The 57671-nt window shown below is 56.7% G+C and carries 51 protein-coding genes and 1 tRNA gene (2 of these 52 only partly in view); 16 read left to right on the top strand and 36 right to left on the bottom strand.

What is annotated here, in order from left to right; genetic code table 11:
* A protein-coding gene (gene mazG / locus AC2A6O_RS25190) for a nucleoside triphosphate pyrophosphohydrolase (RefSeq protein ID WP_498931191.1) crosses the window boundary here: on the top strand, positions 1-541 show its 3' portion. Its footprint begins 281 nt before the window's first position; the window shows 541 of its 822 coding nt (coding positions 282-822); its start codon lies beyond the left edge, outside the window; the stop codon is at positions 539-541.
* A 44-nt stretch (positions 542-585) separates the two neighbouring features.
* On the opposite strand, the gene hflX is transcribed toward mazG, so the two are convergent.
* The 9 genes from hflX to dusB form a co-directional block, all read right to left on the bottom strand.
* Complete coding sequence (hflX, locus tag AC2A6O_RS25185) at positions 586-1911, bottom strand: GTPase HflX (RefSeq protein WP_498931189.1); 1326 nt, start codon at positions 1909-1911, stop codon at positions 586-588.
* A 75-nt stretch (positions 1912-1986) separates the two neighbouring features.
* Complete coding sequence (gene hfq, locus AC2A6O_RS25180) at positions 1987-2244, bottom strand: RNA chaperone Hfq (RefSeq protein WP_173006241.1); 258 nt, start codon at positions 2242-2244, stop codon at positions 1987-1989.
* A gap of 187 nt (positions 2245-2431) precedes the next feature.
* Entirely contained in the window at positions 2432-3295 is an 864-nt protein-coding gene (locus AC2A6O_RS25175; protein WP_498931187.1) for a D-amino-acid transaminase, read from the bottom strand.
* 103 nt (positions 3296-3398) lie between these two features.
* Positions 3399-4775 (bottom strand): Trk system potassium transporter TrkA, encoded by a 1377-nt coding sequence (gene trkA / locus AC2A6O_RS25170; RefSeq protein WP_148586857.1) that lies wholly within the window; start codon positions 4773-4775, stop codon positions 3399-3401.
* 50 nt (positions 4776-4825) lie between these two features.
* Positions 4826-6193 (bottom strand): nitrogen assimilation response regulator NtrX, encoded by a 1368-nt coding sequence (ntrX, locus tag AC2A6O_RS25165; RefSeq protein ID WP_148586856.1) that lies wholly within the window; start codon positions 6191-6193, stop codon positions 4826-4828.
* Complete coding sequence (locus tag AC2A6O_RS25160; RefSeq protein ID WP_498931184.1) at positions 6183-8447, bottom strand: sensor histidine kinase NtrY-like; 2265 nt, start codon at positions 8445-8447, stop codon at positions 6183-6185. Before AC2A6O_RS25160 ends, ntrX begins: the two co-directional genes overlap by 11 nt.
* Before the next feature lie 369 nt (positions 8448-8816).
* The gene (gene ntrC, locus AC2A6O_RS25155) at positions 8817-10256 is read right to left on the bottom strand and encodes a nitrogen regulation protein NR(I) (RefSeq protein WP_148586854.1); all 1440 of its coding nucleotides are present in this window, start codon (positions 10254-10256) and stop codon (positions 8817-8819) included.
* 2 nt (positions 10257-10258) lie between these two features.
* Entirely contained in the window at positions 10259-11398 is a 1140-nt protein-coding gene (locus AC2A6O_RS25150; protein ID WP_498931182.1) for a two-component system sensor histidine kinase NtrB, read from the bottom strand.
* Between the two features lie 8 nt (positions 11399-11406).
* Positions 11407-12411: a tRNA dihydrouridine synthase DusB gene (dusB, locus tag AC2A6O_RS25145; protein ID WP_498931180.1), complete on the bottom strand. Its 1005-nt coding sequence runs from the start codon at positions 12409-12411 to the stop codon at positions 11407-11409.
* Positions 12412-12581: 170 nt separating this feature from the next.
* On the opposite strand from dusB, the gene AC2A6O_RS25140 reads away from it, so the two are divergent.
* The 5 genes from AC2A6O_RS25140 (at position 12582) to AC2A6O_RS25120 (ending at position 16107) form a co-directional block, all read left to right on the top strand.
* On the top strand, positions 12582-13835 hold the full coding sequence (locus AC2A6O_RS25140) for a bifunctional 2-C-methyl-D-erythritol 4-phosphate cytidylyltransferase/2-C-methyl-D-erythritol 2,4-cyclodiphosphate synthase (protein WP_498931178.1): 1254 nt from the start codon (positions 12582-12584) through the stop codon (positions 13833-13835).
* Between the two features lie 7 nt (positions 13836-13842).
* A complete protein-coding gene (locus AC2A6O_RS25135; RefSeq protein WP_498931176.1) occupies positions 13843-14352 on the top strand; it encodes a CinA family protein in 510 nt (169 codons plus the stop codon).
* A 158-nt stretch (positions 14353-14510) separates the two neighbouring features.
* Positions 14511-14924, top strand: a complete 414-nt coding sequence (locus tag AC2A6O_RS25130; protein ID WP_498931174.1) for a hypothetical protein — start codon at positions 14511-14513, stop codon at positions 14922-14924.
* A 172-nt stretch (positions 14925-15096) separates the two neighbouring features.
* Positions 15097-15573, top strand: a complete 477-nt coding sequence (locus AC2A6O_RS25125) for a hypothetical protein (protein WP_148586848.1) — start codon at positions 15097-15099, stop codon at positions 15571-15573.
* A 99-nt stretch (positions 15574-15672) separates the two neighbouring features.
* Positions 15673-16107: a hypothetical protein gene (locus AC2A6O_RS25120; protein WP_498931172.1), complete on the top strand. Its 435-nt coding sequence runs from the start codon at positions 15673-15675 to the stop codon at positions 16105-16107.
* Positions 16108-16125: 18 nt separating this feature from the next.
* Here AC2A6O_RS25120 and AC2A6O_RS25115 read toward each other — a convergent pair whose 3' ends face one another.
* The 10 genes from AC2A6O_RS25115 to AC2A6O_RS25070 form a co-directional block, all read right to left on the bottom strand.
* Complete coding sequence (locus AC2A6O_RS25115; protein WP_498931170.1) at positions 16126-16578, bottom strand: type II toxin-antitoxin system RatA family toxin; 453 nt, start codon at positions 16576-16578, stop codon at positions 16126-16128.
* A 29-nt stretch (positions 16579-16607) separates the two neighbouring features.
* Entirely contained in the window at positions 16608-17582 is a 975-nt protein-coding gene (lipA, locus tag AC2A6O_RS25110; protein WP_148586845.1) for a lipoyl synthase, read from the bottom strand.
* 56 nt (positions 17583-17638) lie between these two features.
* Positions 17639-18058: an acyl-CoA thioesterase gene (locus tag AC2A6O_RS25105; RefSeq protein ID WP_148586844.1), complete on the bottom strand. Its 420-nt coding sequence runs from the start codon at positions 18056-18058 to the stop codon at positions 17639-17641.
* A gap of 306 nt (positions 18059-18364) precedes the next feature.
* Positions 18365-18604 carry a GlsB/YeaQ/YmgE family stress response membrane protein gene (locus AC2A6O_RS25100; protein ID WP_148586842.1) on the bottom strand — a complete coding sequence of 80 codons (240 nt, stop codon included), beginning with the start codon at positions 18602-18604 and terminating at the stop codon, positions 18365-18367.
* 32 nt (positions 18605-18636) lie between these two features.
* Entirely contained in the window at positions 18637-18885 is a 249-nt protein-coding gene (locus AC2A6O_RS25095; RefSeq protein WP_148586841.1) for a GlsB/YeaQ/YmgE family stress response membrane protein, read from the bottom strand.
* A 191-nt stretch (positions 18886-19076) separates the two neighbouring features.
* The gene (gene lpdA / locus AC2A6O_RS25090) at positions 19077-20525 is read right to left on the bottom strand and encodes a dihydrolipoyl dehydrogenase (protein WP_498931167.1); all 1449 of its coding nucleotides are present in this window, start codon (positions 20523-20525) and stop codon (positions 19077-19079) included.
* 72 nt (positions 20526-20597) lie between these two features.
* Entirely contained in the window at positions 20598-21899 is a 1302-nt protein-coding gene (locus tag AC2A6O_RS25085; RefSeq protein ID WP_498931245.1) for a pyruvate dehydrogenase complex dihydrolipoamide acetyltransferase, read from the bottom strand.
* Between the two features lie 55 nt (positions 21900-21954).
* Positions 21955-23346 carry a pyruvate dehydrogenase complex E1 component subunit beta gene (locus tag AC2A6O_RS25080; protein ID WP_148586838.1) on the bottom strand — a complete coding sequence of 464 codons (1392 nt, stop codon included), beginning with the start codon at positions 23344-23346 and terminating at the stop codon, positions 21955-21957.
* A gap of 14 nt (positions 23347-23360) precedes the next feature.
* Positions 23361-24410 (bottom strand): pyruvate dehydrogenase (acetyl-transferring) E1 component subunit alpha, encoded by a 1050-nt coding sequence (gene pdhA / locus AC2A6O_RS25075; protein WP_148586837.1) that lies wholly within the window; start codon positions 24408-24410, stop codon positions 23361-23363.
* A 175-nt stretch (positions 24411-24585) separates the two neighbouring features.
* Entirely contained in the window at positions 24586-24927 is a 342-nt protein-coding gene (locus tag AC2A6O_RS25070) for an FtsB family cell division protein (protein WP_286192758.1), read from the bottom strand.
* A gap of 126 nt (positions 24928-25053) precedes the next feature.
* Here AC2A6O_RS25070 and AC2A6O_RS25065 point away from each other — a divergent pair, with 126 nt between their 5' ends.
* On the top strand, positions 25054-25710 hold the full coding sequence (locus AC2A6O_RS25065) for a protein-L-isoaspartate(D-aspartate) O-methyltransferase (RefSeq protein ID WP_498931164.1): 657 nt from the start codon (positions 25054-25056) through the stop codon (positions 25708-25710).
* A gap of 195 nt (positions 25711-25905) precedes the next feature.
* On the opposite strand, the gene mfd is transcribed toward AC2A6O_RS25065, so the two are convergent.
* Both mfd and AC2A6O_RS25055 read right to left on the bottom strand, forming a co-directional pair.
* Positions 25906-29391, bottom strand: coding sequence for a transcription-repair coupling factor (mfd, locus tag AC2A6O_RS25060; RefSeq protein ID WP_498931162.1), 3486 nt, complete (start codon positions 29389-29391; stop codon positions 25906-25908).
* 17 nt (positions 29392-29408) lie between these two features.
* The gene (locus AC2A6O_RS25055; protein WP_498931243.1) at positions 29409-29717 is read right to left on the bottom strand and encodes an FAD assembly factor SdhE; all 309 of its coding nucleotides are present in this window, start codon (positions 29715-29717) and stop codon (positions 29409-29411) included.
* 238 nt (positions 29718-29955) lie between these two features.
* Here AC2A6O_RS25055 and recG point away from each other — a divergent pair, with 238 nt between their 5' ends.
* Entirely contained in the window at positions 29956-32058 is a 2103-nt protein-coding gene (gene recG, locus AC2A6O_RS25050; protein ID WP_498931160.1) for an ATP-dependent DNA helicase RecG, read from the top strand.
* A gap of 168 nt (positions 32059-32226) precedes the next feature.
* On the opposite strand, the gene AC2A6O_RS25045 is transcribed toward recG, so the two are convergent.
* Positions 32227-32964, bottom strand: coding sequence for a DUF502 domain-containing protein (locus tag AC2A6O_RS25045; protein ID WP_498931158.1), 738 nt, complete (start codon positions 32962-32964; stop codon positions 32227-32229).
* 143 nt (positions 32965-33107) lie between these two features.
* On the opposite strand from AC2A6O_RS25045, the gene AC2A6O_RS25040 reads away from it, so the two are divergent.
* Complete coding sequence (locus AC2A6O_RS25040; RefSeq protein WP_498931156.1) at positions 33108-33506, top strand: YbaN family protein; 399 nt, start codon at positions 33108-33110, stop codon at positions 33504-33506.
* 3 nt (positions 33507-33509) lie between these two features.
* On the opposite strand, the gene AC2A6O_RS25035 is transcribed toward AC2A6O_RS25040, so the two are convergent.
* The 3 genes from AC2A6O_RS25035 to glmU all read right to left on the bottom strand — a co-directional run bounded on the left by AC2A6O_RS25035 (position 33510) and on the right by glmU (position 37259).
* On the bottom strand, positions 33510-33956 hold the full coding sequence (locus tag AC2A6O_RS25035; RefSeq protein WP_498931154.1) for a GNAT family acetyltransferase: 447 nt from the start codon (positions 33954-33956) through the stop codon (positions 33510-33512).
* 3 nt (positions 33957-33959) lie between these two features.
* Positions 33960-35786 (bottom strand): glutamine--fructose-6-phosphate transaminase (isomerizing), encoded by a 1827-nt coding sequence (glmS, locus tag AC2A6O_RS25030; RefSeq protein WP_498931152.1) that lies wholly within the window; start codon positions 35784-35786, stop codon positions 33960-33962.
* Positions 35787-35903: 117 nt separating this feature from the next.
* Positions 35904-37259, bottom strand: coding sequence for a bifunctional UDP-N-acetylglucosamine diphosphorylase/glucosamine-1-phosphate N-acetyltransferase GlmU (gene glmU, locus AC2A6O_RS25025; protein WP_498931150.1), 1356 nt, complete (start codon positions 37257-37259; stop codon positions 35904-35906).
* 533 nt (positions 37260-37792) lie between these two features.
* On the opposite strand from glmU, the gene AC2A6O_RS25020 reads away from it, so the two are divergent.
* A complete protein-coding gene (locus AC2A6O_RS25020) occupies positions 37793-38710 on the top strand; it encodes a hypothetical protein (protein ID WP_498931148.1) in 918 nt (305 codons plus the stop codon).
* A gap of 77 nt (positions 38711-38787) precedes the next feature.
* Here AC2A6O_RS25020 and AC2A6O_RS25015 read toward each other — a convergent pair whose 3' ends face one another.
* From AC2A6O_RS25015 to AC2A6O_RS25005, 3 genes are all read right to left on the bottom strand, one after another.
* Positions 38788-39528 (bottom strand): cytochrome c biogenesis CcdA family protein, encoded by a 741-nt coding sequence (locus tag AC2A6O_RS25015; protein ID WP_498931146.1) that lies wholly within the window; start codon positions 39526-39528, stop codon positions 38788-38790.
* 127 nt (positions 39529-39655) lie between these two features.
* Positions 39656-40672 (bottom strand): TAXI family TRAP transporter solute-binding subunit, encoded by a 1017-nt coding sequence (locus tag AC2A6O_RS25010; RefSeq protein WP_498931144.1) that lies wholly within the window; start codon positions 40670-40672, stop codon positions 39656-39658.
* Between the two features lie 392 nt (positions 40673-41064).
* Entirely contained in the window at positions 41065-41358 is a 294-nt protein-coding gene (locus tag AC2A6O_RS25005; RefSeq protein ID WP_148586826.1) for a hypothetical protein, read from the bottom strand.
* Positions 41359-41729: 371 nt separating this feature from the next.
* On the opposite strand from AC2A6O_RS25005, the gene AC2A6O_RS25000 reads away from it, so the two are divergent.
* A tRNA-Lys gene (locus AC2A6O_RS25000) sits at positions 41730-41805 on the top strand.
* A gap of 239 nt (positions 41806-42044) precedes the next feature.
* On the opposite strand, the gene AC2A6O_RS24995 is transcribed toward AC2A6O_RS25000, so the two are convergent.
* The 6 genes from AC2A6O_RS24995 to tpiA form a co-directional block, all read right to left on the bottom strand.
* Positions 42045-45200: an efflux RND transporter permease subunit gene (locus AC2A6O_RS24995; protein ID WP_498931141.1), complete on the bottom strand. Its 3156-nt coding sequence runs from the start codon at positions 45198-45200 to the stop codon at positions 42045-42047.
* Positions 45201-46361, bottom strand: a complete 1161-nt coding sequence (locus AC2A6O_RS24990; protein ID WP_498931139.1) for an efflux RND transporter periplasmic adaptor subunit — start codon at positions 46359-46361, stop codon at positions 45201-45203.
* Between the two features lie 286 nt (positions 46362-46647).
* Positions 46648-47469: a VOC family protein gene (locus AC2A6O_RS24985; RefSeq protein WP_498931137.1), complete on the bottom strand. Its 822-nt coding sequence runs from the start codon at positions 47467-47469 to the stop codon at positions 46648-46650.
* A gap of 27 nt (positions 47470-47496) precedes the next feature.
* Positions 47497-49125 carry a CTP synthase gene (pyrG, locus tag AC2A6O_RS24980; RefSeq protein ID WP_148586783.1) on the bottom strand — a complete coding sequence of 543 codons (1629 nt, stop codon included), beginning with the start codon at positions 49123-49125 and terminating at the stop codon, positions 47497-47499.
* A 133-nt stretch (positions 49126-49258) separates the two neighbouring features.
* A complete protein-coding gene (gene secG, locus AC2A6O_RS24975) occupies positions 49259-49642 on the bottom strand; it encodes a preprotein translocase subunit SecG (protein ID WP_148586782.1) in 384 nt (127 codons plus the stop codon).
* 124 nt (positions 49643-49766) lie between these two features.
* Positions 49767-50525, bottom strand: a complete 759-nt coding sequence (tpiA, locus tag AC2A6O_RS24970; RefSeq protein WP_498931134.1) for a triose-phosphate isomerase — start codon at positions 50523-50525, stop codon at positions 49767-49769.
* A gap of 231 nt (positions 50526-50756) precedes the next feature.
* On the opposite strand from tpiA, the gene AC2A6O_RS24965 reads away from it, so the two are divergent.
* The 5 genes from AC2A6O_RS24965 to AC2A6O_RS24945 are packed head-to-tail and all read left to right on the top strand — an operon-like array spanning position 50757 to position 56227.
* A complete protein-coding gene (locus AC2A6O_RS24965) occupies positions 50757-52649 on the top strand; it encodes a peptidylprolyl isomerase (protein ID WP_498931132.1) in 1893 nt (630 codons plus the stop codon).
* Positions 52650-52673: 24 nt separating this feature from the next.
* Positions 52674-53687: an anthranilate phosphoribosyltransferase gene (gene trpD, locus AC2A6O_RS24960; RefSeq protein WP_498931130.1), complete on the top strand. Its 1014-nt coding sequence runs from the start codon at positions 52674-52676 to the stop codon at positions 53685-53687.
* Positions 53688-53690: 3 nt separating this feature from the next.
* Positions 53691-54503 carry an indole-3-glycerol phosphate synthase TrpC gene (trpC, locus tag AC2A6O_RS24955; RefSeq protein ID WP_498931128.1) on the top strand — a complete coding sequence of 271 codons (813 nt, stop codon included), beginning with the start codon at positions 53691-53693 and terminating at the stop codon, positions 54501-54503.
* A 6-nt stretch (positions 54504-54509) separates the two neighbouring features.
* Entirely contained in the window at positions 54510-55022 is a 513-nt protein-coding gene (moaC, locus tag AC2A6O_RS24950; RefSeq protein ID WP_498931126.1) for a cyclic pyranopterin monophosphate synthase MoaC, read from the top strand.
* A complete protein-coding gene (locus AC2A6O_RS24945) occupies positions 55022-56227 on the top strand; it encodes a molybdopterin molybdotransferase MoeA (protein ID WP_498931124.1) in 1206 nt (401 codons plus the stop codon). Before moaC ends, AC2A6O_RS24945 begins: the two co-directional genes overlap by 1 nt.
* 127 nt (positions 56228-56354) lie before the next feature.
* Here the strand turns inward: AC2A6O_RS24945 and AC2A6O_RS24940 are convergent, their stop codons facing one another.
* Both AC2A6O_RS24940 and AC2A6O_RS24935 read right to left on the bottom strand, forming a co-directional pair.
* A complete protein-coding gene (locus AC2A6O_RS24940) occupies positions 56355-57152 on the bottom strand; it encodes an FAD binding domain-containing protein (RefSeq protein WP_498931122.1) in 798 nt (265 codons plus the stop codon).
* A 74-nt stretch (positions 57153-57226) separates the two neighbouring features.
* Positions 57227-57671: the end of a xanthine dehydrogenase family protein molybdopterin-binding subunit gene (locus AC2A6O_RS24935; protein ID WP_498931120.1), read on the bottom strand. Its footprint extends 1916 nt past the window's final position; 445 of the gene's 2361 nt are visible here — the last part of the coding sequence; the start codon falls outside the window, past its right edge — the gene reads right to left on this strand; its stop codon occupies positions 57227-57229.

Below are 57671 nucleotides of genomic sequence, written 5' to 3'. Positions count from 1 at the left end.
AATGATCCGCCGGCATCCGCATGTTTTTGGTGACGAGAACGGCGACAAGCCGGAACATGTCAAAGGTATCTGGGAACGGATCAAGGCGGAAGAGCGGGCAGAAAAACGCACAGCCAAGGAAGCGCTCGGCATCGAAGAAGCGCCAAAGGGCTTCCTCGACGACGTCCCGACCGCCTTCCCGGCCCTTCAGGAAGCTGACAAGCTTCAGCGACGGGCTTCAAGGGTTGGATTTGACTGGAATGACGCAAGGCTGGTTCTGGACAAGATCCGAGAAGAAACCCACGAGCTGGACGAGGAACTTGCTGGGCCGTCACCGGACAAAGACCGGATTTCAGATGAACTCGGCGACACGCTGTTCGCGCTTGCAAATCTCGCACGGCACCTGGACATCGATCCGGAAGAGGCACTTAGGCGCACCAACCGAAAATTCCGCAAACGTTTTGCAGCCATTGAAGAGCAGGCTGTGAAAACGGACACGACGCTTGAAGCAATGACGCTGGATGAGATGGAAGCAGCTTGGCAAGCCGCCAAGAACAAATAGTCCGTGCGGCTCGTCCCGATTTTGCATACTTTCGACGTAACTAGCTAAAGATAAGCTGCGTAAAACTCGCGGAACGGACCGCGCTGCTTGTCGGAAACGCGCACTTCGGCCGTCACGAAATCTTCGGCGTCCGTACGTTCCATCACCTCGGCCATCTGATAGAGTTTCGCCAGCAGCGCCCCTTCGGCAACTGGTATCTTGACAGTCAGAATGTCGTCATGCTGCGCCATGAAGGCATCGACGCGCGCGTAAAGCTGCTCGATCCCTTCGCCCGTCAAAGCGGAAAGGGCAATCGGACCTTCTTCGCCGGCATCTTCCAGCAGCTTTTCGCGATAGGCAGGATCAAGGCAATCGATCTTGTTCCACACTTCGATGATCGGCGCACCGGTCAAAGCATCGACACCAAGATCTGTCAGCGTCTTCTTGACGTCCTCTGCCTGCGCTTCTGTGTCTGTATGCGAAATATCCCGCACATGCAGGATGAGATCCGCTTCAAGCACCTCTTCCAGCGTCGCTCTGAAAGCGGCCACCAGATGCGTTGGAAGATCGGAGATGAAACCCACCGTGTCCGACAGGATGACTTCCTTGCCATGCGGCAAGGCGACCTTGCGCAAGGTTGGATCAAGCGTCGCGAACAGAAGATCCTTGGCGAATACATCGGATTCGGTCATCCGATTGAACAGTGTCGATTTTCCGGCGTTGGTATAGCCGACAAGAGCAATCACCGGCTGCGGGATCTTTTTGCGCTTCTTGCGGTGCAGATCACGCGTACGGCGAACCTGCTCAAGCTGCTTCTGAAGCGCAATGATACGATCCTGAATCTGACGGCGGTCAGCTTCGATCTGGGTTTCGCCCGGACCGCCCATGAAGCCCGCCCCACCGCGCTGACGCTCAAGGTGTGTCCAGGACCGCACAAGACGGCTTTTCTGCCAGGTTAGATGCGCCAGATCGACCTGAAGGCGACCTTCCTTGGTCCGTGCCCGGTCACCGAATATCTCAAGGATCAAACCGGTACGGTCGATCACTTTGGTCTCGAGACGGCGTTCAAGGTTACGCTGCTGAACCGGCGTAAGTGGATGATCGATAACGACGAGGTCAAGATCCTCGCTCGCGACGATGCCGGCAAGTTCGGCAACCTTGCCATCCCCAAACAGTGTTGCGGGCCTGGGATTATTGATCCGGACAACGCCGGAATGCGCAATGTTGAGATTGATGGCGGCGCTTAGGCCGAGGGCTTCTTCCAGACGCGCTTCCGGACTGCGGTTGCCACGAAGGTCTGCCTGGCTGGACTCGCCACGCAATTGCAGAACCGGCTCCAAAATCATCGCACGAAAAGGCTGGGGCAGACGGTCAACCCCAGTATCCTTCAACCTTAGCGATTTCTGGCCTGGTTCTTCGGAACCATTGGATTTAGAAAAATCGTCTGCGCGAGACTTCGGTTTCAATCAGCTTGCCTTTTCAGCGTTTTCCTCTGCCTGATCGAACAGTTGAACAGGTCCGTTTGGCATAATTGTGGAAATCGCATGCTTGTAGACAAGCTGGGAATGCCCATCACGACGCAGCAGAACGCAGAAGTTGTCGAACCATGTCACAACACCCTGCAATTTCACACCGTTGATCAGAAAAATCGTCAGAGGAGTTTTTTGCTTGCGAACGTGATTTAGAAAAGTGTCTTGAAGATTTTGTGCGCGCTCAGCCATCAGTCTTTTTATCCTATTTGCCCCGGATGCGGCCGAGCATCCGGCGTTTCAGCAGCATTCCGTCAAAAGCCGTTGAATATCAAAGGCTAAGGTTTGACGCACCGCCCGCTTTTCGTATAGCCCACCAGTCAAGACCGTCTGCCTCGGTCTGAAACAGTTTCGTATTCTCGGCCCAAAGAAGCCAATCGAATCATACCGCCTGCAAATCAGTAGCAGTATGGAACAATTCGCGCAATCGGGTTGCAACGTATCCAGGATGACCGTTTCCGATGGTTCTTCCATCCAGACGTGTCACCGGCATCACGACAGTGGTGGCCGCCGTGACAAAGGCCTCCTTGGCGTCGAAAGCCTCTTCTAGGCTAAACGCCCTTTCCTCGAACGTCAGCCCTTCCTTTTGTATGAGATCCAGAATCACTGCTCGGGTTATTCCCCGAAGGATGCCGTTTTCAGCCGGACGGGTGACCAGAACGCCATCTTTTGTCACGATCCAGGCATTGGTCGATCCGCCCTCGGTGACATTACCGTCGGCATCGACATACCAGGCTTCCTTGCCACCGTGTTCCTTTGCGTTCTGCTTCGCCAGCACGTTCGGCAAAAGAGCGACGGTCTTGATATCGACGCGCGGCCACCGGTTTTCAGGATAACTGACAACCGAAATACCCTGTTCCGCCTGCGCCTGCGCAGCAGCCGGGCTGGCCGAACGGGCCGTCACGACAATCGACGGCACAACATGTGCCGGCGGGAAGAAGTGATCGCGCTTGGAAACACCACGTGTCACCTGAATATAGACCAGTCCGTTGCGGACAAGGTTTCGGCGAACCACCTGATGAAGCACAAATTCGACGGCTTTGCGCGCCATCGGCCATTCGATGCGCAGCTCACTCAACGATCTTCCGAGGCGATCCAGATGCCTTGGAACATCGACAATCTTGCCTTGCCAGACTTCACACACTTCATAAACGCCATCGGCAAATTGATACCCGCGGTCTTCTACATGCACCGCAGCGTCGGCATGACGAACATACTGGCCGTTGACATAGGCAATCCGGCTCATGGATCCTCCAGAACAGGGTGGTTCGAAACGAACCGATTGGTATTTTTGAAAGTTTTGGCCTGTAGATCACACAAAAGCAAGGCCAGAAAGAAGCCAGTCAGCCTTAAAAGAAGTCAAGACTCACGCGGAACATTTGTTCTACCTGACGCACACGGTTCGCAACCGCGAAGATCACGATACGATCCTGCGCCTGGATTTGCAGTTCGCCGTTCGGAGTGAGCACTTCGCCACCGCGGAAAACCGCACCAATACGGATGCCGGACGGAAGATCGATGACCCGCAACGGCTTGCCAACCAGCGGTGACGTGTCGAGTGCCTCCGCTTCAACAATTTCAGCAGCACCGTTCTGAAGCGAATGAACGCCCCGGATACGCCCGCGCCGCACATGCTGCAGAATGCGGGAAATCGTGACGGCGCGCGGGTTGATGAACGCATCGATCCCAAGCGCATTTGCAAAAGCTGGATAACTCGGATTGTTCAGAAGCGACAGCGACCGCTTACAGCCAAGTTTCTTGGCCATGACGGAGGACAGGATATTGACTTCATCCTCGTTGGTGAGAGCCACCATGGTGTCAGCGTCGCCTGCGTCCGCCTCATTCAGGATCGTCTGATCCAGTGCGCTACCATGCAGGATAACCGAGCGCTTCAATTCATCTGCCACGGCCATCGCCCGTTCGCGCGAGGCTTCGATCAGCTTGATCTTCGTGCCGGATTGACGTTGTTCGAGAGCTTTGGCGACATAAAGCCCGATGTTGCCGCCGCCGCAAATCACGACACGCGCGGCTTCCGGCTCCTCGTGTCCGAAGATGCTCAACGTCCTGCGAACCTGGTCGCGGCGGGCAACCACGTAGGCAAGGTCTCCGGTCAGGATGGAATCGCTGCTCTTGGGAACAAACAGCCTGTTGTTACGGTAGAGGCCGACGACAACGGCGCCGAGATCCGGAAAGAGCTCGGTAAGCTGTCGCAAGGGCGTATCCACAACCGGGCAGTCTTCCTCGCACATGATGCCGACGACAACGACCTGATCGTCCGCAAACCGCACGGTCTCGACAGCTCCGGGAAGAGCCAGACGGCGCAGAACCATCTCGCCCACTTCGATTTCCGGTGAAATGATCACGTCAATCGGCATGTGGTCGCGTGAGAAAAGATTGCGCCAACGCCCCTGCAGGTACGACTGGGCCCGGATGCGGGCAACCTTGGTCGGCACGTTGAACAGCGAATGCGCCACCTGACAGGCCACCATGTTGACCTCGTCATAGAGCGTCACGGCAACGATCATATCGGCTTCTTCGGCGCCAGCCTGCGCCAGAACGTCCGGATGCGCCCCGTGCCCGACGAAGCCACGCACATCGAGCTGATCGCCGATGGCATTGATCAGTTGCGGAGAAGAATCGATCACAGACACGTCGTTCTGTTCCGCAGCCAGACGCTCGGCAATGCCGTAGCCCACCTGCCCCGCGCCACAAATCACGATTTTCATGGAAAGATCCCTTTCCCGCCTTGCCGTTACCTATCGCTTCCCGAAGGGCCTCAGGTCATACCCAAGGTTTTCAGCTTCCGGTGAAGCGCAGACCGTTCCATACCGACAAATTCGGCTGTCCGCGAGATGTTACCGTCAAATCTCTTGATCTGTGCCTGAAGATATTCACGCTCGAAAATTTCCCGTGCTTCGCGCAGCGGTACAGACATCAGGTGTTCGCCCGTGCCGGACGTCGGCAGGCTCGGCAAGGTTTCGCCGATCTCGGCCGGCAAAAGATCCGCAGTAATGGTGCTGTCCGGATCGCCGCGGCTCAGAATCATCAGGCGCTCGACGTTGTTGCGCAACTGGCGCACATTGCCCGGCCAGTCGTGCGTTTGCAGCACGGCCATCGCGTCATCGCCAATTGGCCGTTGCGGAATGCCCGACGCCCCCGAAATCTGTGTCATGAAATGCTGCACCAGAACCGGAATGTCTTCCCGCCGCTCGGCAAGCCCCGGCACGCGAAGCGGAACCACGCTTAGCCGGTGATAAAGATCCTGGCGGAACAGGCCAGAGGCGATGTGTTCTTCAAGGTTCTTCGATGTGGAGGACAGGATACGAATATCAACCTGAACCTTCTGGGTGCCCCCGACGCGGGCAAAGCTCTGCTCAACAAGGACGCGCAGGATCTTTCCCTGAGTCTCGGCAGGCATGTCAGCAACTTCATCGAGATAGAGCGTGCCGCCATGCGCTTCTTCGAGCGCACCGATCTTGCGAAGATTGCCGCTTTCATCCTCGATCCCGAAGAGTTCTTCTTCCATACGTGAAGGTGTGATCGTCGCGGCATTCATCACCACGAACGGACTTTTGGCGCGCGGCGACATGTCGTGGATCATCCGGGCCGCCCGTTCCTTGCCGGCCCCGGAAGGTCCAACGATCAGAATACGGCTGTTCGTCCCGGCAATCTTCTGAATGGTCTGACGCAGATTGTGCGCAGCCGAAGAGTTGCCGATAATCTCGCTGGTCTCGCCACTGCGCTGCTTCAGGTCGCGGATTTCACGCTTCATGCTGGAGGCTTCGAGAGCCCTCTCGACGATATGGACCAGCCGATCAGCCTTGAACGGCTTTTCGATGTAATCGTAGGCGCCGCGTTTGATCGCCGAAACAGCCGTTTCGATATTGCCGTGACCGGAGATGATAACAACCGGCATTTCCGGGTCGGTTTCACGGAAAATATCAAGCAGCGCCAAACCGTCGAGGCGGCTTCCCATCAACCAGATATCCAGGATCACCAGAGAAGGTTTGCGCTCCTTCACTGCGGCCAGAGCGCTGTCGGAGTCATGTGCGGTCCGCGTTCCATAGCCGTCATCATCAAGGATGCCAGCAATCATTTCGCGAATATCGGTTTCGTCGTCTACGACAAGAATATCATGCGCCATGGGAAGTCACAGTCTGGTTTTGCAGGTCGGTTTCAGCCTCGATCTCGGCATGTGCTGCCAATGTCAGTCGAACGAGCGTGCCCGTGTCCTCTGGGTTGCTTTTGGGGGCGTCGAGCAATTCGATGCCACCGCCGTGGTCTTCCAGGATCTTGCGGACGATGGCGAGGCCAAGGCCCGTCCCCTTCTCCCGGGTTGTCATATAGGGTTCCAAAAGCCGGCTGCGATTTTCTTCCGGCAGGCCGATACCATTGTCGATTACGTCAATCACGATCCGGCCGCTGCCTCCATCGGAGTCGTCGCGTAAATGAACCATTACCTTGCCCTTGGGCAAGGCGTCACCGGTGCGTGCGCTTACAGCTTCCGCTGCGTTCTTGACCACATTGGTCAAAGCCTGTCCAACCAGACGTGCATCGAAAACGGCCGTCACCGGGCTGGAGGGCACATCTGCGGTGATACTGATATCCGGATTTGCGACCGACTGCATGAAGGCCGCATCCCGCACAGCTTCACGCAAATCACCCTGTGTTTTCGTCGGCTTGCGCATCCGGGCAAAGGAAGAAAACTCGTCCACCATCTGGCCGATGTCGCCAACCTGCCGCACAATCGTGTCGATGCATTGATCAAAAACCTGGCGGTCTTCCTCAATGCGTTTGCCATACCGGCGACGGATTCGCTCGGCGGACAACTGGATCGGCGTCAACGGGTTCTTGATTTCATGCGCGATACGCCGGGCAACGTCGGCCCAGGCCGAATTACGCTGTGCTGAAACCAGATCGGTAATGTCGTCCAGCGTCACCACGAATCCGTGCTCGCGCCGGGTCGATTGTTCCCGGGTGATGCGTACGTTGATGGTGCGCAGACGCCCTCCCCGCGCGATCTCGATCTGCGTTTCCGGAACCCTGTCGGTCTCAAGTTTCAAGACATCCGAAATGCATTCATCAAGTTCCGGCACCACTTCAACGAGCGATTTGTTCAGAATCTGAACCTCGTCAAGCTGCAGCAGCTCCAGCGCGGAGCGGTTGATCAACATGATCGAGGCTTCGTCGTCAACGCCGATGACACCGGTGGAAACACCCGAAAGAACAGCTTCGTTGAAGCGGCGACGGCGGTCGATCTGTTCGTTGGCAGCCAGCAGCGCGTCGCGTTGCCCAAGCAACTGCCCGGTCATCTTGTTGAAGGTCTCGCCCAGATTGGCAAGGTCACCGCCGGACTTCTCTGTCGGCACCTTGACGACAAGATTGCCTTTGGACACCTCATCAGCCGCCGATATCAGCGTTCGGATTGGTGACACCAGTCGGTTGGCAAATCCGAATCCGATCCAGATTGCCGACAACAGCAACACCAGCGCCACCCCCAGATAAACGAGAGCGAAGGCAACCTGAACGCCGAAGCGACTGTTCTCCATCTGCTGGTACTGGGAAGCTCCCGTCTCGGTCAGACGCAGATATTCAACCACACGCGGGTCAATGGCGCGCACGGCATAGAGGTAGAAATTGTCATAGGCCGACAATTTCATGACCCCGCCGACAAGGTTGGAACTTCCCGGCGCAATCAGGATCGGATCTCCGGATTTTGCCTTGAAGAAACTGTCGGCAGGCGGCAACGGCACTTCCGCTTTCGGATCAAGGACGACGCGGGTGACGACCTCACCATTCTCGTTCAGAATGAAAGCCGCAAGAATACCGCGAAGCGAAACCTGCGTTGAGAAGAACTGATCGAAACGGGTCGGCTCGAAGTCGTAGACCGCCTTGGCCCTGTCAATGTCGTTGGTCATGGCGATCAGGTCACCACGCAGAACTCTGGCATGTTCCTGAAGATAGGCCTGCGCAACCGTCAGGGCATTGTCGACGATTTGGCGCGTCCGGTCTTCAAACCAGCGATCAAGTCCCCGGTCGAGCGTAATGGCTGCCAGAATGGCCATAAGCACGGCGGGAACCGCGGCAACGACGCTGAACAGGGTCACGACACGCACATGAAGACGTGCGGCAGCACGGCCGCGCCGGCGCGCTTGCCAAAGCTTCAGGATCTCGAAGGCAATAACACCCAGAAGAATCGCTGCCAGCGCACCGTTGATCGTCATCGCGACCGTGATGACGTCCCGCGTGGGATCGATGGAAGTCAGGCCCATCAGAATGACGAAGGTGACCCCGATGGAGACAAGAGCAAGCAGAATGATCGCAAGCCCAATCCGCCGCGAGAACTTTCCAGCGGCGCTTGATTGCGCGACGGGTTCTTTTACTGCTTCCAGTATCATTCGGTCTCTGTTGCCTAACGCCCGCCTAAAGCGGACCGTCCTTCTTGATTTGCGGCAAACTTATCACACAATGTTGCGAAATTGCGACAGACGCAAAGACACGTCAATAAATTGCGGTGGACAGGCCATCACTTTATCATAGAGGATTGATTTCATGCCTCTTTTGAGGGGACGCCTAGCGTCTTGCCGTTGCCGCGTGAAGGGGCATGTCAGCAGTCTGGCTCCATGAAACCGGCCCGATTTGAGGTTCAGTCGAACGGGTTGTCGATCTGATTCACTCAGATGTCCGAGGCATTGTCGTCGCCAGTAACAAGATGCGGCCAGACCTGACGGTCTGACCGCAGCATCATTTGATCCTGTTTCGTCAGTCTACCGGGTGGACCGCATAACCTGAATATCAAGATCCCGGATCTTCTTGCGCAGCGTGTTCCGGTTGACCCCTAGTAGCTCCGCAGCCTTGATCTGATTGCCTCTTGTAGCCGCCAGGGCCGCGCTGATCAACGGATACTCGACTTCTCTCAGAATACGATGATAGAGGCCCGGAGGTGGCAAGGCGTCGCCGAAAGTGTCGAAGTAACCGGAAAGATAACGTTCGACAGACCCTCCGAGATTGATTGTCTCCTGGGTATCTTCTTCCAGAGGCGAAACCGACGGCTGGCTAAGTTCCTGCTCCAGCAGGTTTTCGCTGATCACGTCCTGAGGATAGAGCGCGGCCAGACGGCGAACGAGGTTTTCGAGTTCACGCACGTTCCCTGGCCAGCGATATCGGCGCAGCAGATTGAGCGCCCCCTGGTCGATCTGCTTGGCCGGCAGGCCTTCCTTTTCCACGAGCGCAAAGAAGTGCCGCACCAGATCCGGGATATCTTCAACGCGTTCGCGCAGCGGTGGCAGGCGGATCGGAACGACATTCAATCGGAAATAAAGGTCTTCACGGAAGAGGCCCTGATTGATCAGATGTCTCAAGTCCTTGTTGGTGGCGGCAATGATCCGGACGTCCGTCTTGATCGGAGTGCGACCGCCAACAGTGGTATATTCCCCTTGCTGCAAGACACGCAGCAACCGGGTCTGGGCCTCCATCGGCATGTCACCGATTTCGTCCAGAAACAGTGTTCCGCCGTCCGCCTGCTCGAACCGGCCGGAGCTGCGGTTCTGAGCACCGGTAAAGGCCCCTTTTTCGTGGCCGAACAATTCGGCCTCGATGAGATCTCTCGGAATGGCTGCCATGTTGATTGCGACAAACGGGCCGTTCCGCCGTTTGCCGTAGTCATGCAGTGCGCGCGCCACAAGCTCCTTGCCGGTACCAGATTCGCCGTTGATCATGACCGTGAGGTCGGTCTGCATAAGCCGTGCGAGTACCCGGTAGATCTCCTGCATCGCGGGAGAGCGTCCGACCAGTGGCATGCCCTCGCCGGCATCATCCAGATCAACCGCAGGCCGTTTCTTCGGCTCCTCCAGCGCGCGCTGGACAATACTGGTCAATTCCTTCAGGTCGAACGGCTTGGGCAGATATTCATAGGCCCCCTTCTCCGAGGCCTTGATGGCCGTCATGAAGGTGTTCTGCGCGCTCATGACCAGAACCGGAAGCTCCGGCCGCATTTTCTTCATGCGCGGCAGAACATCGAAGATATTCTCGTCCGGCATGACCACATCAGTAATCACAAGGTCTCCATCACCCGAGGAAACCCATCTCCAGAGCGTTGAGGCGTTGGAGGTCAGCCGCACCGTATAACCAGCCCGGGAGAGGGCCTGGTTAAGAACGGTGCGGATGGCTGCGTCGTCGTCTGCAACTAAAATCGTGCCCGTCGGCATGGTTACTCGGTCCCTCTGCTGGTCCGGTCGGACGAAGCCGTGTTGTCGCCCGTGAACGCGGGCATCAATATTCGGAAAACGGTTTTCTGGCGTTGGCTGTCACACTCGATGACGCCGCCGTGGTCGCCAATGATTTTGGCCACAAGCGCAAGTCCCAGGCCTGAGCCATTTGTCTTGGTCGTGATAAACGGTTCAAACAAATGAGGAAGCAGATCTTCCGGAACACCTGGCCCATTGTCCTGAACGCAGAATTCCAGTGGCAGACTTACCTTTTCGTCAGTACCGGGAACAGATAATCGAACGCCTGGACGAAACGCTGTCGTGATGCGAATTTCGCCGTCGGGATCATCTCCTATCGCTTCGCTGGCATTCTTGATCAGGTTCAAAAACACCTGAATGAGCTGATCCTTGTTGGCATAAACAGGTGGCAAGGACGGATCGTAGATTTCGACGATACGTTTGCCGCGGGCAAAGCCTGAATCCGACAAACGCTTCACATGATCCAGAACCACATGAATGTTGACGGGTTCTCTCTCGATGGGCCGCTCGTCGGAAAAAACTTCCATCCGGTCGACCAGTTTCACGATCCGGTCGGTTTCATCCATGATCAGGCGCGTCAGCGCGCGGTCTTCGGCAGGAACCGACTGCTCTATCAATTGCGCCGCACCGCGGATGCCGGACAAGGGATTCTTGATTTCATGCGCCAGCATGGCGGCAAGACCGGTAACCGTGCGAGCCGCGCCCCGGGACGTCAGTTGCCGGTCGATCTTTTCGGCCATGGTGCGCTCCTGGAACATCAGCACCACCGCCCCCGGCCGTTCAGCAACCGGTGCTGCGTTGATGTCCACCACCTTGGGCGCACCAATACGCGGAGAACCGATGTCGACCTTGTATTCATTCACCGGTGCACTACGCTCACGCACCTGTTCTATCAGGGTCAGCAAAGGGCTGCCGAAGGGAACGAAATCACTGATCGGATGACGGCGGAGCACGGACACGCTGGAGCGCATGAAAATTTCCGCGGCCATGTTGGCCGTCTCGATAACACCATCGGGTGCAACCAGAAGCACCGGGTGTGGCAATGCATCCAATATAGTCGGGCCGTCGCTCGCAAGCGCGGCCGTACGGCCTGTCTGAGACATGGTGTCCTTCAAGCTGCTTTCCGTATGTTCGAGGAAGAAAGCCAATCACTGGCGAGCCGGAGAACTTCCGACGGCTGATTGGAAGTCATAAGGGTTTTGCGGACAGGTCCGGGAATATCCGCATTGCCTGCAGTCACAGCCTCGTCCAGATACCAGCCAAGGTGTTTGCGCGCGATGCGAAGACCCTGCTTCTCGCCATAGTGGCTCAGGATTGCTTCGTAGTGCTCTACCACCAGCTCCGCCAGCTCAGATCCCTTGGGCGCTTCCAGCTTCTCCCCGGTTGCGAGGAAGTGACCGATGTGACCGGGCAACCACGGTCGCCCGTAGGCACCACGACCGATCATCACGCCGTCCGCGCCGGAAAGTTCCAGCATGCGCACAGCATCGTCAAAACCTTTGCAATCACCATTCGCGATCAGCGGCACGGAAACAGCTTCCTTGACGGCCGCGATCGCCCGCCAGTCCGCATTGCCTTTATAGAACTGGCAACGGGTTCGCCCGTGAACGGTGATCAGCCTAATTCCTGCTGCTTCTGCCCGGCGGGCCAGTTCAGGCGCGTTCAGGCTTTTGTCATCCCACCCCAAGCGCATTTTAAGCGTGACAGGAACGTCCACCGCCGCAACAGTCGCCTCTATCAGCGTCAAGGCATGATCCAGATCCCGCATCAATGCAGACCCGGAGTATCCGGACGTCACCTTCTTGGCCGGGCACCCCATGTTGATATCGATGACATCTGCACCGAGACCGGCGATAACCTTTGCAGCTTCGCCCATCCATCTGGATTCACGGCCCGCAAGTTGAACAACATGAAGCCCCTTGTCCTGAGCTTCCGCACGCATCTGCGTTTCGGCATCTCCTTTGACAAAGGATTCGCTCGCGACCATCTCACTGACAACCATGCCGGCGCCATATCGGGCAGCCAGTCGACGGAAAGGAAGATCGGTCACGCCGGACATCGGCGCGAGCACTGCCGGGTTTGCGAGTTGATACCGGCCAATGTTGAGTATTTTCATAGACGGCAACACTGCATCTCTTTTCTGCTTATTGACTGTGCAGATTTAATTTTGCCTATATTGTAGACATTTTTCGCAATGCAACAAGTCAAAATTTGCGGTTCGAACTGGTTCATATGTAAAGACGGTTCCAAGCTGACGGTTTGATGCAAAGCACGAGGAGCCCGTTAATGACAAAAACAGCCGCCGCCCTGATTGTTGCCGCAGGGCGTGGCACCCGTCTTGCGGGTTCCGGCGATGCCCTACCTAAGCAATACAGGCCGCTTGCTGGCCGTCCGGTGCTGACCCATACACTGAATTCACTTGGGAATCACCCCCGGATCTGCCGTATCGTAATCGCAATTCACACTGACGATGTCAGTCTGTTTTCACACGCCGCCGCAGCTGTTGATACCGATTGCGCCCGCAAGATCGGCCCGCCCATTTTTGGCGGTGCAACCAGACAACAATCGGTTCTGGCCGGCCTTAAGGCTCTCGCAGCCGAAGGATTTGATTTTGTATTGATCCACGACGCAGCGAGACCGTTTTTGCCGGCGGCCGTGATCGACCGGCTAATTGAACGACTGGATGCCGGCGAAGAAGGAGTTCTCGCGGCCTTACCCGTCGTGGACACTTTGAAAAAGGCGGATCAAACAGGCCACTCGATTGAAACTGTCGACAGAACCAGTCTTTGGGCTGCGCAAACGCCGCAGGCATTTTCCTTGCAGCGCATTTTAACGGCACACGAAAAGGCACTCGCCGCCGGTAAAGTTGAGTTCACCGACGACACCGGACTTGCGGAATGGGATGGGATGACCATTGTCCTGACAGAGGGCGACCCTGCCGCGTTCAAAATCACAACTGCCGCTGACCTGCTGCGCGCAGAACAACAAGCCGAGTTACAATTGATGTCCACCTCTTCCGTCGCGCCCTTGCCGCTTTCTGCCCTTGCCGATATCAGAACAGGGATCGGATACGATGTTCACGCCTTTGAAGACGGTGATGCCGTCATATTGGGCGGGGTGACCATAGAGCACACTCAAAAGCTCAAGGGTCATTCAGATGCAGACGTGGTCCTCCACGCCATCACTGACGCGACACTGGGCGCCATCGGAGATGGAGATATCGGCCAGCACTTTCCGCCAAGCGATCCGCAATGGAAAGGCGCCTCCTCCGACAGGTTTCAGGAGGACGCCATGCGCCGACTGTTCGAGCGTGGCGGTCGACTGGCCCATATAGATGTCACCATCGTGTGCGAAGAACCCAAGATAGGTCCGCACCGCGAGGATATCCGCGCGTCGATTGCCAGGATCTGCTCCGTGCCTGTCTCAAGGATATCCATCAAGGCCACGACGTCCGAGCGCCTCGGCTTCACAGGCCGGAAGGAAGGTATCGCAGCACTGGCCAGCGTGACGGTTCGCCTGCCCTTTCAAGACGAGGACTAGACATCCGATGACTGAAACATCCCCCAACAGTCTGGAAGAACTTGCCCCTCTGACAATCGCCGTGCTCGACGGGCTGATGGCCGCCGGTAAAATGGTGGCGACGGCAGAATCGTGCACTGGAGGGCTGATCAGCGGAGCGCTTACCGAAATTGCAGGGTCTTCAGCCGCCGTGGACAGGGGCTTCGTGACTTATTCCAACGAAGCAAAGACCGAAATGCTCGGCGTTCCAAAAGACCTCATTGATGCATACGGCGCCGTCAGCAAGGAAGTTGCCATAGCAATGGCCGAAGGTGCTCTGGCCCGCTCCAATGCGGATGTTGCGGTCTCTGTAACCGGCATCGCAGGACCAGGGGGCGGAAGTGCCCAAAAACCTGTCGGAACGGTTCATGTGGCGGTTGCGGCGAAGGACCAGCCGACGGATCATGTCCATTGCCGGTTTACGGACAACGGTCGACAATCTATCCGGCTGGCGACAGTCAGAACTGCCCTTACATCGATTTTAAATGCGATTTCCTGAGTAAACGCTCATTAACGCTCTCTGGAGTTCGCGCTGGGCATACAATTGGCCATATGTATATTTCCGGAAACTTGACTTCTACGTAACTCAAGATCCGATCCCAGATGTTGAAACCAGCGACCCTTCTGGCTGCATGTTTGTGCGCAAGTTCCACTGCGTTGGCAGGAGCCATTCCCCAGCCCGGTGATTTCTACCTGATTTCACGTGATCGTAGCGGCAACTTTGTCGGTAGCCACAAGCTGTTTACCGATTACGCTCGCGGGCTGAACAAGGTCTCTTATTGCGAGCGCAGCTATTTCGTGCGCAGTCATTCCGTCGCCTGGACGCAGGTAGAATCGGAACGCGGCAACACTGTTCAGGTGGAATTCAACTTCGGCCGGGGCTGGCGCCCTATCTGCGGCAATCCTGAGCAACAGGTGACGCTTCAGGATATCGGCATCACGGTAAGTGCGCGCGACCTGCTTGCCAAAACGGACGAGCCTTCCTCTCCACGAAGCCGACTTTCCGTGATTGGATCGATATTCCAAAGCGACACTTCCGAAGAAGGGCACAGCACTTACCACACGCGCTAACCCCCAGTCCCTAAAAGATCTTTTTTAGCAAAAATACATAAAGAAATCAGCGACTTTCAAATTTTAGTAAAACTCATTTCCCTTGCGAAATCTCTCTTACAACCACTTGCAGTATGATCACCTCAAGCAGGAACAAACGCGCGAAATAAATGCGCGGTAAAGGAAACGGGATATGTCAATCCAGCGTGCGCTTCTTGCAGGAGGTACCTTTGTCCTTGCTTGCGCAAACGCACAGGCGGGCAGCATGACGCCAAAGCCGGGCGACACCTACATTATTTCGCGCGACAGCAACAAGCTTTTCCGCGGATCGCACCGTATCTATGACCGGATGGCGGACGGACTTGTGCAAGTTCAGTATTGCGGCAGATCCTACTGGGTGCGCTATGCAACCGTTGCCTGGACGCAATTGGAAGTGCAGCAGGACTACGAAGTTCGCGTGGAGTTCAACCGGGGCAAGGGTTGGCGCCCTATATGCGACCATCCTGAAGAACAGGTGACGCTGGAAGACCTTGGCGTGGAGGATGACCCGCGGCTTGTCGTTCAGAACGACGGGACCACCTTGAAACGGGTGAACCGTTTTTCCGTCATTCGCGAAGCCTTCAAAACAACAGGCGGCGACACCGCTGCCAAGACGTATCACCGCAACTGATAAAAGCCGGCACCAGGCCAGTAAGGCTCGGGTAAGCTGGTCAGCTTAGACTTTCAACAACAACAAGGTGACGAAACGCAAACGAAAAAGGACCTGGACATGAAACGCGCCCTCGCGTTCTTCGCAACTCTGATCGCTGCCGGTAGCACGTTTGCCGGCAATGCATACGCTCAGAGTGACTTCTATATCCGGTCCCAATACTCAAATGGCACGTTCACCGGTTTTCATGAAATCCTGACAAAACCCAAAGAAGGCTACTACAAGGCCCGCTATTGCGACCGCACCTTCTGGGTATCCTCCAACACGGTCATCTGGACGGAGGAAGAAGCTGCTGCAGGCAGGGATCTTGTTGTGGAAGAGAACGTCGGCTCCAGCCGCATGCCCGTATGCACCGACTACACTTCCTTCGCAACGCTGGATAGTCTTGGACTGAAGAAGAAGGAAATCGAAAAGATCCGCCGCGAGGCACAACCGCTCGACATGCAATCGAGCCGCATACGCATCATTCGCGACGCCTTCAAGCAATTCAAGTAAAACGACCAGACGCCGATATCAGGTGCCGTAAACCTGATCAGCTCGGGCTTCAAAGGCGCTCGAAAACTTCCTGAACGCCTTCTCGAACATGACACCCATGAGAGAGCCGAGCGTTCTGCTGCGAAATTCATATGAAATATAGAAACCGACGGTGCAGGTCCCCTCGCCTTCGTCCTCGAAGGTCCACCTGTTTTCCAGGTGCTTGAACGGCCCATCCAGATATTCCACCAAAATTGTCTGCTCATGTGGGCGCAGTTCAACGCGACTGGTGAAGGTTTCCTTGAACAGCTTGTAGGCAACCGTCATGTCGGCCACCAGAACCGTCCGTCCGCCATCCAGTTCCTTACGGCCACGGACCTGTAGATCCTGGCAAAGCGGAACGAATTCGGGATAGTGCTCCACGTCGGCAACAAGGCGGAACATTTCGTCCGCCTTGTGGTTGACCTTTTGGTCGGATGAAAAACTGGGCATACGGTGTCCAGTGTCCTGTTGCTTTGGCGTTAGTGGCCGAGCTTGGCTTTACGAGCTGCACGAAGATCTGCGAAATCTTCACCAGCGTGGTGTGAAGACCGCGTCAACGGGCTGGCCGACACCTTCAGAAAGCCTTTTGCATACGCAATGCGTTCATAGCCCTTGAATTCCTCCGGTGTCACAAAGGACACGACCGGATGGTGCTTCTTCGAAGGCTGCAAATATTGCCCGACTGTCAGGAAATCGACATCGGCGGCTCTCAGGTCATCCATCAACTGCAGAACTTCGTTCCGGACTTCACCGAGACCGACCATAATGCCCGACTTGGTGAACATCTCCGGGTCCAGTTCCTTGACCTTCTGAAGAAGGCGGATCGAATGGAAGTACCGGGCCCCGGGACGTACTGTCAGATATTTCGACGGCACGGTTTCGAGATTGTGATTGAAGACATCGGGTTTTGCCTCAACGACAATCTCCAGAGCACCGTCCTTGCGCAGGAAATCAGGGGTCAGAACCTCAATAGTGGTCGATGGCGCAGTCTTGCGAATGGCGGTGATCACATCGGCAAAATGCCGGGCGCCGCCATCGTCCAGATCATCCCTGTCGACAGAGGTGATCACCACATGCTCAAGTCCCATGGCGGCAACCGCATCCGCAACGCCTTGCGCTTCCTTGGGGTCGACCGGGCCAGGCATGCCGGTGCGCACATTACAGAAAGCGCAGGCACGCGTGCAGGTGTCCCCGAGGATCATGAAACTGGCGTGTTTTTTAGACCAGCATTCACCGATGTTCGGGCAACCCGCCTCTTCACAGACCGTGACAAGATTGTTCTCGCGCACGACGTTCTGCGTTTCGCGATAAACCGGAGACGTAGGCGCCTTGACTCGGATCCATTGTGGCTTGCGCTGGATCGGATTGTCCGGACGGTGAGCTTTCTCCGGATGGCGCGGGCGCGCTTCGGATTGCTGCTGCGGGCGATTAAGCGTGTCGACGATCGTAACCATGGGCCTTAAGTGTCGTTATTCCGGTGAAAGGTCAAGACGGATTAGTGTTGAGCCAGCTATGTGCTTAACGCAGGCCCGGTCAGTTCCTGTAGTCGTTTCCTTGCGTGTTCCGAAAGCGGCTGAGACTTGCGCGTGCTCTCGTTCATCTGGACGATTACCGTGACAGCCTGTGCCACCGCCCTGCCATCCTGAAATACCTTCTGGAACAACTTGAACGAGCTGCGTCCTACGTCAAGCACTGCGGTTCCGATCTCTACATCGCCCGGCCAATTGACCTCCGCCAGGAAGTCCAGTTCCAACCGCGCGATCACGAAAGCTGCGCCATCGTCTGCCAGTGCGTCATTGTAGAGCAGCTCGACACGGCCGGTTTCCAAAAACGTGGCGAAAACGGCGTTGTTGACGTGTCCCTGCCGGTCCGTATCTCCGTAACGAAGCTTGTCGGCTGCCCGAAGCGGGAATTGGTCTGGTGACGCCATTCGTCAATTCGCTTCCGATTGCCCCAAAGGCTCATCGGAGGAAGATGACCCGGGAAATCTGGTTCTGATGCGCTTGTACAAATCCACGATAGGCAGAAGACAAAAAATGACGATAAACGATAGTTCAATACCAACAGTAATAGCGCCCACAACAAGGACTATTGCGGCAGGTACCAAAAATAAACGGCTAAAAATCGTATTACGGAAAATTGCTCCGTAGAAAATTAGAAAAAGATATATTGAAACTTCAATTCCCTGACCCGTCATCCAATAAACTCCTGTCCTCGCCGGCTCATTCCCATCAGGTCACCGAAACATCTTCTTCCAGATGAACAGGAACAGGATCGAGCCTAGAACGGCGATGATCAGCCGATCGAGAATCCCGCCTGTCACGTGCAGATTGAAGAGATGCGCCAGCTCACCACCGACAAGCGCCCCGACAAGGCCGACGACAAGACTGCCGAGAAAACCACCGCGGCTGTTCAGCACACGGTGAGCAACGGCGCCCGCAATCAGGCCGATGATGATTGTGATGATCCACCCCATCGCGGGCTCCTATTTTCCGAAAGTTCGTTTCCTCAAGAGAGCAAACGCGCCAGAAGAACAACGACAATCGCTCCAACGGCGGCCACGACGATTTCATTGACGTAGGCGTTGCCGAGATTGACGTTGATACCCGCGAGCTTGAACAGGAAACCACCGACAAACGCTCCGATAAGACCGCTGATGAGATAACGGATCAAACCACCGCCGCCAACGACAATGCTTGCCAGCCAGCCAGCGATAATGCCGATTGCGACCCAGATCAGAATTGCTTTTACATCCATGAATGACGGCTCCTTTCAGCCTTTTCCCAGATAGCCTCACGTTACCCTTTTCAGGAATGGCGTCCAGCATTGTTGTCTTGATTGGCCTTTAGGGTGTGGACCCTAGGCCTGCCCAACGCCGTTGACTGTTTTCTGATTTCAGGAGCAGCACAAGAGGGTCGGCCCCGGTACATTTCCGGGGCCGACAGGGATCAGGCGTTCAGCACCTTGCCGTATGCATCAAGCACGGATTCCTTCATCATTTCCGACAAGGTCGGATGTGGGAAGATCGTGTGCATCAGCTCTTCTTCGGTCGTCTCAAGGTTCATGGCGACAACGAAGCCCTGGATGAGTTCGGTTACTTCGGCACCGCACATATGTGCGCCGAGAAGTTCCCCGGTCTTCTTGTCGAAGATGACCTTGATCATTCCATTGTCTTCGCCGAGCGCAATTGCCTTGCCGTTGGCGTTGAACATGTAACGGCCGACACGGATTTCACGGCCCTGCTCCTTGGCTTTCGCTTCGGTCTGACCGACGGAGGCAACCTGAGGATTGCAGTAGGTACAGCCCGGAATCTTGCGGTGATCCATCGCATGAACACCCGGAACAGCCGCGATCTTCTCGATACAGATCACACCTTCATGTTCGGCCTTGTGGGCCAGCATCGGCGGGCCGGCGACATCGCCAATGGCGTAGATGCCCGGAACATTGGTGCGCCCATACTCGTCGATGACGACACAGCCACGATCCGTCTTTACGCCAAGTGCCTCAAGACCAATATTTTCGATATTGCCCTGAACGCCGACAGCGGAAATCAGATGGTCTGCCGTAATCTGGCTGACCTTGCCGTCCTTGGTCTCGACATGAGCGGTAACCGAATTTGCCGCCTTGTCGACTTTAGTCACCTTGGCTTCCGTAATGATCTTAAGGCCGCGTTTCTCAAGAGCCTTGCGAGCGAACTTCGAGATTTCCTCGTCCTCAACCGGCATCACGTTGGCCATCAGTTCGACAACAGTGACGTCAACTCCCATGGAGCGGTAGAAGGACGCGAACTCGATGCCGATAGCGCCGGAGCCCATGACGACAAGCGACTTCGGCATCTTGGCGGGCTTCATGGCTTCGAAATAGGTCCATATCAGCTTGCCATCCGGTTCGATGCCCGGCAGAGAACGCGGACGGGCGCCGGTCGCCACGATGATATGCTTGGCCGTATAGGTGCCTTCGCCCTTCACGCCTTTCGGAACCGGATTCTGCGGCTCGACAACAGGCTTGGACGATTTTCCGACTTTGACTTCGCCGGGTTTGGTGAGCTTGGCTTCCCCCCAGATCACATCGATCTTGTTCTTCTTCATGAGGAAACCGACGCCACCATTCAGCCGTGCGGACACGCCGCGCGAACGCGCAACGACATCCTTGACGTCGGCCTTCATGGTGCCGTCCAATGTCAGGCCGAAACTCTTGGCATGGTTGGCATGGTCAAGGATTTCCGCAGAGCGCAGCAGAGCCTTCGTCGGAATGCAGCCCCAGTTGAGGCAGATGCCTCCCAGGTGCTCACGCTCGACGATCGCGGTCTTGAAGCCCAACTGGGCGGAACGGATAGCGGTTACGTAACCACCCGGCCCGGAGCCGATGATGATCACGTCGTAATTGGTATCAGCCATGGTGTTGTTCCCCGGCGATTGATGTCATCGATTGAAAACGGCGCGGAGTTGCCCCCGCGCCGCAGATGAGGCTTAGACAAGCATGCTCATCGGATTTTCGATGTAGCCTTTGAAGGCGGCCAGCAGTTCGGCACCAAGAGCGCCGTCCACACAACGGTGATCGGTCGAGAGCGTGACGCTCATCACCATGGCAACCGCCAGTTCACCGTCCTTGACCACGGGCCTTTTTTCGCCAGCGCCAACGGCCAGAATGGTCGCGTGCGGCGGATTGACGACGGCCGAGAAATTCTTCACGCCCATCATGCCCATGTTGGAGACCGCTGTTGTGCCTCCCTGGTACTCTTCCGGCTTCAGCTTCCGCTCTTTCGCCCGCTTGCCATAATCCTTCATTTCGTTGGAAATAACGGAAAGCGGCTTTTCTTCAGCTCTGCGAATGATCGGCGTGATCAGACCACCAGGAATGGAGACAGCGACACCGACATCGGCATGCTTGTGCATGACCATGTTGTCGTCGGTCCAGGAGACGTTCGCATCCGGAACATCACGAAGGGCAAGAGCCAGAGCCTTGATGGTCATGTCGTTTACAGACAGCTTGTAGGCCGGCTTGCCGTCCTTGTCCTTCGCGGCCGCTTCGTTGAGTTGCGCGCGAAGCGCCAACAAAGCATCAAGTTCACAGTCCACGGTCACATAGAAGTGCGGAATGGTCTGCTTGGACTCTGTAAGCCGCTTGGCAATGGTCTTGCGCATGCCGTCATGCGGCACGAGTTCGTAGCTGTCCTTGTCGAACAGTTTCAGAACCTGCTCCGCGGACGGTCCGGTTGCCGGTGCAGATGCTGCGGCAGCCGCCTTGGGAGCTTCAGCAGCAGCAGCCGACTTGCCTGTACCAGCTTTAAGAGCTGCCTCGATATCTCGCTTCACGATGCGGCCATGAGGACCGGAACCGGAGAGCGCTTTCAGATCGAGATCGTTCTGCTTGGCAAGGCGCCGGGCAAGTGGCGACGAGAAAATACGGTCGCCATCGGCGTTTTTCGGAGCCGGAACCGGATCCGTCGCGGCCTTGGCCCCAACTTCGATAGCCGGCGAACTTTCCGGCACGGCTGGCACCTTTTCGCCACCGGACTTTTCTGCCGGAGCAGACCCACCCGAGGTGTCGATGGCACTGGCGTCTTCACCGTCTTCCAGAAGAACGGCGATCAGCTCATTGACCTTCACGCCCGCGGTTCCCGCAGGCACGACGATCTTGCCGACCGTTCCTTCGTCAACCGCTTCCACTTCCATGGTCGCTTTGTCGGTTTCGATCTCGGCGATCACATCGCCAGCCGAAACCTGATCGCCTTCCTTGACCAGCCATTTGGCCAGGTTGCCCTCCTCCATGGTTGGAGAAAGGGCCGGCATGGTAATATTGATTGGCATGTCCGTCTCCCTGGCCTCAGGCGGTATAGGTTACGGCTTTAACCGCATCGATGACTTCGCCAACGTTCGGCAGAGCCAGCTTTTCCAAGTTTGCGGCGTAAGGCATAGGAACGTCCTTGCCGGTCACCCGAAGAATCGGCGCATCGAGATAGTCGAACGCTTTTTCCTGCACCTGGTAGGCGATTTCCGAAGATACCGAGCACATCGGGAAGGCTTCTTCGATCGTCACGATACGGCCCGTCTTGCGGACGGATGCCAACACCGTGTCAATGTCCAACGGCCTGATCGTGCGCAGGTTGATGACTTCGGCGGAGATTCCCATCCCTGCCAACTCATCAGCCGCTTTCATGGTGTAGGTCATGCCGATACCCCAGGAAACCAGCGTCACGTCCGTTCCGCTACGTTCCACCTTGGCCTTGCCGATAGGCAGGACAAAATCGTCCATGTCCGGAATTTCGAACGAATGGCCGTAAAGGATTTCGTTTTCCAGGAAGATGACCGGGTTCGGGTCACGGATGGCCGCCTTCAGAAGGCCCTTTGCGTCCGCTGCCGAATAGGGCTGAATAACCTTCAGGCCAGGAACATGGGCATACCAGGAGGCATAATCCTGCGAGTGCTGGGCCCCAACGCGAGCCGCGGCGCCATTCGGACCGCGGAAAACAATCGGAGCGCCCATCTGTCCACCGGACATGTACAGCGTCTTGGCAGCCGAGTTGATGATCTGGTCAATCGCCTGCATGGCGAAATTGAAGGTCATAAACTCAACGATCGGCTTCAGACCTGCCATCGCGGCGCCAACACCAAGGCCGGCAAAGCCATGTTCGGTGATCGGCGTGTCGATGACGCGTTTGGCAGTAAACTCGTCGAGCAGGCCCTGGGTGATCTTGTAGGCGCCCTGGTATTCGGCAACCTCTTCCCCCATGACGAACACGTCGGGATCGCGGCGCATTTCCTCGGCCATGGCATCGCGCAGAGCTTCGCGCACGGTGGAGGACTTCATTTGCGTGCCTTCCGGAACTTCCGGATCATCAGCAGTCTCCGGAGCAGGCGCTGCCGGTGTTGGTGCGGACGCGACAGCCGGAGCGCTCGAAGCTTCTGCCTGAGCCGGGGCCGGCTTATCTGCAGCAGGTGCATCCCCGCCGGAGTCCATGGCACTGGCGTCTTCGCCTTCGGCCAACAGAATCGCGATCTTGGCATTCACCTTGACGTTGTCAGTACCTTCGGCAACCAGGATCTTACCAAGTGTGCCCTCGTCGACCGCTTCAACCTCCATGGTGGCTTTGTCGGTCTCAATTTCGGCGATCACATCGCCTGCGGAAATGGTGTCACCCTCGGCCTTGAGCCACTTGGCGAGCTTGCCTTCTTCCATCGTCGGCGAAAGCGCCGGCATCAAAATGTCAATCGGCATGTTGTCCCCCGGCCTTAGAGCAGAATGTCGGTATAGAGTTCAGACGCATCCGGTTCCGGATCTGTCTGGGCAAATTCGGCGGCTTCCGCGACCCGGGCACGCACTTCCTTGTCGATCCCCTTGAGATCGTCTTCGGAAGCCCATCCATTTTCCATGAGGCGCGCACGCACCTGCTCGATCGGGTCGTGTTCGGTCCGCATCTTCTGGACTTCGTCCTTGGAGCGGTATTTCGCCGGATCCGACATGGAGTGGCCGCGATAGCGGTAGGTGATCATTTCGAGAATGAACGGCCCCTTGCCTTCACGACACCATTCCAGCGCCTCTTCAGAGGCTGCCTTCACGGCGCGCACATCCATACCGTCGACCTGCTTGCCTGGAATGCCGAAGGAGTCTCCACGCTGGGAGAGGTCCGTGGTAGCAGATGCCCGGGCGACGCTGGTGCCCATGCCGTATTTGTTGTTCTCAACGACATAAACGACCGGAAGTTTCCAGAGCTCGGCCATGTTGAAGCTCTCGTAGACCTGGCCCTGGTTGGACGCACCGTCTCCGAAGAAGGCCATCGCCACGTTGCCGTTCTCACGGTACTTGTTGGCAAATCCGAGACCGGTGCCGAGGGACACCTGGGCACCGACGATGCCATGGCCGCCATAGAAATGTTTCTCCTTGGAGAACATGTGCATGGAGCCGCCCTTGCCTTTCGACAAGCCGCCGCGACGACCGGTCAATTCCGCCATCACGCCTTTCGGATCAAGGTCCATCGCCAGCATGTGGCCGTGGTCCCGGTAACCGGTGATCATCTGATCGCCGTCTTTCTTGGCCATCTGCATACCGACGACGACAGCTTCCTGTCCGATATACAAATGACAAAATCCACCGATGAGGCCCATACCGTACAATTGTCCGGCTTTTTCCTCAAAACGGCGGATGAGAAGCATTTCGCGGTAAGCGTGTAGTTCTTCGTCCTTATCGAACTTGGCGATCGCAGGCTGCGCCTTCTTGGCGGAGCTGCGTGTCCGGCTAGTGCTCTTGGAGCTGGCGGAAGTAGTTTTTCTTGCTGTGGCCATAACCCTCATCTCGGCGTGACGTTTCCCCTAAGATAGGTAGGAGCAACTTATCCGGTTGGGTCTGTCAATCCAATCCACATATCTCGCACTGCAGCAATTGAGATAGGATGATGATTTTTATAGAGAATACCCTGATTAACCGATTTATTGTTAATTATCTAAAATCAACCAAAAGTCAGTTAACACCGTAACGGTGCCCGGGCCGCAGCACTACCAACTCGTAAGGATGGACCAAATTCAGATTAAGCCTCGCACGCTCATCCAGCATATCCGGATCGAGGCTCTCCGGCCGAAGAAGACTGACCTTGGCAACCAGTTCCTGACGTTGTGCGGTCAGGTCGGCCAATTCCGTTTCAAGCTCCGACACCTGACGCTCGATCATGGCTCGGCCAACCATGCCGAGTTCGCCACTCATGGCATGAAAGCCAAAATAACCAAGCGCCGCAATAGCGATTGCGGGCGTGATCAATCGGCGGAGAAAGGATTGTTTTCGCTGACGGGTAGCTGCTCGGGGCACTCTTTGGACCTTAACGCTGATACAATGGCCTCTTGGTCTGCCCACTATGCGGACTTAGGTTTAATAGAGTCTTGATACCGACCATCAAATGCACGGTAAATTTGTACCGGGCAGGAGCAGTCTTTTATGGATCAATTCGCGTCTGCCCGCGCAGAAATGGTCGAACTGCAGTTGCGGGCACGCGGCATTCGTGACGAAAGGGTACTGGCTGCCATGTCCAGTGTCCCTCGTCATCTTTTTGTTCCCCAGGACCAGAAAAGCCGCGCTTATTGGGATCGGCCGCTGTCCATCGGTCATGGTCAGACAATCTCCCAGCCCTACGTGGTCGCTCTCACCTGCGAACTCCTCGAAAGCGCGGAAAACGGCAAGATTCTTGAGGTTGGAGCCGGGTCGGGCTACGCGGCGGCCGTGCTTGCACAGCTGGCGGATCAGGTTGTCACACTTGAACGTTTTCCGGACATTGCCCGGTTGGCACGGGAAAATCTGGAGAAGGCAGGCTGCAGCAATGTTGAGGTCCTTTACACCGACGGCACTCTTGGATGTCCAGCCAAAGCGCCCTTTGATGCAATCGCTGTAGCCGCGGGTGCGCCGATGGTTCCTGATTCTCTGAAAACACAACTCAAAGTAGGAGGAAGACTGGTGATTCCGGTTGGCCAGTCACGGCGGCTGCAAGATTTGTTGAGGGTGCGCCGGATTTCAGAAGCGGCGTTCGAAACAGACACTCACGGCACAGTTTCCTACGTACCGCTGGTCGGCGCGGAAGGCTGGACGGTCGGGGATTGAAGCCCGTTTGACTTGCATCCGCCTTGAGGTCGCCGATTGTGCCCGAACATCATCTCCAAATGTTATTGCAGGCAAGTTGGGAAAATCCGAGTTCTGAGCTGGAACCCAAACATCTGGCTGAATATCGCGAACACCCGAATTACCCAGATGGTCTCGCCTTCAACGTACAACATGCTTTGAATATTGCGCCCCGCTTCAGGCAGCCGCTAACCGCGCCAGCTTGGTCAGCACCGTTGCAGTGCCTTTCAAACGAGCGTCGGTTTTTTCCCAGTCGCGCGTCAGAACCACCTTTTGATCCGGCCTGATCTTTGCAAGCACTCCCTGTTCGGCAATATAGGAAACCAGCCCTGCAGGATTGGAAAATTCGCTGTTGCGGAACGTGATGACGATTCCCTTCGGACCGGCATCGACCTTTTCGACATTGGCTTTGCGACATAGCCCCTTGATGAACACGATCTTGAGCAGATGCTGCACTTCTTCCGGAAGCGGTCCAAAACGGTCGATCAGTTCCGCACCAAAGGAATCGATTTCCTCAGCCTCGGTAACATCCCCCAGGCGGCGATAGAGCTGAAGGCGTAGCTGCAGGTCGGCGACATAGTCTTCCGGGATGAGCACCGGCGTGCCGATGTTGATCTGTGGCGACCATTGCTCGTCGCCGAAATCCGCTCCGCCATCCTTGAGCTGGGCAACCGCCTCTTCCAGCATCTGCTGATACAGTTCGAAGCCGACTTCCTTGATGTGACCGGATTGTTCTTCGCCAAGCAGGTTCCCTGCCCCGCGAATGTCGAGATCGTGGCTTGCCAGCTGGAAGCCGGCCCCAAGAGTTTCCAGTGACTGAAGCACCTTGAGTCGCCGCTCAGCCGTAGTCGTAAGCGTCTTGTTGGCAGGAACGGTAAAGAGCGCATAGGCACGGGTCTTGGACCGGCCGACACGGCCCCGCAATTGATAGAGCTGCGCAAGTCCGAACATGTCGGCCCTGTGCACGATCAATGTGTTAGCGGTGGGAATATCTAGGCCGGACTCCACGATGGTCGTGGACAGAAGCACGTTATACTTGCCCTCATAGAAGGCATTCATGACGTCTTCCAGCTCGCCCGGCGGCATCTGGCCATGAGCGACCGCCACTTTCAATTCAGGCACCTGATTTTCCAGGAACTCCAGGCGCTCTGCGATATCCGCCAGACGCGGACAGACATAGAAGCTTTGTCCACCGCGATAGTGCTCACGCAGAAGCGCTTCACGAACCACCAGCGGATCGAATGGCGAGACGAAGGTTCGCACCGCTAGCCGGTCCACCGGCGGCGTAGCGATCAGCGACAGTTCACGCACGCCGGTCAGCGCAAGCTGCAATGTCCGTGGGATCGGCGTAGCGGAAAGCGTCAGCACGTGAATGTCAGACTTCAACTCCTTCAGCCGCTCTTTGTGCTTCACGCCGAAATGCTGTTCCTCATCGATGATCAGAAGGCCGAGATCACGGAACTCGATGGACTTGCCGAGCAACGCATGGGTACCGACGACAATATCAACGGACCCGTCGGCAATACCCTTCTTCGTAAGGTTCAGCTGCTTGGTCGGCACCAGGCGGGACGCATGGGCCACGTTGATCGGCAGGCCATGAAAGCGTTCGGCAAAGGTCTTGAAGTGTTGGCGGGCCAAAAGCGTCGTCGGCACCACCACAGCCACCTGCCGACCGGACATGGCGGCAATGAAGGCCGCGCGAAGTGCGACTTCGGTCTTGCCGAAACCAACGTCGCCGCATACCAGCCGGTCCATGGGCCGGCCGGACGAAAGATCCTCGAAAACGGCATCGATGGCCGTCAGCTGATCGTCTGTTTCTTCATAGGGGAACTTTGTTGCGAACTCGTCGTAGACACCGTCCGGCGTTTCCACCACCGGTGCCGTCTTGAGCGCACGCTGCGCCGCCGTCTTGATCAGCCCGTCGGCAATTTCAAGAATACGCTTCTTGAGCTTGGCCTTGCGGGCCTGCCAGGCACCGCCGCCAAGTTTGTCGAGCTGAGCTTCCTGGTCTTCCGACCCGTAACGGGACAGAAGCTCGATGTTTTCGACCGGAAGATAGAGTTTGTCACCACCGGCGTATTGCAGCTCCAGGCAGTCATGCGGCGCGCCGACAGCTTCAATGGTCTTGAGGCCGATGAAACGACCGATACCGTGGTCGACATGGACCACGAGATCGCCTTCCGAAAGGCCCGTCGCTTCGGTAATGACATTGGCGCCTTTTGCCTTGCGGCGCGACTTGCGCACCAGGCGGTCGCCAAGAATGTCCTGCTCGCCAATGAAGACGACGTCTTTGAGCTCGAAGCCGTGCTCGATTCCGAGAATGCACAAAGCGGTCGTTTTTGCGGGAAGACCCTCAATGTCTTTCAGTGTCTCAGCGTTCTTGACGGCCCCAAGACCATGATCTTCCAGGATTTGACCGAGACGGTCCCGCGAGCCTTCCGACCAGCAGGCAATCACCGTACGTTTGCCTTGCTTTTGCAGCTCGCGCACATGGGCAGTCAGCGCATCGAAAATATTGATGTCGCCCGCAGCCCGCTCGGCAGCGAAACTCCGCCCCTGACGCCCGCCAAGCTCGACAATTTTCTTGCCGCTGCCTGGCGGCGGGGTAAAGGGATCAAGTGCAGCGCTTGCCCGATCTGCAACAGCTGCGCGCCACTCCTCTTCAGTGAAATAAAGAGTCGCCGGCTCCACAGGCATGTAGGGAACCGTTCCGGCGCTTGTTCCCATTTCACGCGCTTCCTGGCGCGCGCGATAATATTCGTTGATCTGATCGACCCGTTCACGCACCGCGTCGCCCATGCTGGTGTCGAGAACGACCGGCGCGTCGCCGATGTAATCGAACAGGGTTTCCAGCCGGTCATGGAACAGCGGCAACCAGTGTTCCATGCCCGCATAGCGGCGGCCGTCGCTGATAGATTGATAGAGCACGTCCTCGCGGCTGGCCGCACCAAAATTGGCCAGGTAGGAACGGCGAAAGCGCGAGATGGCTTCCTCTGAAAGGACGACCTCGCTCATGGGAACCAGATCAAGCCGCTTCAGCTGTTTGGAGGTTCGTTGCGTCTCCGCATTGAACGAGCGGATCGATTCCAGCGTATCACCAAAGAAATCGAGCCGTACCGGCTCTTCCTCGCCCGGCGCGAACAGATCGACAATGCCGCCACGCACTGCATATTCACCGGTCTCACGCACCGTCGGGGTTCGCGAAAAGCCGTTCATTTCCAACCAAGTCGAAATCGCCGTCATGTCGACCCGGTTTCCCGGTGCCATGGAGAAAGTCTGATCAGCCATGAACGAACGCTCGGGAACACGCTGTAGAGCCGCGTTGAGTGTCGTCATCAAAACGGTCTTTTTGCCCTCCTTCATGCCACGCGCAAGTTGGCCAAGTGCCAGCAGGCGGCGTGCACTGATGGCCGCATTGGGGGAAACGCGGTCGTATGGCAGGCAGTCCCAGGCGGGTAGTTGAAGGATTTCGACTGTCGGATCGAAAAACTGGAGCGCTTCGCTGACCATGGCCATACGCGTGGCATCGCGGGCGACAAACACCAGGGCAAGGCCCTGCGAACCGGATTCGGCAAGCAGCCTTGCAAGAGCGTAGCTTTCAGCGCCATCCGGAACGCCGGCAAGCGTCACGTTGGCCTGATCCTTCAGCAGGCTGTCAAACACGGCTGGTGTCCTTGTTGTTATTTAACGAACCCGGCCGGACCGGCGGCTTCGTGGTATGCGATGATGCGTCGGTAAAGCGCCCCGTCCCACTCCGGTGGCAAGGGCGTGCGCCCGGTCATCCAGGCGTAAAGATCCTGGTCATACGCGGTCAGCAGGTGTTCGAGTTCGCGAAGCTCTTCATCCGACAGGTTGTCGATCTCGGCATCGGCGAAACCGCCCAACAGAAGGTCCATTTCCTTCATGCCCCGATGCCAGCACCGAAACAGTATTTTCTTGCGCCGGGAATCCCGTTCGCCGCCATTGGGATCGACTTGCGTGCCGGACATTTCGGACATGTGAAACAGACCTGTGTGAAGCTGACCGGCATGCGGCGAAGGCAGATCTGCTTTCACCGGAGCAAACCGGACGGGTGAATTCGTGCCGGTTATATAACGCCAGAGTTCGTGCTTGTCAGCGCCCAGTTCACAGAATGTTCTATTTGTTGCGCAGCACTCCGCCTTCGTGGCAGAACAGGGGCCCTGATGCCTGACGTCCGACCACCTTCCAAAGGTTCAAACGCCGAACATGCGCCCGCCGGTTCTCGATCCCCTGTTTGCCCCGGTCTCGACCCTGCCCGGAATTGGGCCGAAGATCGAGAAACTCGTTTCAGGACTCGTCGGCAGCCAGCCGGACCGCGACGCGACAGTTGCGGACCTGCTCTTTCACATTCCCCATAACCTGATCGATCGGCGCCACCGCCCGGGCATCGCCTATTCGGAAAATGGCGACATCGTCACGCTGGACGTCACCATCGGCAGGCACATGGCACCGCCCCGGCATTCAAAAGCGCCCTACCGGATCAACGCCTTCGACGAGACTGGGCAGATCACCTTCGTGTTCTTTCACCCACGTCGCGATTGGCTGGAAAAAACCTTTCCCGAAGGCGAACGCAGGATCGTTTCCGGCAAGGTCGAATGGTTTAACGAACGCCCCCAGATGGTGCATCCGGACTATTCGCTGAAACCCGAAGAAGCAGAAGAAATGCCGGCAATAGAGCCGGTCTACCCGCTGACTGCCGGACTGGCTTCCAAGACCTTGCAAAAGGCCGTCAAGGCCGCGACTGAGCGCATACCGATCCTTCCGGAATGGCTGAATGAGGCACATCTTCATCAAACAGGCTGGCCAGACTTTGCAGAAGCCCTGAAAACGCTTCACGCTCCACACGAACGAAGCGACATCGAGCCTGCATCCCCTTACATGCAGCGCCTTGCCTATGACGAATTGCTTGCCAGTCAACTTGCCCTTGCCATGGTGCGCGCGCACATGCGCACGCTCGGCGGCATTGCCCGCAGACCAAAGGGAGATTTGCAAAAAACGGTAATTGGGTCTTTGCCGTTTCAATTGACTGGGAGTCAGGCGAAAGCGATAGAAGAAATAAACGAAGACCTCGCCAGGCCTGTACGCATGTTGCGGTTGCTGCAAGGCGATGTCGGCGCCGGAAAGACCGTGGTTGCTCTCGCCGCCCTGGCGCAGGTGATCGAAACCGGTGCCCAAGGGGCGCTGATGGCGCCGACGGAAATCCTCGCCCGCCAGCACTATGCGTCGATGTTGCCGCTTTGCGAAAAAGCTGGCATTCGCCTTGCCCTGATGACCGGAAAGGACAGCCAGAAGGAGCGCCGCATCCGGCAAGAGCAGCTTGACGCTGGAGAGATTGATCTCGTTGTCGGTACGCATGCCCTTTTCCAGGGAACTGTCACGTTCCGAAACCTGGCCATGGTCGTCGTCGACGAACAGCATCGCTTTGGCGTCCATCAGAGGCTCGCCCTGTCTGCCAAGGGCAATGGCGTCGATGTTCTTGTCATGACCGCAACACCGATCCCGCGAACGCTTGTCCTGACCGGCTTCGGCGATATGGATGTCTCGCGCCTGACGGACAAGCCGGCAGGCCGCAAGCCAATCACAACAGTCTCGGTGTCATTGGACCGACTGGACGAAATCATCGGCAGGGTCGGCGCAGCAGTCGGGGACGGCCAGAAGGTCTATTGGGTGTGCCCGTTGGTGGAAGAGTCTGAAAAGATCGACCTAGCCGCTGTCGAAGAGCGACATCGGGTTCTGGAACATGCTCTCAGACAACGGGTTTCGCTGGTCCACGGCCGCATGAACGCCGACGAAAAAGACGCCGCAATGGCAGACTTCAAGTCCGGGGTAACAAAGGTGCTGGTAGCAACCACCGTGATTGAAGTCGGCGTCGATGTGCCAGACGCCACGATCATCGTGATCGAACATGCCGAACGGTTCGGTCTGGCGCAATTGCACCAGTTGCGGGGCCGTGTTGGCCGTGGCGACAAACCGTCCTCCTGCGTTCTGCTTTACAAGGGACCGCTTGGTGAAACGGCGGGCGCCCGGCTCAACATCATGCGCCAGACCAACGACGGTTTCCTGATCGCGGAAGAAGACCTGAAGCTGCGCGGGGGTGGTGAAATTCTGGGCACCCGCCAATCGGGCACTCCGGGTTTTCGAATTGCCCGGGCCGATGAACACGCCGACCTGATGGAAGTCGCCCGTGACGACGCACGGCTGATCCTTGAACTTGATCCCGATCTGAAAACAAAACGCGGCGAAGCTTTGCGGTGCCTGTTGTATCTGTTCGGACGGGACGCGGCCATCAGGCTTCTCCGCGCAGGCTGACCCCACTTCAGAAAGCTGCAAAGCCGATAGGAGCGCTCGACATGATCGCGCGACGGCTATTGATGAGCACATCCTTCGCGCAGCGAACCAAACCAATCCCGCGTCAAACCGCAAAAGCGCCCGCCGCTTCAGCTTAAATCCGGGTGTTACTCAAGGAGGTTGAAACGCTCACGCGTCTTCGGAGGTTCTCACCCGTTCCAGTTGCGCGGGGTCCACGATATCTTCTGCAAGGATCTCAGGGTATTTGGGATTGACCAGGCCAGCCGAGATGACAAGCTTTGCCGCATCCTCGACGCTCATATCCAGCTCAATGACATCTTCTTTGGGCACGAACAGCAGAAAGCCCGACGTCGGGTTTGGCGTTGTCGGCAGAAACACGGAAAGCGTATCGGCCTTGTCCTTCAGCCTGCGTTCCACTTCCCCCTTTGTGTCGGTGGAAATGAACACGATTGCCCAGAGACCGCGGCGCGGATACTCGATGAGCGCCGCCGTTGTAAAGCTGCTACCGCGCTGATCAAGCACCGTCTCAAAAATCTGCTTCAAGCCACTGTAAATATTGCGAACAAGCGGCATTCGACCGACGATTTTTTCGCCAACCGAAAGGAAACTACGACCGAGAAAGTTTGCCGCGAGAAAACCGACGACCGTCAGTACGAAGACTGCAACGATGAGCCCGAAGCCCGGTATCGGAAACGGCAGGTAGGTGTCCGGGTTGTATAACTTGGGCACAAATGGCTTGACCCAACCATCAACCCATTTGATGAAAGTCCAGGTCAGCCACAGGGTGATGCCGATAGGGCCGGCAATGACCAGCCCCGTCAGGAAGTAGTTGCGAAGACGGGTTGTCGAACGCGACCGATGGCCTATCTTGTTGGCTTCTTCTGTTTTATGTTTGTGTCGGCTCATGGGTTAAACCCGAAACTTCCCTGTGTATGCTCGTCTTTTCAAGTGATCCGCACTTAGATAAGCATCTTTATCGCAGCGTGGTATCTTTCGCTCGATTTATTTTTCAGCGATATATTCAGACTGTGCCGGATTTGGAGGCAGTGTTGCGGCGGACCACGTTCAAACTTCTGGGAACCGGATGCGTCGGCCTCGGGATTGTCGGTGCATTCCTGCCCATCCTGCCAAGCACCATCTTTTTCATTTTGGCTGCGGCCTGCTTCGCCAGGTCATCTCCCGCGCTCGAAGCCCGCATTCTCAACCATCCCATTTTCGGACCACCCGTGGTGGCCTGGCGCGAGCATGGTGCGATCCCGCCAAAAGCGAAGATCTTCGCCGTTTCCGGCATGACCTTCGGCTACTGCGTGTTTTATCTGTCAGCCCATCCCGGCCTGTGGCTTGCGATTGGTGTCGGACTGTTCATGATCGGCTGTGCCGCCTACGTGCTGTCGCGTCCCTCCGGGCCGGGTAGCACTCCGCCTGACGGGTGCAAGGATCCGTCCTGAGCTTTAAGGTTTAATGTCCGGAATAAGCCTCTTGCCCAAGGCAACGGCTGTTTCTTCGGCATAACCGAGCTGTTCGTAGAACCTCAGAACCTTTTCATTGCCCTGACGCACCATCAGATTGATCTTCGGGCACCCCCGGGCAATCAGGAAGGCCTCACAGCGGCTCATCAGCATCTTGCCAAGTCCAACCGTCTGGAAGTCCGGGTCGACAGAAAGATAGTTGATCGACCCGCGATGACCGTCATAACCGGCCATGACAGACCCAATCAGCCTGTCTCCACACAGCAGCACGAAAAAAGCGCCGTTTTCGTCGGTCTGCTTCCGGTCGATGTCCTTGTCAGGATCATTCCAGGGACGCGTCAGACCGCATTTGTCCCAAAGCGCGATCACATCGCTCCTGTACCGCTCTTCGAACGGCAGAACCCGGTCGTGTGTGCTTATGCCGTCCACGGACTATTCAACCGTCACAGATTTTGCCAGGTTTCTCGGCTGGTCGACATCTGTGCCCATGAACACGGCTGTATGGTAGGCAATAAGCTGAACCGGCAGAGCGTAGATGATCGGCGCCACAATGTCGGTCATGTCCGGAAGGATAACCGTATTCTCAGCGGCGTTACCGCATTCCGATGCCCCACGCTGATCGGTGATCAGGACGATCCGTCCGCCGCGAGCCGCAACTTCCTGCATGTTGGAAACGGTCTTCTCGTAAATCGCATCGAAGGGCGCAATGACGAAAACCGGCATATTTTCGTCGATCAGCGCAATCGGCCCGTGCTTGAGTTCTCCTGCAGCATAGCCTTCTGCGTGGATGTATGAGAGTTCCTTCAGCTTCAACGCGCCTTCCAGCGCAAGCGGGAAATTGGTTGCCCGGCCAAGATAGAGGGCATTGCTTGCCTTGGAGAGCGGATGCGCCAGTTTCTCTATGTCGACTTCGCAGGCCAGAGCCTTCAGCGCGAGGCTTGGAACTTCCGTCAATTCTGCGACCAGTTCCTGTTCCCGCTCGGGTGTCAGAACGCCGCGTTCCCGCCCGGCCTGCAACGCTAGTCCGGCCAGAACTGCGAGCTGACAGGTAAAGGCTTTCGTGGAGGCGACGCCGATTTCCGGTCCCGCGACGGTCGGAAAGACCTTGTCGGCCTCACGCGCAATCGTGCTTTCAGGAACGTTCACAATCGCCCCGATCGTCGCGCCATTGTCTTTGCAATAGCGCAGCGAGGCCAGTGTGTCGGCGGTCTCCCCGGACTGGGAAATCACCAGTGCCGTATCTTTGTCGCTCACCGGCGTTTCCCGGTAGCGGAACTCGCTGGCAATGTCGATCTCCACCGGCAGACGGGCATATTTCTCGAACCAGTATTTGGACACCAGACCAGCAAGATAAGCTGTCCCGCACGCTGTGATGATCAGCCGCGACAAGTCCTTGAACTTCAGCTCTTCGGCACCTTCCACCCGAGCGCGTTTGGTTTTGTAATCGAAATAGCGCGACAGCGTATGGCCAAGAACTTCAGGCTGCTCGTGTATCTCCTTCGCCATGAAGTGCTTGTAGTTGCCCTTGTCCATCAGGCTGGAAGTCACAGAAGACTTTGCCTCGGGGCGGGTGACGGGACGGTTCTGCTGATCGAAGATCTGAACACCCGCTCTCGTGATGACCGCCCAGTCCCCTTCGTCGAGATAGGTAATCCGGTCGGTAAACGGCGACAGGGCGATAGCATCCGAACCGACGAACATTTCACCGTCACCATGGCCGACGGCAAGCGGAGATCCCTTGCGGGCTCCGATGAGAAGATCGTTTTCGCCGGAAAACAGCATGGCGAGCGCGAAGGCGCCTTTCAGGCGTGGCAACACTTCTGCGACAGCATCCTTTGGAGAAAGGCCTTTTGCCATCGCCAGATTGACCAGATGGGCAACGACTTCTGTATCCGTTTCCGTGTCCAGCACTGCGCCCGCGGCAACGATTTCCTCACGCAGGTCCAGATAATTTTCGATGATGCCATTATGAACGACAGCAACCGAACCGGCCTGATGCGGATGGGCGTTGGCGACAGTCGGTGCACCATGTGTTGCCCACCGGGTGTGCCCGATACCGGACAAGCCCATCAGAGGCGCTTTTTCGAGAGCTGCTTCCAGGTTGCGGAGCTTGCCTTCAGCCCTGCGACGCACGATGGCGCCATCCACCAGTGTGGCAACGCCAGCAGAATCGTAACCCCGGTATTCCAGACGCTTGAGCGAATCCACAATCCGAGGCGCCGCATCAATCGTTCCCAACACGCCAACAATGCCACACATGCAAAAAGCCCTTTAAAAATAGATCCAGCGGACCGCACTGCTTTAAACGACGGTGCCAATCAATCAGAAATCAATACCTGTTTCAGAAAATGACAGGGGTGGGGAAATGTCTATACCTCAGGATTTGTTGTTCTTGGCTGCCTGCAGCCGTGCGCGCAATTCCTTGGCCTTGCCTTCCTTCACGGTCTGACGCGCCCGCCCGAAAGCCATGGAGTCCGGCTCGACATTGGCCGTAATGACGCTTCCAGCAGCAACAAACGCGCCGCTGCCGAGTGTTACCGGCGCAACGAGCGTAGAATTGGATCCTACAAAACTACCGGCTCCAATGTCAGTACGGTGTTTCAGATACCCATCGTAGTTGCAGGTGATGGTGCCCGCTCCGATGTTCGACTTGGAGCCAACGCTGGCATCGCCGATATAGCTGAGATGGTTCGCCTTGGCCCCGTCCCCGAAGGTGGCGTTTTTCACTTCAACGAAGTTTCCGACGCGGGTATCAGCTCCAAGGACTGCGCCTGGCCGCAATCGCGCATAGGGACCAACGACACTGTTTTCACCGACGGTCGCACCTTCCAGATGACTGAAAGCCCTGATCCTCGCTCCGGCGGCGACCTTCACCCCCGGCCCGAAGACCACGCTTTGTTCAATTACACAATCCGTTTCCAGGACCGTGTCATGCGAAAAGTAAACCGTATGCGGTGCCAACAGCGTGCAGCCGTTTTCCAACGCGGCTTGGCGCATCCGGTCCTGGAAATCCGCTTCACAAGCAGCCTGTTGAGCGCGCGTATTGATGCCTTGCGTTTCTGCTTCGGAAGCGGAAATCGCAACGACTTTCAAGCCCCTGCTGTTGGCGATTTCAACTGCATCGGTCAAGTAGAACTCGCTCTTGGCATTGGCATTGCCAATTGAATCCAGCAACGAGAGTGCGTGCTTGCCTGAGAAGCCCATGATGCCGGAATTGCAAAATGTGATCTTCCGCTCATCGTCCGAAGCGTCTTTTTCTTCGCGAATGGCGATCAGGCGGCCATCTTCAGTCACAAGCCGCCCGTAACCGAATGGCTGCCGGGTCTCAAACCCGAGAACAGCAACCTCCGCCCCGTCGGCCAAAGCGTTGCGAACTTCTCCAATCGTCTCCGGCGTTACCAGTGGTGTGTCGCCGAAAAGGATCAGAATATCGTCTGAAATCGTTTCCAGTGCAGTTCGCGCAGCAAGAACCGCATGCGCCGTCCCCAACCGCTCGCGCTGAACCGGGCAAGTCGCCTCTGGCGCCAATACATTCACCAGCTTTTCAAGCTCCGGCATGTCTGGCCCGACCACCACTGAAATTCGATCGGATCCCGCTTGCTTCAAAGTCTTGATCACATGCCCGACCAGCGGCAAGCCACCAATCTCGTGCATCACCTTGGGCAGGTTGGATTTCATCCGGGTACCGAGCCCGGCGGCTAGAACAATCGAAAGGCAAGAACGTTCAGTCATCAATGGTCCACTGTCAAATATCAGGGCATCACACATACGTGTCGGCCACTATATGCCCCGATCCACAGAACATTGAAAGATCTGACTTCCGGAGCGTTCGAGTTTGCGTTTCCTTAACCATAATACGCACCTGATGGGGTATCTTCTTTGAGATTCGGTTTCAGGTGCGGAAAGCAGGACTTTTGGCAAAGCGGAAGGCACAAAAATCTGTTCGGGACATAGTCCGCGAAACGTTCACGCCTTCGCGTGTCGGCGTGCTTTCGTGGGCGTTTGCGGCCGTTTGCATGGGCACAGTCGGGCTTGCGTCGTACCAGTTCAGCAACGCCCCACAGCAGTTCACTCCGAAATTTGATTTTCCCTCTGGCCTTACGCTTCCTCCGATGGGAGGGGTTGCAACGACTGCCTCTATCTCGACCTCTTCCGGTAAAGGTGTCCCGATCGAGGTCATGCAGTTGCCGGACGGTGGTAAAGATGCTCCGTTGCCCGCTTTGAGCCAAAGCCAGATTGAAGTCCTGCAAAAGGAAATCGTCGGATTGCGTCGACGCCTGGGCGCATTAGCCGAACAAAACGTCGCCTACTCGCGGCGCATTGCTGCGCTGGAAAAGGAAGCCGCCCGTTCGAAGTCATCCAGCTCCGACACCACGGTTGGGAGCAATGGTGAACCGGCAGAGCCTGGTCCCGGTGTGATCCGTACAGAAGCTGCAAAATCAAACCCCAAGACTTCGCTTCCTGTTCCGCCCCCCTCTCCGAAAATGAGAGTTGAGGTCAACCAGCAGGTTCCGGCAACTTCAGCGGCCCAAGCTCAAACGGTCAGAAAGGATGCGTCTCTGCAACGCATGCCGGAAGCTTCCAAGGCCCCCCCCAGAATGGTCAGCATGCAGGTCGGAACCAAAGCATCCAATGCACCTTCTCAGAAATTCAATCCGAGCGAACCAGTTCGGATTGTCGATCTGCCCAGGGTCAACCTGCCGGCTGCAGGTGAAGCGCCACAGGCAACCGGATCCATTCCCTTGACGGTTGAAGAAAACACGCCTTCTTCTCAGGCAATAACGGATGCGTTCGATGCAACTCCTACGCAAACGACCAGCAGACCAGTGGTGGTCACACCCTCAAGTCCAGCCGGGCGGCTGCGCGGTGGCGGCGACAGCAAACTGAAGCGGAGCGATTTCGGGGCGATCATTGGTCACTACAGCTCCACGGCTGCGGCTGCGAAAGCATGGGCGGATTTCAAGAATCAGAACGTGGAACGCATGCGTGACCTTCGCCCGCTTCTGATGGAACAGACCACGCCACAAGAGGGCATTGCCCTGATGGTCGGCCCATTCGCTAATGCGGCAGATGCCGCCGTTGCATGCCTTCAGCTGTTGGATGTCACGGAACTCTGCCACCCGGCCCTGTTCGCGGGGGAACCGCTTGTGACCGCCGCCGAGTTTCGCGACACGGCGTTTTAAAAGTCTACCCAAATCAAAAACGATTAGTGTGGCTCACCAGAGCGCCAATTTCTTGGCGCTGTTATTCAATTGATGCGCTAACCGATCGTCTGAAGTGCGGGAAACGTCTCCAGGAGCCAGTAGGACATAACAGCCATCTGCCCGGTCAAGAACATGACCCCGGTCAGGACAAGCACTACGCCCATGGTTTTTTCAACCGCGCCCATATGTTTGCGGAACTTTCGCATGAATTTGAGGAACGGCGACGCGAAAAGCGCAGCAATCAAAAACGGGATACCGAGTCCGAGAGCGTAGGCACTCAACAGCAAAGCGCCCTGCCCGACCGTTTCCTTGCCGCCTGCGACAAACAGAATGGCAGCCAGAATTGGACCGACACAGGGGGTCCAACCAAATCCGAATGCTAGGCCGATCACGTAGGCGCCAAACGGTCCTGCAGGCTTTTTCTCCACATGAACACGCGCTTCCTTGTAAAGCATGCCTATGCGGAAAACGCCCAGGAAATGAAGCCCCATGACGATGATTGCGGCGCCCGCAATGTAGCTCAGATAGTCCAGATAGGCTCGAATGAACTGGCCCAGGAAACTGGCTGTCGCACCGAGAAGAACGAACACAGTCGAAAAACCCAGCACAAAAAACAGGGCGCTTAGAAAAACACGCCGCGACGCTGCGTTGCTGTCTTCGGCTTCACCAGACAGTTGCTCCAGCGAGACACCCGCCAGGAACCCGAGATACGGTGGCACGAGGGGCAGAACGCAAGGCGAGACAAAAGATAGAACGCCGGCAAGCGCAGCGCCTACGATGGTGACTTCCTGAATCATTCGATATTCCGGTTGTTCTGGCGGCCACACCGGCAATCCGGTGAGGCTTGGGGCGACCTTCTTAGCCGTTTCCCAACGTTGACCAAAGACACAAGTGCTCACCATTTGGAGAGCGACGTTCGCCCGGTCAGTTTGCCTGCGCCGGAGCGGTTGCGGGCACTAGGCCTTTTTCCTGGAAGTAGGTCAATGCGCCAGGATGTAGCGGCGCCGGCATCTTGTAGGCCACCAAGTCCTTCTCGGTCAGGAGGCTTAAAGCCGGATGAAGACGCTTGAAGCTCTCAAAATTTTCGAAAACAGCCTTCACAAGCGTCCTGACGATCTCTTCCGGCATACGCGCGGAGGTCACGAAAGTGGCGACAACGCCGAAAGAACCAACGGGCTGATCAAGCCCATAAAGACCCGCCGGAATGTCGGCAGGCATATAGTATGGGGCCTCAGCCACAAGCGCATCGATTGCCTTGCCGTCTATCCCGATCAAGCGGATGTTGCAGCGAGCCTGAGTTTCCTCAATCAAGGCGGCGGGGTGGCCAATAAGTTCGAAGTAGGCATCAATCCTGCCCGAACACAGTGCCTCCGACAATTCGGAAGTCTTGAGTTCCTGAAGGCTCTCCTGATCGCTCTCAGACCAGCCCAATCTGCTGATAAGGGAATTCCAGGAGGCCGCCGATCCTGACCCTTTGCCGCCTATGTTTATTCTCGACCCTTTCAAATCGTCGAACTCCCGATAAGGAGAATCTTCTCGAACTGCGATGGTCGCAACCTCGGAATGGAGTGAGAAGATAGAGCGCAGTTCCTCGAACGGGCCGTCTTTTTCGAATGCGGATGTCCCCAGATAGGCATGGTACTGCCAGTCGGACTGGACATAACCGAAATCGATTTCGCCGGAATGAATTTTCCCGATGTTGGCGATTGAGCCGAGTGTGGTTTCGACAGAACACCGAACACCGTGCTCTGACCGGGTCATGTTGACGATTTTGCAGGTCGCGCCACCGGAAGGATAATAGACGCCCGTCACCCCGCCGGTTCCTATGGTTATGAAATGCTGTTCATCCGCACGGGCACTTCCAATCGCACAACCGACAAGAAGCAAGCCGGCGCCAAGGAACGCTGAAAGGCGGGTGCGTGTGGAACTGAAACCGGTCAAGTGGCGCCTCAAGCGCTTTGTAGCAACGACAGTCTCCAGTAGCTTTGCCAACAGTTCAGCCCTTCTGCCGTTTCTTGGAAGCGGCATCCCTTTCCAACTGACGAGCACACCGAACGCGACCCGTGCACTTGGGAACCCGCATCGGTTTCCATTGATCCAGTGGCGCTGTTTCCGCACCAAACACGATATCCAAGGAGTAGCAAAGGTGTCTTATGAACACCAGCTGGCAACAACCGGTTCAATCACAAAATACCTGAACTGAGAAAGCGGATCGGTAAGGGCTACAAATTGAAAAGTGAATTTTTAAAGTTCAAATAATCTTCGTTTCATCAAGGTCGAGCAACGAAATATGCCACGGCCCCCTACCCTGGGCCGGCCATACTGAAGAAAAATCAGTTGTGACGGCCTCCCTTGATAACTTCAAAAAGCTTGCCCTTGAGCTCTTCGTCAGCGTCTCCATCGCGAAGGCCCTGTCGCCACTGATCGAGGATCAGACGCAAGCCAAGCGTTTCCCGGCTATGCGGAAGATCTCCGATAAATGACGCAAAAAACAGGTCGAGCCGTTCCCGGTCGATCAAGCCCTGGTCGATCAGTCCATGAATCAGCGTCATCGTCGCAGCGATGTGCCCTTTCACGAAATCAAACTCGACGGAGCTCGTATGGGTGTCGATTGTCGTGGTGTGCATGTAACCTCTCATGTATCCAACAACGTTACATCACTCGACTTTATTGCGCTACCTGACAGTTTTCGCAGGAGAATGATCGTTATTTTCTTTAAAGCGAAACTTTGCAAATATATTCTGAAATAGTAAATCGACTTTCTCTAGGTATTACTATTAGCTTTCAATTTAACACTATCAACAAGCGGTATTGTAATTCATCACTACGCGAATTTTCCCCAGTGTATTCATCGACGTGCATACAAAAATGCCGATTTTTCCTAGCCTGTTGAAAAAGTCGATTTTGCCTCTTGCATTGTCCTCAAGCTCGGCCTAAACACACGCCACCAACGCGGTCGCGCTGCAACAACGCACTGAACCGCTTCGGAAATTGGTGAGAGCCGATAGCTCAGCTGGTAGAGCAACTGACTTTTAATCAGTAGGTCCAGGGTTCGAACCCCTGTCGGCTCACCAATATTTCCAAGGTCTTATCCCAAAAATTTTTAAGCTTGCAACATCTGCCGTTGTGCTGAACCAGCGTGCGGCTAGATCTTTTTTACATTGCCTGGCGTGGATCGCTCTAGATTCCAAGCTTTACCCAATTTGGTCTCAAAACGAAAAACCGGGCAATCCCTATGGATCGCCCGGCTTTGATTACTTTACGTCACTTTCAAACAACGCAAATAGGATCGCGAACTGAAATTATTTTACAATCAGGAAGCCACAGGTTCCTCTGCCGTCTGCCCTTTTTCCTTCCCGCCAAACCAGCCTTTGACGGTTTCACGCATGGTCTGCAAGTTCACGTACAAAATAGGGATCATCAGAATGCCAATGCACGTTGCAAACAGCATTCCTCCGAACACTGCGAAGCCGATGGCTTTCTGACTGGCGGCACCAGCGCTCGAGGCTGTCATGAGTGGGACAACCCCCAGCAGGAACGACAAGGCGGTCATCATCACCGCCCTGAACCTGAGATGAGCCGCTTCCACGGCCGCGTCCTTGATACTCTTGCCATCGGCCCTTTGTTCTATCGCGAATTCCACGATCAGAATGGCGTTCTTCGCCCCCATCCCGACCAGCATGATCATTCCAATCTGCGTGTAGAGATTGACGTCACCTCCAGTCACGAACACCGCCACAAGCGCTCCGAGGATCGCAAAGGAAACCGACATCAAAATCGCGATGGGCATTGTCCAGCTTTCGTACTGGGCAACCAGAAACAGATAAGTAAACAGGATCGACAGGAGCAGGATCAACAGAACAATCTGGCCTGATCCCAACTGCTGCAAAGCTGTTCCCGTCCATTCGAGCGCATAGCCGGACGGAAGAGCCTGAGCGCCGGCGGCGTTGATTTCGTTGATCACCACACCGGTCGATGCGCCGGGTGCCGGATCAGCCATCACAGCTGCCGCTCTGAACATGTTGTACCGGGTCAGGATTTGCGGACCGAGCACGTTCTGCGTGGTCAGAATACTTCGCATGGGCACCATGGTGCCGTCGCTCGCCCGTACATACAGCGCCCCGATATCCTCCACCCGATCGCGGAACTTGCCCTCTGCCTGGATCATGACCTTGTAAACACGGCCGAAGATGTTGAAGTCGTTGATGTAATAAGACCCCAGATAGGCTTGCAACGTTGTGAAAACATCAGAAACGTTGATGCCAAGCGTCTTGGCTTTTTCTCGATCGAGATCGACAAACACCTGCGGCACATTGGCTCGGAAGGTTGAATAGGCCCGGCCCACCTCAGGGCTCTGATTGGCAGAATAGATCATCGAACCCAGTGCCGATGCCAGATCCTGCGGAGTGCCGCCTCCGGTCTGCTGCAACATCGCCTGAACCCCGCCAGTCGTACCCAGACCTGGAATTGGCGGAGGGTTGAAGGCGATGATATTTGCGCCGGGAATGGTCGAGAACTCCGCCCAGAACTTTGCAAGGATCGCGTTGATACGCAGATCAGGCGCCTGACGGTCCTCCCAGTTCTTCATGGTGGCAATCACCAGAGCCGCATTCGAAGACGTTGCGCCATTCAGGATCGAGTAGCCGTTGACGATGACGATGTCTTCGACACCTGCGGTTTTTGAAGCCAGTTCAACCACCTGCTTGGTGACGGTTTCTGTCCGCTGCAGCGAGGCTCCGTCGGGAAGCTGAACGTCGACCATCAGGTACCCCTGATCTTCCGAAGGCAGGAAACCTTGCGGCAGAGATCCACCAAGCGTCACGATCAGAGCAACCGCACCGGCAACGACCGCCAAACCGATGATGGCGAAGCGGACGAGACGGCGAATGACAGCGGTATAGCCATTGCGGACCGAGGTGATCCCACGGTCGAAAAGCCCCATGATGCCACGCGGGGGTCCTGAGCGAGCCTTGAGGATCAGACCGCAAAGCGCCGGCGACAACGTCAGCGCGTTGATCGAGGAAATGAGCACCGAGACCGAGATCGTCACTGCGAACTGCGAATAGAGACGTCCAGTAATGCCGGGCATGAAGATGGTCGGGACGAACACAGCCAGAAGCACAAGCGTGGTGGCGATCACCGGACTGGTGATCTGTTCCATCGCCTTTGTGGTGGCTTCCTTCGGTGGCAAACCTTCATCGGAAATGATGCGTTCCACGTTTTCCACGACGACGATCGCATCATCCACAACGATACCGATGGCCAGCACGAGCGCGAATAGCGAAATCGTATTGAGCGTCATGCCGAGGGCCAACAACACGGCAAATGTACCGATCAACGACACCGGAATTGCAACAGTCGGGATAATCGTGGCCCGCCAGTTCCCAAGGAAAATGAACACCACCGAGACCACCAGAAGGAAGGTCAGGAACAGGGTGGTAATAACGTCGTTGAGCGAGGCCTGAACGAAATCCGTGGTGTTGAAGGGAACACCGTATTCCATGTCCGGCGGAAAGTTCTTGGCCAGTTCGTCAAGACGCGCGAGCACGTCTTGCGATACCTGCAGCGCGTTTGCGCCAGGGGCCTGATAGATTGCCAGAACAGTGGCCGGCTTGCTGTTGAATTCGCCCGAGGCATTGTAGACCTGAGCGCCGAGTTCCACCCGGGCTACGTCACCAATCGTTACGACGGCACCATCGGCTCCCGTTCGCAGCACGATCTGTTCGAACTCTTCCGGCGACGACAACCGCCCCTTTGCCTTGATGGTGTATTGAAACTGCTGCCCGTCCGGCACCGGAGGCGAGCCGATCTGACCGGCAGCCACCTGAATATTCTGGTCTCGTACGGCTGTAATGAAATCGGTAGGCGTCAGGCCAAGGCTGGCAAGCCTGTCCGGATCGAGCCAGATACGCATGCCATAAGAAAAATCGGTCATCACGTCTGCACGACCGACACCTGGCACGCGGGCAAGCGCGTCCTTCAGATTGATCGAAGCGTAGTTTGACAGGAAAACCGGATCAAAACTGCCTTTCGGCGAATACAGCGTAATCACCAGCAGCATGTTCGTGCTGGCTTTCTGCACTGTCACGCCATTGTTCGTCACGTCACTTGGCAGCTGACTGTTGGCCTGACTGACCCTGTTCTGGGTGTTGACCGTCGCAATGTCCGGATCTGTTCCGACCGCGAAAGTGACATTGAGAGAATAGTTGCCGCTGTCGTTACTCGTCGACTGCATATAGATCATATCGTCAACGCCGTTCACCTGCCCCTCGATGGGGGCGGCTACGGTTTCTTCCAGCACTTCGGCGTTTGCGCCGGTATAAGTTGCGGCAACGTTGACGACCGGCGGCGTGATATTCGGAAACTGTTCAACTGGAAGCGATAGATAGCCGAGCACACCGGCAATCGTGATCACAATGGAAATGACCAGCGCGAATTTCGGCCGGTAGATAAAAAAGCGTGAAAACATTTAGCTTTTCTCCGCCGGCTTGGAAGCAAGAACCGGGTTGACGACGACACCGGGGCGCACTTTCTGCAAGCCTTCGACGATGACCTCGTCGCCTTCTTTCAGGCCCTTGGAGACGACGAATTTCGCTCCTTCCTGCTGACCCAGTGTCACGTAACGCTGCTCGACTTTCTTGTCCGCTGTGATAGCGAGCGCGAACGCGCCTTCCTGATCCCGCTGAATTGCAGCTTGCGGAACAACAAGTGCTGTTTCTGTCTTGGGGGCCTCAAGGACGACGGTGACATAGGTACCGGAAATCAGGCGGATGTCCTTGTTCGCGAACTGGCCGCGGAACGAAATCGTTCCCGTGGCCGTGTCGACCTGGTTATCAATGAAAACGATCTTGCCTTTTTCGTCATAGTCTTGGCCATTTGGCAGCACCAACTTGAGATCAGGAGATTCCTCCGGTGTGATATCGGCCGGATTGATGCCGTGGGTCTTGACCGCGTTCAGATACTGCGCCTCGCTGACGGAGAAATTGACGTAAACGGGAGCCAGGCTGATGAGACTGCCAAGAGACCCGGTCCCTGGCCCGACAACCTCACCGACGCTATAGGTGGTCTTGCCGAGCTGCCCGTCGAAAGGTGCCGAAATGTCTGTGTAACTGAGATTGAGTTGTGCCTCCTGAAGAGACGACTGCGCTGCTTCCACTGACGCTTCTGCCTGCTGTTTTTGAGCAAGAGTCGCTTCATAGGCCGCCTCGGACAGGTGCCCCTTGTCTCTCAGGTCTCTGTCCCGCTTTTCATCGGCTGACTTCAAAGCAGCGTCGGCCTTTGCACTCGCAAGATCAGCCTGCGCCTTTGTCAAAGCCGCCTGGTACTGGGCTTTTTCAATGGTGAACAAGAGGTCGTCTTTCTTGACGACGGAGCCGTCGGGAACGGCCTTCTTTTCCAGGAACCCTTTGACACGGGCCATCAGATCGACCTTGTCGATGGCGGCAACCTGACCGACGAAGCGCGCACTTTGACGAATACTCTGAGACTCGATCTTGGCAACGCTTACCGATGGTGGCGGCGCAGCTGGTGCCGCCTTTTGCTTGTCGTCAGAGCAGCCGACCAGCAGCACCGAAGTGGCCGCAACCAGTGCAAGCGTGCGAGGGATAGAGGCAAAAGGCAAAAAAGTCATTCGTGAACTCCGCAGTCCGACCACCAGGCCAAGGCGCTAAATATGAGGATCACTATAAAAGGACTGGTTGATTCAACAAGAGAATAGTGCCCGAACCGTGTGGTCTCAGGGGATTAATTCCTTAACGTTTTCAAAGTCAGCCCTGTATCGCCCGCCTGGAGAGCCAGGAGCGGCAAACTTCAAATCTGGGACTTGGTGATTTTCGGGATGTGGCACGACGTCGAGGCGTCCCAGGTCAAAAGGCGACACACGTTCATGACACCTAAAACAGCGCTTTAGTCGGAGATTATTGAGGAGACAGGATCAATGTCAGTCCGTTCAGCTTGTTCGCCGGAACTGTTTTTCGCTCAGTCAGTCCCTTGCAGCCGATTTCGAGAGCCGCAATTTGCGGCAGCGGCCCGGCAATCTGACCAGCTTCTTCGGCTCCAACCAGCGACGCATAGGCTGATTGCGTCAGGACCGAAATCGTACCGCGAGCTGTGTTCAGCTCCAGACCGAGACTGGTCGCGCGCATTTCGCGCTGACCTGTAAAACCACCCAGAAACGCGTGATGGTCAGAAGGATCACCTGCGACGAGATAAACCGCCTTGACCGTTGACGCATCATTGGCGTGGTTTTGAAAGGAGCCCTTCCAGAAGTTCTCCGGAAACCTGTTGCAGCAAGTGAAATAACCGATCTCAGGGGCGAGCGGGTCACTGACGAAAGTCAGGTCGAAGGCAACCTGTGCCTTGCTGCCATCCGACAGATTGGCAGTACGCTCGAAGGAAAACGGTTCGTAGAGTTTCAGTCCCGCTTTATGGAAATCGTCCCTGTCCTTCTGCGGATCAGCACTGTCCAGAACCAGCATGCTGGCCCCTTCCCGGTTGACGAGAAAGTCTCGGTTGAAGGCTCCAAACGAAAACGCATTTTCGGAGGCTTCGAAAATGAGATCCCGATCAGCGATGCTCAGCAATTCGACGAAGAAACCATCGAGCTGCACCAAGCGGTTGGCCGTTCCCCAGGAATGCCGATTTTCGGGCGTAACCGTGAAACCGAGTTCACTCCAGGCTTCGCCCGCGGACTCCAGATCCTTGACCGCAACAACGATATGATCAAGCCCGCGAACCATGTTTCCTCCCCTTCCCGCTCAGGCTGATTAGACCAGGCGGCCCTGATGGACTGCCGCGCTGATGAAGGAAGCGAACAACGGATGTGGATCGAAAGGACGGGACTTCAGTTCCGGATGGTACTGAACGCCGACGAACCAGGGGTGATCAGCAATTTCGACTGTTTCCGGAAGAACACCGTCAGGAGATGTACCGGCGAAAATCAGGCCGCATTTCTCGAGTTTGTCGCGATAGCCGATATTGACTTCGTAACGGTGACGATGACGTTCCGAAATGCTTGTCGTGCCGTAGATTTCAGCGATCCGCGACCCCGTTTTGAGAGCTGCCGGATAGGCCCCAAGGCGCATTGTTCCGCCCAGATCGCCCTCTGCATCGCGCACTTCCTTGTTGTTGCCCTTCGTCCACTCGGTCATCAGGCCAACAACAGGTTCCTTCGCGGGACCGAACTCAGTGGAATTGGCATCCGAAATACCGGCGAGATTACGGGCAGCTTCCAGAACAGCCATCTGCATGCCGAAACAAATGCCGAAGTAAGGGATCTTGCGGGTGCGCGCAAAGTTTGCGGCTGCAATCTTGCCCTCTGCCCCACGTTCGCCGAAACCACCTGGAACCAGAATGCCGTGCACCCCTTCCAGATAAGGGCTCGGGTCTTCCTTCTCGAAGGTTTCCGATTCGATCCACTCGAGGTTCACTTTGACGCGATTCGCGATGCCGCCATGAACCAATGCCTCGATCAATGACTTGTAGGCATCCTTGAGAACCGTGTACTTGCCGACGATGGCGATCTTGACTTCGCCTTCCGGATTGGCAACCGCCTCCGAAATGCCATTCCAGCGGTCGAGAACCGGCGCTGGAGCACCCTTTATGCCAAAGGCCGCCAGAACTTCGTCGTCCAGGCCTTCCTTGTGATAGGCAATCGGCACATCGTAGATAGACTTGACGTCGTAAGCCGGAATGACCGCACTTTCACGCACGTTACAGAACAGCGACAGCTTCCGTTTTTCCGTTTCCGGGATCGCGCGGTCGCAGCGGATCATCAGGATATCCGGCTGAATACCGATAGACCGCAGCTCCTTGACCGAGTGCTGTGTCGGCTTGGTTTTCATTTCGCCGGCGCTTGGAATGTACGGCATCAGGGTCAGGTGCACATAGACGACGTCGCCACGCGGAAGATCGTTGCCAAGCTGGCGGATCGCCTCGAAGAAGGGCAGCCCCTCGATATCGCCAACCGTTCCGCCGATCTCCACGAGGACAAAATCGTAGCCCTCGTTGCCGGTCAGAACGAAATTCTTGATTGCGTCGGTAACATGCGGAATGACCTGGACGGTTCCGCCCAGATAATCGCCTCGCCGTTCCTTGGCAATAATGTCCTGATAGATCCGCCCGGTGGTTATGTTGTCCTGCTGGTTGGCAGGACGACCGGTGAACCGCTCGTAGTGGCCGAGATCGAGGTCTGTTTCCGCACCATCGTCAGTGACAAAGCATTCGCCATGCTGATACGGGCTCATGGTGCCCGGATCGACGTTCAGGTAGGGATCGAGTTTGCGGAGACGGACCTTGTATCCACGTGCCTGAAGCAATGCGCCCAGTGCCGCTGAAGCAAGACCTTTTCCAAGCGAGGAGACCACGCCGCCAGTGATGAAAATATATCGCGCCATGGACCGATACCATATCCTTGCCGAGGGCGCTTTGGCCACTCGGGAGTTGCGTTCTCAACACATAAAAATGCCCTGCGAGATAAGCCGCAGGGCATATGTCAGGTGAATGGGTCCGAAGACCCGTTTGGCCGCCTTATTGCGCGGCCGGGACCTGGGGTCCTGAAGGTTCTTGCTGATTGAGCTGTTTCAACGAATCGAGGACACCGCCTGAACCACCTTCGGTCGCACCGTCCGTTGCAGCGGGCGCTCCCTGGGTTGCCGTCGGCACGGCATCAAGAATCGAACCAGGGCGGTCCTGATTCTTGGCAATCAGGCTGAGCGTCAGCGACGTGGCGAAGAAAGCCACCGCCAGCACAGCAGTCGCGCGCGTCAGAATATTCGCAGTCCCACGGCTGGACATCAGACCACCGCCCCCGCCGCCAATGCCAAGCGCCCCACCTTCGGAACGCTGCAGGAGGACAACAAGCACAAGGGCCAAGACGACCATCAAGTGGATTACGATGACTACGGTTTCCATCGAACGCCATTCTTCATTAAATACAAGATTTGCGGCCTTCTACACCAGACGCCGTCAGCTTTCCACCCTTCAATTGCGCCTTCATCACAGAACCTTCAAGGCCGGCGCAATATTAAGGGTAGCGTCAGGAGTAAGCCGCGAGGATGCCAAGGAAGTCCTCGGCCTTGAGACTGGCGCCGCCGACCAGCGCCCCATCGACATTGGCAACCGCCATCAATTCGCGGGCGTTGGCCGGTTTCACCGAGCCGCCATAGAGAAGGCGCATGGAATCTCCTTCTGAACCGAACCTTGCAGACAGGTTGTCACGCATGGCCTTGTGCATTTCCTCCACGTCGTTTGTCGTTGGGGTCAGGCCGGTACCGATCGCCCAGACAGGTTCGTAGGCAACGACACAATTGTCGGCCGTCGCACCGTTCGGAATAGATCCGTTCAACTGACGCTCGACAATCGCAAGCGCCTGTCCCGCCTTGCGCTCTGCTTCCGTTTCTCCAACGCAGATAATGGCAACAAGGCCCGCTCTCCACGCGGCCCGGGCCTTCTCATTGACATCGACGTCACTTTCACCGTGGTCGGTCCGGCGCTCGGAATGTCCGACGATGACTGCTTTTGCACCAGCATCCGCGAGCATTTCAGCGGAAATATCGCCTGTATGGGCGCCCGAAACGGCCGTATGGCAATCCTGTCCGCCAACGCTCAACGTGCCATTTCCCGTCTTTTCGGCAATCGCTGCAATCAGCGTTGCCGGTGCGCAGATCATCGCGTCGACCGAATCCGCTAGATCGTCGCCGATCCCGGCGCACATCTTGTAGACTTCAGCCTGACTTGCCTTGAGGCCGTTCATTTTCCAGTTACCGGCCACCAGCGGCTTGATCGCTGCACTCATATTCAATTTCTCCCTCGGCATGATCCAGGATTTGCCGCCTATAGAGCAGAAGCGCCGTAGCGTTGCAATCACCCTGAAGGCGGGAAAACCCAAATCGCTTCCGAAGTTTGTCAAAGGCCGCCTTGCGGCAGCGGCGTGGCGTCTTTATGATCCGCCCGCTCCGGCCAAGGCCGGCGCTGAATTCAGCCGGTGATGCCGGCTGCCGGAAAGAAGAAGAATACGGGAGTCGTCATGCTTGACGCGCTGCGCAAGGGCGCTGGCACCTGGGTTGCCAAACTGTTTATTGCTCTGTTGATCATGAGCTTTGCCGTGTGGGGCATTAGCGGTTTTTTGACCGGTACCGGCCAGAACACTGCCGCTAAGGTCGGTGACACGGAAGTCTCGCTGTTCGATTTCGACCGGGCTTACAGGCAAGACCTTGGGCGGCTGGCTCAACAATTCGGACGCCAGTTGACACCGGCGGAAGGTGCGGCTCTCGGTGTGCCGCAGCAAACGCTCGGCAAACTTGTTGCCGAAGCGGCCATGAACGATACAGCGCAGACCATGAAGCTGGGTGTCTCGGACGCACGCCTCGCAACGATCATCCAGAGCGATCCCGCATTCGAGGGTCCCGGCGGACGCTACGACAAGAACCGGCTGCAACAGGTTCTGCGCGCAAGCGGTTACCGGGAAGACGAATATGTCGTCGAACGCCGCAAGGTTGCCGAGCGTGCGCAGCTTGCGGAAGGTATTGCCGGGAGCATGAAGGCACCGGTGACCTATCTGGAATTGCTGGACACCTATCAGGGAGAAGCGCGCAGCGCCGATTACCTGCTGGTCACGCCGGAATTCATCGGAGAGATCGAAGATCCCACGGAAGACGTTCTCAAGTCCTACTTCGAAGAAAAGAAGGATGACTTCCGCGCACCCGAGTTTCGGGAAATCAAATATGTCGCTCTGACGCCAACCTCGCTGGCCCGTCCGGATGATATCTCCGACGAGGACGCGCGCGCGGAATACGAACGTCGGTCGGAAGATTTCTTCCAGCCTGAACGGCGCAAGATCCGCCAGATGTCGTTCCCGTCTCAACAGGCCGCGGAAGAAGCCGCTCAGGAACTTGCAAACGGCAAGACTTTCGACGAGCTCATGAGCGAACGGAATCTGACCAACAATGACGTAACCCTGGGCGTTATGGCAAAAGCCGATTTTCTGGATGAAGCGATAGGCGACGCCGCGTTCAGTCTTGAGGACGGCGCGACAAGCGGCCCGGCCGAGGGTCGGTTCTCCACTGTCATTCTCAATGTCGAGGAGATCCTTCCGGAAAGCACCAAACCCTTTGAGGAAGTCAAAGACGAGATTGTCCAGAGCCTCGCGAAGGAACAGGCTGAGCGGGAAATTCTCGATATTCTTGATGAAGTCGAGGATGCCCGTGCAGGTGGAGCGCTTCTGGATGAAATCGGTGAACGTTTCTCGCTGAGCGTGGAAACTCCGCCCGCTTTCGACGCTTCCGGAAACGGGGAAGACGGGAAGCCCGTCACCCTGCCAGATGCGGAAGGCCTGGTGGCAGGAACGTTCGACAGCGACATCGGGATCGAGAACGACGTTCTGCAGTTCGGGGACCAGGGATTTCTATGGTACGACGTTGCCAAGGTCATCCCTTCGCGTGAACGCACGCTCGACGAAGTCCGGGCAGACGTCATCGCAGCCTGGAAGAAGGATGAACTTGCGAAACGCCTGAGCGATACCGCCGCAGACCTGCTGACCAAAGCCGAAGGTGGCACGCCGTTCATCGCCCTTGCAGCGGAAACCGGACTTGATGTGAAATCTGCCGCGGACCTGAAGCGCAACACACCGTCCGGAGATTTTGGCCGCGATGCGGTGTCAGCTGTCTTCAGTGGCCCCGTCGGAACGGCTGCTGTTGCCGAAGCCAATGACGGAAAAGGCCGTCTCGTCCTGAAGGTCACGGGTTCGAACATTCCGGATTTCCAGGAAGGTGCACCGCAAGTTGCCGCCCTGGGACAGCAGCTTTCCCAGCAACTTCAGGATACGCTGCTCGGCCAGTTCATTACCGATCAGGAAAACAAGGCAGGCGTTGAAGTCAACAATGCCGCCATTTCCCAGATGATCGGATTGGACCGGAATTGATCCGTTTGAAAGTGGAATGACGAGATGAGCACATTCAAGGACTTCATTGCCAAGGTTTCAGACGGTCATGCCTTGAGCCCCGAAGAAGCCCGCGAAGCCTTTGAGGTGATCCTGTCTGGATCTGCAACGCCATCTCAGCTTGGCGGCTTTCTGTTGGCCTTGCGGGTGCGCGGCGAGAGCATCGCCGAGGTGACCGGCGCTGTCGCGACCATGCGTTCCAAGATGGTCCCGGTAAAGGCCCCGGCCAACGCTATCGACATCGTGGGAACTGGAGGCGACAACTCCGGCAGCTACAACATCTCCACCTGCACGGCTCTGGTCGTTGCCGGCTGCGGTGTCCCGGTCGCCAAACACGGCAACAGGTCGTTGTCTTCCAAGTCCGGCGCGGCGGAAGCGCTCGCCGAACTTGGCGTCAACATCGATATCGATGCCAACAAGATTTCTGACTGCATCACCAGGGCGGGAATCGGTTTCATGTTCGCCCCATTGCACCATGCTGCCATGAAGCATGTGGGCCCGACACGCATGGAACTGGGCACGCGCACCATCTTCAATCTGCTCGGTCCTCTAACCAATCCTGCAGGTGTCAAGCGCCAGATGGTTGGTGTCTTTGCCCGCAAATGGGTGGAGCCGTTAGCGGAGGCCTTGCGCGAGCTGGGTTCGGAAAAAGCCTGGGTGGTTCATGGCTCTGACGGAATGGACGAAATCACCACCACTGGGCCGACGGCCGTCAGCGAGCTCATGAACGGAACGATCCGTTCCTTTGAAATTTCACCGGAAGACGTCGGACTTGCCATTTCCGATCCGAAAGATCTCAAGGGCGGGCTTCCTTCCGAAAATGCCAAAGCGCTGCGTGGCGTCCTTGCCGGGGCGAAAAATGCCTATCGCGATGTAGTTCTTTTCAACGCGGCCGCGTCTCTGCTTGTTGCCGACAAGGTGGACACCTTGAAAGACGGTGTCGAGATGGCGGCTCAATCCATTGACAGTGGTTCGGCAGCCGACACACTGGAAAAGCTGGTTGCAGCGTCAAACGGGTAAGAAATGGCTGATATCCTTCAAAAAATCGAAGCCTACAAGCGTGAGGAAATCGCCACCGCCAAGGCGGCTGTCTCGCTTGACGATCTCAAGGCGCGCATCGGCGAGGTGAGCGCTCCGCGCGGGTTCCAGAAGGCGATCGAAGCCAAACACGCTGCAGGCGATTACGCCCTTATTGCCGAAATCAAGAAAGCCAGCCCTTCGAAGGGGCTCATCCGGGAGGATTTCGATCCCCCGATCCTTGCCAAGGCTTATGAAAAAGGCGGGGCAGCTTGTCTGTCCGTGTTGACGGACGGGCCGTCCTTTCAGGGAAAACCTGAGTTTCTGACCGCCGCACGTGACGCAGTCACCCTGCCCGCGCTGCGCAAGGACTTTCTCTATGATCCTTACCAGGTGTATGAAGCCAGAGCCTGGGGGGGTGACTGTATCTTGATCATTCTGGCTGCGGTCGATGACGACACGGCCAAAAAACTGGAAGACACCGCATTTGAACTTGGGATGGATGTCCTGCTCGAGGTGCATAACGCACAAGAACTGGAGCGCGCTCTCAAGCTGTCTTCCCGTCTGCTCGGAATCAACAACCGCAACCTCAAGACCTTCGAGACCAAACTGGAAACCAGTGAAGATCTCGCACCCGACATTCCGGACGACAGGATCATCGTCGGTGAAAGCGGATTGTTCACCCCAGCCGATCTCGCTCGGATGAACAAGGTTGGTATCTCGACCTTCCTGATCGGCGAAAGCCTGATGCGCAAGGAAGACGTTGCTTCAGCCACCAGAACGCTTCTCGCCCGTCAGGCGATCACCGAAGCGGTTTAGGCGGATATGGCCAGCCAGGACCCAACACTGACCCATCTGGATGCGGCAGGGTCCGCCAACATGGTGGACGTCTCCGAAAAGTCTGTCACCCATCGGATTGCTGTTGCACGCGGCACTGTCACCATGCGTCCCGAAACGCTGGATCTCATCCGCTCCGGCAACGCCAAAAAAGGCGATGTCATTGGCACGGCGCGGATAGCCGGCATACTTGCAGCCAAAAAGACGCACGAACTGATCCCACTCTGCCATCCACTGATGTTGTCGAAGGTCTCCATCGACATCGACACGGACGATGATCTGCCCGGCCTGGTCGTAACAGCGACAACCAAGGTCAGCGGTCAGACCGGCGTCGAGATGGAAGCCTTGACCGCCTGTTCCCTCGCCTGCCTGACAATCTACGATATGGCCAAGGCCGTCGACAGGGGCATGGTGATAGGCAATATCCACCTGGTCGAGAAGTCCGGAGGCAAGTCCGGCCACTGGACGCTCGACAAAGACGGCAGCCTGGGTGGCACCTGATGAGCCTGATGCCCGTCTCGGATGCGTTGACGAAGCTGCTTTCCGGGGTGATGCCCCTGGAAACGGAGCTTGTTTCGCTTGAGAACGGCAACGGCAGGTACTTGTCGGAACCGCTCGTCTCCACGCGAACGCAACCACCGTTCGCAGCCTCCGCGATGGACGGATACGCCATACGTCACGATGATCTGACGAGCGAACGCTCCACCTTGACCGTTATTGGCGAAGCACCCGCCGGCCACGGATATGCCGGAACGGTTGGTGCGGGTGAAACGGTGAGGATCTTTACCGGTGCACCGGTTCCGAACGGCGCGGACACGATCCTGATTCAGGAAAACGCGGAGCGTGACGGCGAGCGGATAACAGTTTTGGAAAATCCAGCGAAGGGCGCATACGTGCGGCCAGCCGGGCTGGATTTCTCCGAGGGCGACGTACTTCTGAAGCCGCCGCTCAGGTTAGCCTATAGGCATCTTGCCCTCGCCGCAGCCATGAACCATGCCATGCTTCCGGTACACCGTCGTCCCAGGGTCGCAATCCTGGCAACCGGCGACGAACTCGTTCGCCCGGGGACGCAACCCGGTCCGGACCAGATCATCGCCTCCAACCATGCCGGGATCGCGGCTATGGTCGAAGATTGTGGCGGTGAACCACTGGATCTTGGAATATCCCCAGACGAACCGGTCGCGCTCGCAAACCACGTCAGACGTGCGATCAAAGAGAAAGCCGATATCCTGGTTACACTGGGCGGCGCTTCGGTTGGCGACCACGATCTCGTACAGGACATTCTTGGACAGGAAGGCATGGACCTGGCGTTCTGGCGAATTGCCATGCGTCCGGGAAAACCGTTGATGGCCGGACGGCTTGGCAACACCAAGGTGCTTGGTCTGCCGGGAAATCCCGTTTCCAGCCTCGTCTGCGGCCTCCTTTTTCTGAAGCCGCTCATGCAGGCCATGCTCGGTCAGGGACAGGAAGGGTCCGACACGCAACGTGCCACCCTCACCGCCCCCCTTCCGGAAAATGACCGCAGACAGGACTATGTCCGGGCAACGCTTTCCACATCGGAAGACGGCCAACTCATGGTTACGCCCTTCTCGCGGCAAGACAGTTCCATGCTGAATCTGCTGGCAAAATCCGGCGCACTTGTGGTCCGTCCGCCTCATGCACCGGCGTTGGACGCAGGGGCCGAAGTCCCCATTCTGGTGCTCTGAAAAGCACTGCCACCGAGCGACAGTTTGCGTTCCGTGCCTGTTTGAGCGGTTGAAAACACCCCGCTGAACAAACAAAACCCGGCCGAGTGCCGGCCGGGTTCACATTTTCAGATCAATTCTACGTCCGTCAAGCCTTCTGGACTGCCCGCTTCGCCATGACCGTGACCAGGTTTGCGCGATAGGCTGCCGACCCGTGAATGTCGGACAGAAGATCATCTGCATCTGGAGCAATACCGGCGACCGCATCTGGCGAGAAATTGCCGGAAAGTGCGGTTTCCATGGCGGACATGCGGAACACACCGTTCTGCCCGGCGCCTGTCACCGCCACCTTGACCGATCCATCGCTGGCCTTGGCAACAAAAACCCCAGCCATGGCATAACGCGATGCCGGATTGGGATATTTGGCATAGGCACTTGCAGCAGCGCCCGGAAACTTGATGGCGACGACAATTTCGTCTTCCTCGAGCGCGGTTTCAAACATGCCCGTGAAAAAGTCTTCCGCTGCCAGTTCCCGTTTACTTGTGACAACGGTCGCTCCAAGAGCCACCAAAGCCGCAGGATAGTCGGCAGCGGGGTCATTGTTGGAAATCGATCCGCCCATGGTGCCCATGTGACGAACCGCGGGGTCGCCGATACCGCCGGCAAGTGAAGCCAGCCCAGGAAGCTTCTGCTTCACCAGATCGGAGGTTGAGACCTCGTAATGGGTTGTCGCTGCACCGATGGTCACACCATCGCCGTTGGCACTGATCCCCTTCATGTCTGCAATCTTGGTGACATCGACCAGATCGCTTGGGGCGGCAAGCCGCTGTTTCATGGTTGGCAGCAAAGTCTGGCCGCCACCAAGGAACTTGCCGTCATCGGCATTGGCCATCAGTGAAGCGGCTTCCGCCACCGATCCGGCCTTGTGATATGTCGTTTCATACATGCTGGGTCTCCCCGTATTTCGAACTTGTAAAATGGCGGGCGGGTTATCCCGCCCGTAAATCACGATTTTGGGCGTTATTCGGCCGCCTGCTTCACACCTGCATGGTAAAGCGCCCAGACCTTTTCCGGAGACGCCGGCATGGACAGGCTGTTGTCCCCGATCGCATCCGTGATCGCGTTGATGACAGCCGGCGGAGAACCGATGGCACCTGCCTCACCGCAGCCTTTCATGCCGAGCGGGTTGCCCGGGCACGCCGTTACATGTGTCGACAGACTGTAGGACGGCACATCATCGGCACGCGGCATGCAGTAGTCCATGTAGGACGCCGTCAGAAGCTGGCCGTTTTCGTCGTAGGACGCATTTTCAAGCAGCGCCTGACCAATGCCCTGCGTGATACCGCCATGCACCTGACCTTCCACGATCATCGGGTTGATGATGTTGCCGAAATCGTCAGCAGCGACGAAGTTGACAACTTCGGTCTTGCCCGTATCCGGATCCACTTCGACTTCGCAAACATAC

This window comes from Labrenzia sp. ATLA3 (genome assembly GCF_057180185.1).
The sequence above is the reverse complement of the archived record's forward strand: the minus strand, read 5'-3'. Positions and strand labels throughout refer to the sequence as shown.

Excerpts from the sequence above, each read along its gene's own strand:
- AC2A6O_RS25175 (WP_498931187.1), bottom strand. The coding sequence starts at position 3,295 with ATGAGCCGGATTGCCTATGTCAACGGCCAGTATGTTCGTCATGCCGAC.
- trkA (WP_148586857.1), bottom strand. The coding sequence starts at position 4,775 with ATGAAAATCGTGATTTGTGGCGCGGGGCAGGTGGGCTACGGCATTGCC.
- ntrX (WP_148586856.1), bottom strand. The coding sequence starts at position 6,193 with ATGGCGCATGATATTCTTGTCGTAGACGACGAAACCGATATTCGCGAA.
- AC2A6O_RS25160 (WP_498931184.1), bottom strand. The coding sequence starts at position 8,447 with ATGATACTGGAAGCAGTAAAAGAACCCGTCGCGCAATCAAGCGCCGCT.
- ntrC (WP_148586854.1), bottom strand. The coding sequence starts at position 10,256 with ATGCCGACGGGCACGATTTTAGTTGCAGACGACGACGCAGCCATCCGC.
- AC2A6O_RS25150 (WP_498931182.1), bottom strand. The coding sequence starts at position 11,398 with ATGTCTCAGACAGGCCGTACGGCCGCGCTTGCGAGCGACGGCCCGACT.
- dusB (WP_498931180.1), bottom strand. The coding sequence starts at position 12,411 with ATGAAAATACTCAACATTGGCCGGTATCAACTCGCAAACCCGGCAGTG.
- AC2A6O_RS25140 (WP_498931178.1), top strand. The coding sequence starts at position 12,582 with ATGACAAAAACAGCCGCCGCCCTGATTGTTGCCGCAGGGCGTGGCACC.
- AC2A6O_RS25135 (WP_498931176.1), top strand. The coding sequence starts at position 13,843 with ATGACTGAAACATCCCCCAACAGTCTGGAAGAACTTGCCCCTCTGACA.
- AC2A6O_RS25125 (WP_148586848.1), top strand. The coding sequence starts at position 15,097 with ATGTCAATCCAGCGTGCGCTTCTTGCAGGAGGTACCTTTGTCCTTGCT.
- AC2A6O_RS25120 (WP_498931172.1), top strand. The coding sequence starts at position 15,673 with ATGAAACGCGCCCTCGCGTTCTTCGCAACTCTGATCGCTGCCGGTAGC.
- AC2A6O_RS25115 (WP_498931170.1), bottom strand. The coding sequence starts at position 16,578 with ATGCCCAGTTTTTCATCCGACCAAAAGGTCAACCACAAGGCGGACGAA.
- lipA (WP_148586845.1), bottom strand. The coding sequence starts at position 17,582 with ATGGTTACGATCGTCGACACGCTTAATCGCCCGCAGCAGCAATCCGAA.
- AC2A6O_RS25105 (WP_148586844.1), bottom strand. The coding sequence starts at position 18,058 with ATGGCGTCACCAGACCAATTCCCGCTTCGGGCAGCCGACAAGCTTCGT.
- AC2A6O_RS25100 (WP_148586842.1), bottom strand. The coding sequence starts at position 18,604 with ATGGGGTGGATCATCACAATCATCATCGGCCTGATTGCGGGCGCCGTT.
- AC2A6O_RS25095 (WP_148586841.1), bottom strand. The coding sequence starts at position 18,885 with ATGGATGTAAAAGCAATTCTGATCTGGGTCGCAATCGGCATTATCGCT.
- lpdA (WP_498931167.1), bottom strand. The coding sequence starts at position 20,525 with ATGGCTGATACCAATTACGACGTGATCATCATCGGCTCCGGGCCGGGT.
- AC2A6O_RS25085 (WP_498931245.1), bottom strand. The coding sequence starts at position 21,899 with ATGGAGGAGGGCAACCTGGCCAAATGGCTGGTCAAGGAAGGCGATCAG.
- AC2A6O_RS25080 (WP_148586838.1), bottom strand. The coding sequence starts at position 23,346 with ATGCCGATTGACATTTTGATGCCGGCGCTTTCGCCGACGATGGAAGAA.
- pdhA (WP_148586837.1), bottom strand. The coding sequence starts at position 24,410 with ATGGCCACAGCAAGAAAAACTACTTCCGCCAGCTCCAAGAGCACTAGC.
- AC2A6O_RS25065 (WP_498931164.1), top strand. The coding sequence starts at position 25,054 with ATGGATCAATTCGCGTCTGCCCGCGCAGAAATGGTCGAACTGCAGTTG.
- AC2A6O_RS25055 (WP_498931243.1), bottom strand. The coding sequence starts at position 29,717 with ATGTCCGGCACGCAAGTCGATCCCAATGGCGGCGAACGGGATTCCCGG.
- recG (WP_498931160.1), top strand. The coding sequence starts at position 29,956 with ATGCGCCCGCCGGTTCTCGATCCCCTGTTTGCCCCGGTCTCGACCCTG.
- AC2A6O_RS25045 (WP_498931158.1), bottom strand. The coding sequence starts at position 32,964 with ATGAGCCGACACAAACATAAAACAGAAGAAGCCAACAAGATAGGCCAT.
- glmS (WP_498931152.1), bottom strand. The coding sequence starts at position 35,786 with ATGTGTGGCATTGTTGGCGTGTTGGGAACGATTGATGCGGCGCCTCGG.
- glmU (WP_498931150.1), bottom strand. The coding sequence starts at position 37,259 with ATGACTGAACGTTCTTGCCTTTCGATTGTTCTAGCCGCCGGGCTCGGT.
- AC2A6O_RS25015 (WP_498931146.1), bottom strand. The coding sequence starts at position 39,528 with ATGATTCAGGAAGTCACCATCGTAGGCGCTGCGCTTGCCGGCGTTCTA.
- AC2A6O_RS25005 (WP_148586826.1), bottom strand. The coding sequence starts at position 41,358 with ATGCACACCACGACAATCGACACCCATACGAGCTCCGTCGAGTTTGAT.
- AC2A6O_RS24995 (WP_498931141.1), bottom strand. The coding sequence starts at position 45,200 with ATGTTTTCACGCTTTTTTATCTACCGGCCGAAATTCGCGCTGGTCATT.
- AC2A6O_RS24990 (WP_498931139.1), bottom strand. The coding sequence starts at position 46,361 with ATGACTTTTTTGCCTTTTGCCTCTATCCCTCGCACGCTTGCACTGGTT.
- AC2A6O_RS24985 (WP_498931137.1), bottom strand. The coding sequence starts at position 47,469 with ATGGTTCGCGGGCTTGATCATATCGTTGTTGCGGTCAAGGATCTGGAG.
- pyrG (WP_148586783.1), bottom strand. The coding sequence starts at position 49,125 with ATGGCGCGATATATTTTCATCACTGGCGGCGTGGTCTCCTCGCTTGGA.
- secG (WP_148586782.1), bottom strand. The coding sequence starts at position 49,642 with ATGGAAACCGTAGTCATCGTAATCCACTTGATGGTCGTCTTGGCCCTT.
- tpiA (WP_498931134.1), bottom strand. The coding sequence starts at position 50,525 with ATGAGTGCAGCGATCAAGCCGCTGGTGGCCGGTAACTGGAAAATGAAC.
- AC2A6O_RS24965 (WP_498931132.1), top strand. The coding sequence starts at position 50,757 with ATGCTTGACGCGCTGCGCAAGGGCGCTGGCACCTGGGTTGCCAAACTG.
- trpD (WP_498931130.1), top strand. The coding sequence starts at position 52,674 with ATGAGCACATTCAAGGACTTCATTGCCAAGGTTTCAGACGGTCATGCC.
- trpC (WP_498931128.1), top strand. The coding sequence starts at position 53,691 with ATGGCTGATATCCTTCAAAAAATCGAAGCCTACAAGCGTGAGGAAATC.
- moaC (WP_498931126.1), top strand. The coding sequence starts at position 54,510 with ATGGCCAGCCAGGACCCAACACTGACCCATCTGGATGCGGCAGGGTCC.
- AC2A6O_RS24945 (WP_498931124.1), top strand. The coding sequence starts at position 55,022 with ATGAGCCTGATGCCCGTCTCGGATGCGTTGACGAAGCTGCTTTCCGGG.
- AC2A6O_RS24940 (WP_498931122.1), bottom strand. The coding sequence starts at position 57,152 with ATGTATGAAACGACATATCACAAGGCCGGATCGGTGGCGGAAGCCGCT.